This is a genomic window from Plantactinospora sp. B5E13 (genome assembly GCF_039871775.1).
Taxonomy (GTDB): Bacteria; Actinomycetota; Actinomycetes; order Mycobacteriales; family Micromonosporaceae; genus Plantactinospora.
In genome coordinates this window covers 113,633-169,820 of sequence record NZ_JBDPLT010000007.1, presented here as the reverse complement: position 1 = coordinate 169,820, position 56,188 = coordinate 113,633, and the positions used below count along the sequence as shown (strand labels likewise).

Here is a 56,188-nt window from a genome sequence, read left to right as displayed (position 1 = left end):
GAACGGCCTGCACGGCGTCACCCTCGTCGAGATCGTCGACGCCCCGCCCGACGAACCGGTCCCGGACACGCTGCTGCTGCACGTGACCGAGGAGCGGCTCGGCATGCTCGTCGAGGCCGCCGCCGGGCCGAGCCTCAGCTTCCTCGGCCGGCCGGACCGGCTCGACACCGCCGGCGTCGAAGCCCTGGCCCGGGCCCTGGCACCCCGCCACCACAGCACCGCGCCGGCCCAGGAGACCCCGCTGTCCAGCACCTTCGGGCTGGCCGTACTGCTCGGGCTCGGCGACCCGCGCGACACCGACCCGGCGCTCACCTGGCGACCCCGGCCGGCCCGGGACCGGCTGCGGGTGCCGCTCGGCCTCGACCCGTACGGCCGGCCGGTCGAACTCGACCTCAAGGAGTCGGCCGAGGGCGGGATGGGACCGCACGGGCTGGTCATCGGGGCCACCGGCTCCGGCAAGAGTGAACTGCTGCGTACCCTGGTCACCGGGCTGGCGGTGACCCACTCCTCGGAGACCCTGAACCTCGCCCTGATCGACTTCAAGGGCGGCGCGACCTTCGCCGGGATGACCCGACTGCCGCACACCTGCGCGGTGATCACCAACCTCTCCGACGACCTGGCGCTGGTCGACCGGATGGCCGACGCGATCAACGGCGAACTCGTCCGCCGGCAGGAACTGCTCCGCTCCGCCGGCAACTTCGCCTCGGTCCGGGACTACCAGCGGGCCCGGGAGTCCGGCACCGACCTGCCGCCGCTGCCGGTCCTCCTGGTGATCATCGACGAGTTCAGCGAACTGCTGACCAGCCGACCCGAGTTCATCGACCTCTTCGTGCAGATCGGCCGGCTCGGCCGCAGCCTCGCGGTGCACCTGCTGCTCGCCTCGCAGCGGCTGGAGGAGGGCCGGCTGCGCGGGCTGGAGGCGCACCTGTCGTACCGGATCGGGCTGCGGACCTTCTCCGCCTCGGAGAGCCGGGCGGTGCTCGGCGCACCCGACGCGTACCACCTGCCGGCGGTGCCCGGCTCGGCGTACCTGAAGACCGACACCGACACCCTGCGACGGTTCAAGAGCGCGTACGTCTCCGGCGACCTGCCGCCCCGGGTCAGCGGCCTGGCGCCGACCGCCGTACCGGGCCGGCAGGTGCTGCCGTTCACCCTGGTCCGGGTGGCGTCGGTGGCCCCGCCGGTGCCACCGGCCCCGCCCGTACCGCCGCTGCCGGCCGGGGCTCCGGTCTCGCCGGCTCCCGGCGGCACCGGCGAGACCGCGATGGCCGCGATGCTCTCCCGGCTCACCGGCGCCGGGCCGGCCGCGCACCAGATCTGGCTGCCGCCGCTGGCCGAACCGCCGACCCTCGACCAGCTCCTGCCCCCGCTGGCGGTCGACCCGGAACGCGGGCTCTGCCCGTCCGGGTGGGCCGGCAACGGTGGGCTGGTGGTCCCGGTCGGGATCGTGGACAAGCCGTTCGAACAGCGCCGGGACCAGCTCTGGTTCGACCTCACCGGAGCCGGCGGCAACGTCCTGGTGATCGGCGCCCCGCAGAGCGGCAAGAGCACCCTGCTGCGCGGCCTGGTCGGCGCGCTCGCCCTCACCCACACCCCGCGCGAGGTGCAGTTCTTCCTTCTCGACATGGGTGGCGGCGCGCTCGGCCCGGTGGCCGGCCTGCCGCACGTCAGTGGTCACGCGGTACGCCGGGACGCCGAGCGGTGCCGGCGGATGGTCGCCGAGGTCGCCACCCTGCTCGGCGAGCGTGAACAGTTCTTCGCCGAGCACGGCATCGACTCGGCCGCCACCTTCCGGCAACGGCGCGCCGAGTTCACCGAGAGCGCCGACGGGCGGGAGTTCGGGGACGTCTTCCTGGTCGTCGACGACTGGGCCACCCTCAAGCAGGAGTACGAGTACCTCCAGGACCAGATCGTCCGGCTGGCCACCCGGGGGCTCGGCTTCGGCATCCACGTGGTGGTCGCCACCACCTGGTGGCTGAACCTGCCCGCCCCGCTGCGGGACGCCCTCGGCACCCGGGTGGAGCTGCGGCTCGGCGAGCCCGGCGACTCGATGCTGCACCGGCGCGCCGCGCAGAACGTGCCGACCGACCGGCCGGGACGCGGGATCACCCCGGACGGGCTGCACCTGCTCTCCGCACTGCCCCGGATCGACGGCGACCCGCGGGCGGCCACCCTCGGCACCGGAACCCTGGAGCTGGTCGGTCGGGTCCTCGAGGCCTGGCCGTACCCGCCCGCCCCACCGGTACGACTGCTGCCCCGCCTGGTGCCGGTGCAGCGACTCGACCCGGCGTACGCGGCACCGGGCCGGTCCGTGCCGCTCGGTCTCGCCGAGGCGGACCTGGCCCCGGTCAGCCTCGACTTCGACAGCGAACCGCACTTCCTGGCCTTCGCCGACGTGGAGAGCGGCAAGACGGCGCTGCTCCGGGCGATCGCCCACGGCGTGGCCCGGCGCTACACCCCGGCCGAGGCCCGGATCATCCTGGTCGACTACCGGCGCGGACTGCTCGACGTGGTCGGCCCGGAGCACCTGCTCGGCTACGCCGGCTCGGAACCGGTGCTCACGGAAATGGTCAACGACGTGGCGACCGCGATGGGGCAGCGGATGCCGGGGCCGGACGTCACCCCGGAGCGGCTGCGCCGCCGGGACTGGTGGACCGGGCGAGAACTGTTCCTGATCGTCGACGACTACGAGCTGGTCGCGGTGCCGGGACGGCTCACCCACCCGCTCGGGCCGTTGCTGGAGTACCTGCCGCACGCCCGGGACATCGGTCTGCACCTGGTCATCGCGCGGGGCAGCGGCGGCGCGTCCCGGGCGCTGTTCGACCCGATCCTGCAACGGATCAGGGAACTCGGCTCACCGGGACTGGTGATGTCCGGCAGCCGCGACGAGGGGCCGCTGCTCGGCGACATCCGGCCCGGAACACAGCCGCCCGGCCGGGGCGTGCTGGTCCGCCGTCGTACCGGCCCGATGACGGTCCAGGTCGGCTGGACGCCGCCGGTCGAGTGACCCGGCCGGGGCTCCGGCGATGTGGGTAGCGGCGATGTGGGTAAAAGTGCCGTGGGGCGGTGCTCCGGTTTTCCCTAACCTGGCGTACGACGAGGAGGAGCATCGATGGCTAACCAGGGTTTCCAGCTCGACCAGGTGGTCATCAAGACCACTGCCGCCAAGTTCGACGAGACGGCGACGAACATCCGGGGTCTGATGGGCCGGCTCAGCGCCGACCTGAACGGTCTGGTCGGGTCCGCGCAGAACTTCAACGGCGCCGCCCGGCTCGCCTTCGACACCAGCTTCCAGGCGCTGAACGAGCGGATCATGCGGGCCCAGACACAGCTCACCGCGATCGGCGAGGCGTTCAACAAGGTCATGAACGAGCACGACGCGCTCTCCAACACCCAGCAGAGCGACATCATGCGGGTGGCCCAACTCGCGGTGCAGAGCCCGATCATCAGCGGGCTCAACAACAACTGATCCGCCGGTCGAGAGGACGGAACGACGATGACAACGCAGGGCGGGGTGCCGTCGGCCGGCACCGTGGCGATGCGCTTCGAGGCGGTCAACGCCGCCGGCGGCAGCATGTTCACCTACTCGAAGGCGATCGACGAGGCACTTCAGGCGCTGCACACCGCGTTGCAGCCGGTCCGGGAGACCTGGTACCTCTCGGGCAGCGCGTCGGGACTGGAGGCGCAACTGGCCGAGGAGGCGCTGCGCGCCACGCTCGCCGAGATGAGCGAGATCATCACGAACCTCGGTGGTGTGCTGCAGAACGCGGCCGCACAGGCGGCGGCGCTGGACAGGTCCCTCGGGGGGCAGATGCCCGGGGTGGCCGCCGGTGGGGCGAATCGTTGAGCCACGCCCACCTGACCCGGTTCGGGTGTAGGCGCCTACGACACGAGGGGAAACCATGGCCGCCGACTCCTTCGCGGTGGACCTGCGTTCGCTGACCGAATTCGCCGAGGAACTGGCCACCCAGCTCGCCGGCATGGTGCAGCCGCTCGGTCAGCTCGACGCGCTGACCGAGCGGGAACTGCGGCTCGGCGCGTTCGTCGAGGCGCAGTCCCTCGGTCAGCACCATGGCGTCGCGGTCGCCGACCTGCACCACCTGGTCACCCAGGCGCGGGACGCGATCGACTTCGCCAGAGAGGTCACCGCCATGGTCAACGACGCCTACCAGCGGTACGACGCCGGGGTGACCAGCGCCGTGCAGAGCGTGGGCGGCGTGCTCCACACGACCGGCGGCGCCGTCACCGGCACCGTGCACGGGGTGGGCGGCGTGGTGCCGGCGGTGGGCGGGATCATCGCCGGCCTCGCCGCGCCGCTCAGCGGTCCGGGCACCGGGGAGGGGCAGGTCTGACCGGCATGCGACCGAGGACCGACTTCACGCCGTACAGCCACGGGCAGCTCTACCAGATGCTGCACCACGGCGACGAGACGACCGTGCGCACGGTGGCGGAGTCCTGGGACGGTGTCGGCGCCCGGCTGCACGAGCAGGCGACCAGCCTCGAACGCCGGCTCGCCCGGTTCCGCCAGCAGTGGCAGGGCGGGGCCGCCGAGCAGTACCAGACGATGATCGCCGACCTGAGCGCCGGACTGCGGCGGATCGGCGACGCCGCGTTCGCCATGCGCGACGTCGCGTACGACGTGGGTGACGCCCTGAAGCGGGCCAAGGCGCAGATGCCGCCCCCGGTCGAGGTGCCCGAACTCTCCACCGTGACCGTGGCGCTGGCCACGACGCCACTGCGGACGGACGCGTTCACCTCCGTGACGCAGGTCGCCGAGCTGCGGCAGCGCCAGACCGACGCCGCCGCCGAACTGCACCGGTACGAGCAGGCGGCCCGCGCCGCGGGGGCGGCCCACGCCAGGGCGGTGGCGGTGATGAACGCCCTCGCCGTCGAGTACGTCGCCGCCGGTGACCGGATCCCGGTGCCGCCCGAGGGGGGTGACCAGACCGGAGGACCCGGCGGTGAGCCAGTACCCGGGGAGGCCGCCGGGGTGGCCGGTGGACCGGACTCAGAGAAGGGCGGCGGGCGGCCGGTCTTCGGGGCCATGTTCACCGCCGGGGTCGCCGCCGCCGCGGCGGCCGCCGCCGGTCGGCTCGGCAACCGGGCCACGCCGGCCGTACCCGGCTGGGCGAAGAAGAAGGAGAGTGACGGCGACCGGGCCGGTGCCGGGGCGACACCGTCCGGCTCCGGCGTCGCCGGGCTGGGCCGGAGCCTGGGCGGCATCGGCGGTGGTGGCGGTGTTCCGGTCGGAGGTGGGGGCGGTGGTGGCCCGGCAGCGCCGGCCCCGACGGCGCACGGCGGTCTCTCCGGGGCCGGCGCGGCGGCCGGATCGGCGGCCGCGGCGTTTCGTACGGCGGCCGGCGCGGCAGGGTTGGGCGCCGGCATGACGCCGATGATGCCCATGATGCCGATGATGCCGTTCGCACCGACGGGCGGGGACGCGGGTGCCCGCCGGGTGCCGCCGTGGCTGACCGAGACCGAGGAGGTCTGGGGCGAGTCGGCGGTGGTCACCCCGCCGGTGCTCGGCGCGGACCCGTCGGAGGAGACGCACCCGCCGGTGGACTTCCCGTACTGACCGCGGAACAGCGGATCGTCAGGTGGAGGTGGACGATGAGAGTCGAGGGTGGCACCGAGGTCTTCCAGGTGCGGTCAGCCGAGCTCGGTACGGCGGCGACGAGGGCACTGCCGGAGCAGGTCGCCGTACTCGGGAACGCCCGGCTTACGCTGCTGTCCCAGACGGTGCCGGCGGAGTGGCTCGGCCGGTTGGCAGGCGCCCAGCAGGCTGCCACCGCGCACGCCGGCACCATCGCCACGAGTCTGCGGCAGCTCGCGGCCGCGACGACCGAACTCGAGGGCATCGTCACCCGGATCCAGGCCACCGCCTCCGGTGCCCACCGGTACGACGACGAGCAGGCCAGGAAGCATCAGGAGCAGGGCCAGCGGGTTGCCCAGGCGGGTGGGGTCACCAGTGACGCCACCGGAACGGTCGAGGGTATCGCCGGCCGGGACGCGGACAACCGTACGAGGGTCCGGTCCGTGCTGGAGGCCGCCGAGACGGAGCGGGCCCGGGTCGCCGCGGAGCGGGCGGCGCTGCTGGAGCAGCCGCCGAGGAACCTGGCTCAGCACGACGCGGCCGTCGGCGTGCTCGACGAGGAGCTCAAGCAGCTTGATGGGCGGATCAACGCCTACCAGCGGATGCTCGACAGCGATACGAAGATCCTCGCCTTCGACCCGGCCGGGAACGGGCGGGCGATCGGCCTGGTCGGAGAGATCGGCGAGAACACCCGGGCGGTCGGCGTACTCGTGCCCGGCACCTTCTCGAACATCGAGAACTTCGCCAAGTACGAGAACCTGGCCTCAAGTTTTGTCGTTCCGGGTCGCGCCTCCGGCGAGGTCGCCATGGTCGTCTGGATGGACGGCGCCCTGCCGCAGTCCCTCGTCTCGGCGGGTACCCCGTCGTACTCCCAGGAGCTGGCGCCCCGGCTGCACGACTTCGTCAACGGCGACCTGCGGCCGATGGTCGGTGACCACACCAGGATCACCGTCATCGGCCACAGTTACGGCGGCGCGACCATGGGGCTGGCCGACGCGGCGGGGATGCGGGCGGACCACGGCGTGCACCTCGGCTCCGCCGGCATGGGGCACGGAGTGCCCGAGGACCGGGTGCCGAACGACTACTTCGTCACCCGCTACGCGATCACCTCCCCGTACGACCCGATCCAGATGACCCAGGGCGGCGTCGGGGAGGGGATGGGCCTCAACCACGGGCCGGACCCGGACACGTATCCGGGAGTCATCCAGATCCCGAGCGGCCGGAGCGCCGCTGGCGAGGTGCTGACCGGAGAACTCGCGCACACCGGCCTGCTTGAGCCGTACTCGGACTCGTGGCTGAGCATCTACAACATCATCACCGGGGACGGTCCGGTACCCGCGCCCCCGATCCGCCCCGGCCGGTGACCGGGTGCCAGCACTCCCCGAAGGAGGTACGGCGATGACCGTTGACGCCGCCGGTGGGCACGTCGTCCAGGTGCAGTTCGAAGCCCTGTGGGCGGCGGCCCGGCAGGCGCTGCCGCCGCAGGCCGCGGCGCTCCGGGAGGTGCGGCGGGTGCTGCTCGCCACCCAGGTGCCGACGGAGTGGCTCGGACGGCTGCCCGGTTCCGGCCAGGCGGCCACGGCGCACGCCGGCGCCATCGTCGAGAGCGCCCGACAGCTCGAGGCGGCGGCGACCGAACTCGACCGGATCGGCGGCCACGTCACCACGACCGCGGACCGCAACAAGCAGCTCGACGACGACCACGCCCGGCAGCAGCAGGAGCAGGGCCAGCAGGTCGCCCAGGCGGAGCAGCGGTGGCCGGAGGGCCAGCGGGACAAGGCGATGGCGGTGCTGAGGGAGATCGAGGCACAGCATCCGATCAGCAGCGCGGCGGTCGCCCGCAACATGCTCGACAAGGTGATGTGGTTCGCGGGCAACATGGCGGCCGGCCAGATCGGCGACCACTACGACCAGGAGGTCCGGGAGCTGCTGAGCCAGCCGCCGACCAACGAGAACCTGCGGACGCTGGCCGAGCGGGAGACCGAGTTCTGGAACTCGCCCCGGGGCAGCGACGTCGGGGCGATGATGGGCGCCGACACGCGTTACCAGCTACTGCTGCTGTCCCGGGCGGAGTGGGTCCGGGAGCTGCCCTGGGAGCTGCGACAGCAGGGCATCGACACGATCTTCCCGCCCAAGCCCTGACCTCGACAGGCCCCGACTCCGCCGCCCGTCGCCGTCCGGGTCAGCGTCGCCAGCCCCGGGCCCGGCCGCGGCGGAGTACGGTCACGGCCAGTCCGGCCAGGACCGCGCCGACCAGGCCTAGCAGCGCGAGCACCCCGGGCAGCCGGGGACGGGCGGGCGGTCGGGTCGGGCCGACGGCCGGCTCCACGACCTGCGGCGCCGCCGCGGCGGCCCGACCGGGAGCCGGACCGGCCGGCAGTTCGGCGGTCACCGCCGCCGCGACGTCCAGCCTGCCCCAGCCCAGCCGGGGATCGCGGCCGTACGGCGGCCGGTTCGCGGTGGCGGCCAGCCGCTCCCGTACCTGGGCAGGGGAAAGTTCCGGCCGGTACGCCCTGATCAGTGCCACCGTCCCGGCGACGTACGCGGCGGCGTACGCCGGATCGCCGACCCCCCACCGCTGGCCGATCCGGCCCCTGGTGCCGGCCGCCGTGCTGACCAGGTCCGCACCCGGCGCCGCGAGGGTGACGTGCCCGCCGGCCTCGGTCTGCACCGGCGAGCCGGCCTGGTCGTGCGCGCCGACCCCGAGCACGCCCGGCAGCGCGGCCGGGTACGACCGCAGTCCCGCGCGGGCGGCGACGGCCGGGGCGACGACGACGATCTCCTCGGCCAGCGCCTCCCGGACCGCGCTCTCCAGGGCCCGGCTGCTCCGCACGGCCGGTACGACCACCAGGATCACCCCGGCACCGGCGTCGGTCGCCCGGCGGACCGCCTCGGCCAGGTCGTCCGGATCCGGCCCGTCCCCGGATCCGGCGGCCCCGTCCGTCGTCTCCGTGTAGCGCAGCGCCAGGATCCGGGCGCCGGGCGCCAGACCCGCGAAGGTGGTGGCCGGGTCGGGGCGGGCACCGACGATGCCGGCGGCGAAGGTGCCCCGGCCGTCGCAGTCGGTCCGGTCCGAGGCGCCGGCCACCTGCCCCGGCCCGAACTGCGGGTTGTCGGCGTCGATTCCGGTGCCGAGCACCGCGACGAGTTGACCGGCGCCGTCGGTCAACGGCCAGATCCGGGTCGGGTCGGTGAGCCGCTGCGCCCAGCCGACCGCGTCCTGATAGACCCCGGCCGGGGTGGCGCACGGCGCCGCCGCGTCGGCCGGTACGCCGGGCGCGGCCAGCGGCGTCAGCAGCCCGACCACCGCCGCCACGGCGAACCGCCACCGGGCCCGTGCACCGGGTTCCGGCGTGGTGGCGGTCGTGCGGTGTGGTCGGCCGCGTCCGTTCCGTGCGGGGACGGGCCCCCGGGGCCGCCCGGTGGTCATGGCCGGCTCCGTCGACCCGGCTCAGGCGGAGACCCGGTCGTCGGGTCGTCCGCAGGCGGCCATTCCGTGCTCGATCGCGAACCGGGTGAGCGCCGACCGGCGGCGCAGCCCGGTCTTGTCCCGGATCCGGTCCAGATAGGACCGGACGGTCCGGACGCTGATCCGTAGCGTCCGGGCGATGTCCTCGTCCCGCTCGCCGGCCGCCACCCAGGACAGCACGTCGACCTCGCGGTCCGAGAGTTCGAGCTGGAGGCGGGGGCCGACCCGCCGGTCCGGCAGCACCGAGGCGAGCGAGGCCGAGACGTAGCGGTGTCCGACGGCGACCTGCCGGACCGCCCGGAGGATCTCCTCGGCGTCCGCGCTCTTGGACAGGTAACCTGCCGCCCCGGCGGCCATCGCGCCCCGGACCTCGGTGCGGTCGACCTCGGCGGAGAGCACCAGCACCCGGTGGCCGAGGCCGGCCACGGTCCGGACCGCCGCCGCGTTCCGCGACCCGGGTTCCAGCAGTACGACGCAGTCCGGGCAGCGCCGGGTGGTGACAAACTCGGCGACCGTCGCGGCGGCCACGCAGAGTTCGAGGTCCGGCGCCCCGGTGACGACTCCGGTGACGGCGGTCCGGTAGAGCGGATGACCCTCGACGACCCCGACGACGGTGCTGCCTGCTGCTGCCCTCATCCCGCACCCCTCCCCAGGTCACGCCGGGACGACGTCGCCCGGTCCGGTCGGGGACCCGCCCGGACGGGGTGGGCCGACGCCGGGGCGACAACCTGACGGTATCGACGGGGCGGGGAGAGCGGTGATGGTCGATCGTCCACCAGGGGGTCCGGTGCACGGGACCGAAGGTCAGAGTTCGTCGGCCCCGATCAGGCCGTCCTGGATGGCCCGGGCGACCAGGGCCGCCTTGGTCGGTGCCGGCCGGCCGACGTTCGCGTACTTGATCCGGGCCCGTTCCAGGCAGGCGTTGACCCGGCGTACGGTCAGGCCGAGGCGCTTGGCGACCATCTCCTTGGACTCGCAGCGGAACCACTCCAGCAGCACCTCGGTCTCCCGGGGCGAGAGCCGGGGCCGGTCGGGCCGGATGTCGGTGCCGAACGCGCCGGAGAGCATCGGCGGCAGGTACGGTAGGTTGCTCGCCGCCGCCTGCACCGCCGTGACCAGGTGGTCCTCGCCCTCGGCCTTGGTCAGGTAGGTGAACGCCCCGATGTCGAGGCAGTTCAGCACGGTGTCCCGGTCGGCCCGCATGCTGTAGACGACCACCTGGCGTCCGGCGTCGACCAACCGTTTGAGGTCGCCGTACGCCGGACCGGTCAGGTCCAGTTGCAGGTCGAAGACGACCACGTCGGCGTCGCTGCCCGGCGGCAGCCAGGCGGCGGCGACGGTCGGGCCCGCGTCCAGCACCTCGATCGGCGGGTCGGCGAGCGTGCACCAGGCCCGCACCCCGGCGATCACCACCGGATGGTCGTCGACCACCACCACCGAGGTCACCGCCGCACCTCGCCGCGCTCGGTCATGTCGTCTCCTGCCAACTCGACCGGATCCAGAGTCGTTCGCCCTCCACTGTGGTCGACGTGTGCACCCCGTCGCTGTCCGGGAACGGTACGGCCTCCGGCGCGTTCGCGGCGACCACGCTCACCGTCACCTCCCGGTCGGCGCCGACCACGGTGAGGCGTACCTTGCCGCGGGCGGTGGCCAACGCCCAGACCGACGCCTCGGTCAGCCGGCGCCGCACCTGGGTGGGCAGCGCCGGGCGGTCACCGAACTCCGCGAAGGTCACCGGTACGCCCTGCCGCTCGGCGAGTTCGACGCAGGCGCGCAGTTCGTGCAGCAGCGGGTCGGGCACCGTCTCGTCCTCGGCGAAGAGCCGGCGCATCTTGGCTGCCTCGACCGCGCAGGAGCGGCGTACCGCCTCGTCGCCCGGGTCCAGGCTGCCGTCGGCCAGGCCGGACAGCAGCGGCACCGTGGTCCGGGCCAGGTCGGCGTACCGTTCCACCCGGTCCCGGGCGAGCTGGGCGGCGACCGCGCCGGCGGTGCGTACCTCCTCCTCCGCCCGGGCCACCCGCGCCGTACTGACGGCGAGCTGCCGCAGCACGATCGCGATCATGCCGACGGCGAGTTGGAAGGCGAGCACGATCACGGTGGCGTTCACCGCGGCGGCGAAGGAGAGCGCCGCCGCGCCACCGAACGCGGTCTGGGCGAACGTCAGCAGATAGCTGCCGCCGAGCACCCCGGCGAAGACCGCCGGCCGGGCGTCGAGCAGCAGCAGCACGACCGTCCAGCCGACGTCCCCCTCCGACCAGTGCGTGTAGCCGAGCCGCTGCTCCGGCGGCACACCGGCGGTGGCGAGCACGGAGAGGGCGAGGACCAGGCCGAGCAGCGGCCAGCGCCAGCGGCCGAGGGACCACCCGCGCAGGGTGTGGACCGCGACGATCGCGGTGACCAGGACAAAGCCGCCCATCGTGGCGTACTGGGCGACGGGCGGGTGGTAGCTGTCGTGGGATGCCAGCAGCTTGGGCAGGTCGAGCAGGCCGAGGACGGCCAGGTTGATCACCACGGTCGCCCAGACCAGGCCCCGGTGGAACCGGGTGGAGATGATCGCCACGTTGTCGTCGGTCGGTGGCGGCGCGTGCCGGGGGCACTCCATCCGGACCGTGGTGCCCTGCCCGCGACTGCTGCGCACGGTGGCCCGCCCACCGATCCGGTCCATCCGGTCGACCAGTGAGCGGGCCACTCCGTACCGGTGGCCGGAGACCTCGTCCGGGTCGAAGCCGCGACCCCGGTCGGTCACCTCGACCACGACGGTCTGACCGGCGTCGCCGGTCAGCGAGACGGTCACCTCGGCACGGTCGGTCTCCGCGTGCCGGACCACGTTGGTCAGCGCCTCCCGGGTCCCGTGTCCGAGCATCACCGCGTCCACCGCCCGGATCGACAGCGTCGGCAGCCCGCACAGACGTACCCGCAGTGGGGTGTGCCCGACCACCTCGCGGAGCAGCGCGACCAGGTCGGCCTCGCGTTCGGTGTCGACCGTCGGCCCGCCGAGCACGGTCAGGTCGCGGGCCGCCTGCTCGGCCAGCCACGGCTCCGGCCGGGTCACGACCCCGGCGCCGACCATCAGCAGCGTCGCCGAGGCGGTGTCGTGCAGGGCGGCGAGGTACTCCCGTTCGTCGGCGCGGCGGGCGGCGGTGATCGCGGCGTCCCGGCGGACCTGCGCACCCCGGACCACCAGCAGGTCGGCCCGGCGGGCGTTACGTCGTACCAGGCGGTAGAGGCCCCAGGAGAGGGCGACCTCCGCCACCATCCAGAGGCGGATCGCGACCGCCGCCGGCAGGTCGGTCGCGGCCAGCCAGCTCTCCGGGCTGGCGAGCGCGGTCCCGACGATGTCGGCCACCACCACCGCCGCGGTCAGCGCCACCAGGCCACGGGAGCCGACCTGCCACGGGTACGTCACCACGATGATCGCCGCGGCGAGCGGGACCCAGCCGCTGTTCTCGACGTGCTGGTCGGCCGGAGCCGTCCAGACCTGGAGCAGGCAGAGCGCACAGACCACGGTGACGTCCACCGGCACCAGCCAGCGGGGTGCCACGCGCAGCGTACGCATCGCGTAGTAGCCGTTCCAGGCGAGGAAGAGCAGCACGAGTACGGTGGCCGGCCCTGGCTCGCGGGCGGCGCCGAGCAGCAGCGACACCAGGCCCACCACGGCGACCACGGTGAGCCGGAGGCCGAGGGAGTAGCGCAGGCCCTGCCGCAGCAGCCCCTGCTCGACCGGTCCCATCAGCCGGGTACGGTCTGTCGGGCCGCGGCCGGGTCCAGGGTCGCCCCGGTCGGGAACATCGCGAGCACCGAGGCGGGTACGCCGTACGGGCGGACCCGGCCGAGCCCGAGCGAGGCGATCGCCCCGTCGCCGGTCACCGGGTACTTCCGTCCGGTGTCGGTGATCAGGTAGACGGTGCCGGACGGGGTGCCGGGTACCGGCTCCTCGGCGACCAGCGCCCCGGCTCCACCCGGTACGTAGACCTCGGTCGGGACGCCGGCACCGCCGCCGGCCGGCAGGCTGATCGGCTGCCCGTCGCCCAGCGGCAGGCCGTCGCCGACGGTGATCCGGTCCTCGGCGACGCAGACCGTGGCGTTGCCCGAGACCGGCACCGGTTCCGGGCGGCGGCGCGGATACCCGTCCGCCCTGGTCGGCGACCGTGGCGCGGCGGCGACGTCGGCGGGCCCGACCGGCAGCGGCCGGGGCAGCGCGTCCGGATAGGCGGCGCCGCTGCCCGGCGAGCCGAGTGCCAGCCGGGCCTCGGTGTCGCTGACCACGGCGAGCCCGTCGGCGCGGACCAGGTAGAACTCGTCTCCGCCGGTGGTCAGCACCTGACCGACCCGGGTCGGGCTGCCACCCACCGTCGGCCCCGGCCGCCCGACGCCGTCCACCTGGAAGGTGTCCAGGTCACGTCCGGCCGGGACGGTGTTCAGCCAGGTCGGGGCGACCCGGACGGTGTCGGCGGCGGCGAGGCCGAGGGCGACCACGGCCGGGCCGTCCGGCACCCGGTGTCGGAGCCCGTCGACGATCAGGAACCGTTCGCCGGTCGGGAGCAGTGCCACGATCGCCTGGCCGGCGCCCAGCCGCTCCCCGCCCGGTGGCTGGCCGAGCAGGACGGCGGGGACCGGCGCCTCGCCGCTGGGCCGGTCCGGGGGCTGCCGGGTGCACCGGGTCCACGGGCCGGTGAGCAGCCGGTCGGCCGCCGGCAGCGAGTCCGGGGCGCCGACGATGCCGATTCCGGCGCCCCGGGCGACACCGCCGAGGGTCTTCGCCGGCACGGTGACCGTCCGGGTGCCGTCCCCGCCGGCGAGCAGCCGGGCCGACGTGTAGTTGAGCACCGGGTGCAGCGCGCCGTCGGCACCGAGGACGAACCTCGCCCCGGTCTCCTTCTCGACGATCACCTGCCCGCCCTGGCGCCACGCCTGCTGTCGGCTCGGGGTGAGCAGGCCGATGATCCCGAAGACCGCGGCGACCAGCACGGTGACCGCCAGTCCGATCGCGGTGCCGAGCAGGAGTCGTTTCGACGGCGAGGCCGGGTGGTCGGCGTCGGCGGAGACCAGCGCGGAGACCAGCCGACGGCGGAGGAACTGGTACGCCTGGATCCGGTCCTTCTGCGTCCACACTCGACGGCCCCCGCGCGGTGTTGGCGAAACGTCAGGCAGCCGCGATGATACCGAGGGTATCGATCGTCCTGACCATCGAGCACGCACATCGTGCGTCTGGCGGCATTCGCCGACGTCAGCGCCGCTGGTCCGCCCCGGTGGGCTCGGTGGATGCCGGCTCGGTGGGTGCCGGCTCGGTGGATGCCGGCTCGGTGGGTGCCGGCTCGGGGTGGTCGGCGAGCAGCACCTCCCAGGCTTCCATGGTCCGCTCGGTGACCGTGGTCGGCGCCTCCAGGTGGTACGCCCCGCTCGGCAACACCCCGGCACCCGCGTACCGGCTCATCACCGCGAGCTGGGCGGCCACGTCCTCGCCCTGGTGCCCCGGGTCCAGCTGACGCCAGAAGTCGAAGCCGCCGGCCGCGCGCAGCCGCTCGCGGTGGTAGAGCACACAGCCACCGATCCAGGAGATCTTGTACGCCCGCCACTGCCCCGGCGGCAGTCGACGGGCCGCCGTGACGTGCAGCAGGTTGGCCGCGGAGTGGATCTGCGCGCGGGCCCACTCCGGGGTGCCCGGCCGGGGCAGCTCCGGCACCGGCCGCCCGGGCCACTCCTGGTAGCGCCGGTGCGTCTCCGGCCGGACGTCGTCCAGATACGACAGTCCGTGTACGGCGTTGCCGACAAAACCGCAGTCGAGTTCCTGGACGGCGGTGAGCAGCCGGTCGACGGTGCCCGGTTCGAGCCAGACGTCGTCGTCGAGGAAGAGGACGTACCGGGCGGCCGAGGCGTCGAGCAGGTAGGCGCGGTGCTCGGCGAGTCCACGCCGGGGCAGCCGTCGGGTGAGCAGCACCGGGTGGCCCCGGTGTCGGAGCACCCGGACCATCGCGGCCGCCGCCGGCTCCGCCCAGGCCGGCTCCGGACCGTCGGACTGGTCGCTGACCACCACCCCGAAGCCGCCCCCGCTCTCCTCCGTCCCGGCCGGCGGACCGCCCCCGCTCTCCTCCGTCCCGGCCGGCGGACCGGGCGGGCTCTGCTCGATCCCGGCCGGACCGGTCGACCCGGTCGGGGCGGGGTGCTGGGCGGCCAGGCCGGCCAGGGTCACCGCCAGTTCGGCCGGACGGTCACGGGTCGGGATCAGGATGTCCAGCAGCCGGTCCCGGCGGAACGCCGACGGATCACCCGGCTCGATCGGCCGGGTGATCCGGGCCGGCCGGTTCACGCCCGGTGACTCGGGGCGGCGACGGTTTCCGTGGTCTCCCCGGCCTCGACGGCGAGCTGCCGGTTGTCGCCGTACGACCGGATCCGTTCGATCACCGCCGAGGTGGACCGGTCCGGTACGTAGCCGAGGGTCCGAACCTGACCGCCGAGTCGACGTACCAGGGGTGCCTCGGGAACCATCTCCGGCGGGTAGTCGCCGCCCTTGACGTACACGTCGGGGCGGATCGCCTCGATCAGCCCGGTCGGCGAGTCCTCCTCGAAGACCACCACGTGGTCCACACAGGAGAGCGCGGCGAGTACGGCGATCCGGTCCTCGACCGGGTTCACCGGCCGGTCGTCGCCCTTGAGCCGGCGTACGCTGTCGTCCGAGTTGACCGCGACCACCAGCAGGTCACCGAGCCCACGCGCCTGGTCCAGGTAGCGGACGTGCCCGTGGTGCAGGACGTCGAAGCAACCGTTGGTGAAGACGACGCTGCGCCCCTCCGCCCGGTGCCGCGCGACGACCTCCAGCAGGCTGTCGTGGTCGAGCACGGTCCGGGCCGGTGCCTGCGCGGCGACGCCGAGCGCGGCGAGCAGGTCGTCCCGGTGGCAGACACAGGTGCCGGTGTCCGCGACGGTGGTCGTCGCGGCGAGCTGGGCGAGCTGGGCCGCTGTCGGCAGCGGTGCGTCGGCGGCCAGCGCCAACGTCATCGCCGCCAGGTAGGCGTCGCCGGCCCCGACCGCGTAACTGGCCGGCACCGGCGTGGCGTGGCTGCGCCGGGACCGCCCGTCGGCGCCGCCGACCACCGCGCCCTCGGCATCCAGGGTCACCGCCACGACGTCCGCCCCGGTACGTTCCCGCAGCTCGGCGAGGCGGGCCTGGGCGACGACCGCCCGGCTGGCCCCGCCGGCGGCGACCGGACGACCACCGGCACCGCTCGCCGTCTCGTCGCCGGCCACCACGATGTCGTCCCCGGCGACCCCGATTTCGTCGCTGGTCACCGTCAGACCGTCCCCGCTGACCGAACCGCCCCGGTCGTCGGTCGACGTGCCGCCGTCCCCCTCGGTCGGCGGCGTACCCTCCCCGCCGGTGTTCCCACCGCTGTTGGCGGTGATCGGCACGCCGTTGCCGCCGGCCGTCGGCGTGCTGCCGTCGCTGGCCGTCGACGTGCCGTTGTTGCTGGTGATCGTCGTGCTCGGCGCACCGTCGGTGCGCCGGGTGCCGGTGGCGGTGGTGGTGCCGTCCGCGGCGACGCTCACCCGGGTGCCGGCGACCGCCGTCGAGCGCGGATCCGCCCCCGCCGGCGACGGGGCGCTGAGCAGCCGGGCCGCCTCGGCGAAACTCGGGGTCACCACGGTCGGCGCCAGGCCGCGCCAGTACGCCAGGTCGTGGGCGTCCAGCGCCACCGTCGCGTACCGGTCGCGGTTGTGCACCAGCCAGCGGCGTACCGGCTCGGGCAGCGCGCCCAAGCCGTAGTCACAGACCACCAGGGTCGGCGCCTGACCACCGCGGTCGGCACGCAACTCCTCGGTCGCGTGCGCGAGCGCCTGCAGCATCCGCTGCACTCCCTCGTCCGGCAGTGTCTCGTCCGCGTCGCCCTCGTCCTCCCGGAGCAGGATCTGGTCGGCGGCGAGCAGCCGGCGCTTGACCGGTGTCGGCCGACCCGGCTGGCTGATCGTCCGGTCCCAGACTCCGGCCCGGTCCAGGCAGTCGTGCAGTTCGTCTCCGGCGACGTCGGCACCGACCGGCGAGACCAGCGCGGCCACCCCGCCGAGCGCGGTCAGGTTGACAGCGGTGTTCGCAGCCCCACCAGCCGCGCAGAGTCGACGACGCAAGGTGAGGACCGGCGCCGGTGCCTCCCGGCAGAGCCGGTCGGACTCGGCGAACCGCCACTCGTCGAGCATCGCGTCACCGACCACCAGTACGCCCCGCCCCAGCCAGCTCTCCACCACCGCGGCCAGGCGGCGCTGTTCCGCTGCGTCTCTCACCATGTAGCGCGGGTCCCCGGTGCCGGCCAGGACAAACGTGGTCCTTCGGCGACCGCGAAGGGGATGTGACGCGGGCCGCGCCGGACGGGCCGGGGTGTTTCGGCGTCCCCGTACCGGGAAGGACTTTTTCCGGGAGGTGGTGAATCGGAAAACCGCCACAGAGCCCACTTCCACCCCTCGGAAAGGAGATACGAGATGGCAGCCGAGTTGCAGGGCAAGCGGTTCGCGTTCCTGGCCACCGACGGCGTGGAGGAGGTCGAGTACGTCCGACCCCGGGAGGCCGTCGAGGCCGCCGGCGGCCGGGCCGAGCTGGTCTCGCTGAAGCCGGGCACGATCCAGGCCTTCAACCACCTGGACAAATCCCAGCGGTACGACGTCGACGTCACCGTCGCCGGAGCCGACCCGTCCGGGTACGACGGTCTGGTGCTGCCCGGTGGGGTGGCGAACCCGGACGCGCTACGGACCGATCCGGACGTGCTCCGGTTCGTCCGGGCGTTCTTCGACGCGGGCAAGCCGGTCGGGGCGATCTGCCACGCGCCGTGGACGATGATCGACGCGGACGTGGTGAAGGGACGGACCCTGACCTCGTGGCCGAGTCTCCGTACGGACCTGGCGAACGCCGGGGCGCACTGGGTCGACGAGGAGTGTCACGTCGACAACGGCCTGGTGACGAGTCGCAGGCCGGACGACCTGCCGGCGTTCTGCGCCAAACTCGTCGAGGAGTTCGCCGAGGGCCGGCACTGACGGTATCGCCGGCCGCGCCGGGTGGGGTGAGCCGGGTGCCCCGCGACGGGATCAAGCCTGACCGCCCAGGACGGGATCATGCCTGACCGTCGGGAGCGGGGGACCCGGCCCCACCCCGGACCGGGTGCCCAGACCCGGCGCCCCGGCCCGGTCCGCGCAGCCGGCGATCAGCAGTCGTACTGGTGTTCGCGGAGCAGTCGCCGCACGGTGTCCGGGTTGGGGCTGCCGGCTCCCCAGCCGTTGACGTCCTGGCCGTTGACCTCGTCGATGTGCCAGTGGTTGCCGCGCAGTTCACCGGAGTCGCCGGGATGCTCCAACTCGACCGTGCAGGTCTGCGGGTCGTTGTCGGTGTTCACCACCCAGTCGAAGTCGTACGCGACGACCCGCTTCTTCCGCTTCTTCCTGGTGCCGGTGCTCTCCTCGTCGGCCTCCACGGTGACCGAGGTGAAGCCGGCCCTGGTCAGCTTGTCCCGGTACGCCTGCGCGGGGTCACCTCCGCCGCACCCGCCGACCGCCAGGGTGGCGGAGACCGCCGCGACCGCGAGCAGTGCGACTCTCCCCGTGTTCACGTGTCCTCCTTCGCGCCGATCCGTACGCCGGACGGCCATCTGCCTCAGGAGCGTCGACGGTAGGAGGCCCGGTCAACCCGTGGTTCGGATGAGCAGGGCCGACGTCCGGCGCATCATTCGGGCCGGCGTGGGGAGAAAACACCATGAGCACCGCTGAGGACGACCGACCGCAGTTGGGCCGCCGACAGATCAGGCTCCTGATGGTCGGGCTGATGACCGGCATGCTGCTGGCCGCGCTGGACCAGACCATCGTCGGCACCGCGCTGCCGACCATCGTCGGCGAGTTGGGTGGCATCAACCACTACTCGTGGGTGGTCACCGCGTACCTGCTGGCCTCGACCGCCTCGACGCCGCTCTACGGCAAGATGGCCGACCTGCTCGGCCGCCGCCCGGTTTTCCTCTTCTCGATCGGGACCTTCCTGGTCGGCTCGCTGCTGGCCGGACTGTCCCAGAACATGACCCAGCTGATCATCACGCGGGGCATCCAGGGAATCGGTGCCGGTGGTCTGATGACGCTGGCCTTCACCATCATCTCGGACGTGGTGACCCCCCGGGAGCGGGGCCGCTACCAGGGGCTCTTCGGTGCGGTCTTCGGGGTCTCCTCGGTGGCCGGGCCGCTGGTCGGCGGGTACTTCGCCGAGCACGACTGGCGGTGGATCTTCTTCATCAACGTCCCGCTGGCGATTGTCGCGATCATCGTCTGCTACCACGTGATGCGGCTGATCCCGTTCAAGCGTCGCAAGCATGCGATCGACTGGCTCGGCGCGGCGCTGCTGGTCGCCGGGGTGAGCGCGTTGCTGCTCGCGCTGAGCTGGGGCGGCAACGAGTACGCCTGGGGTTCCGGTGTGATCATCGGGCTGTTCGTGGCCGGCGTCGTCCTCGGTGTGGTCTTCCTGCTCCAGGAGTCCCGGGTCGCCGAGCCGATCCTGCCGCTGAGGCTGTTCCGCCGACCCACCTTCGCGCTGGCGAACACCGCCGGCTTTGTCCTCGGTCTGGTGATGTTCGGCTCGATCATTTTCATCCCGCTCTACCTGCAGATCGTCAAGGGCGCCTCCCCGACCAACAGCGGTCTGCTGATGCTGCCGATGATGGCCGGCGTGATCGTCACCTCGGTGCTCTCCGGGCAGGCGATCAGCCGGATCGGCCGGTACAAGTGGTTCCCGGTCGCCGGGGCGGCTGTCCTGGTGCTCGGCATGCTGCTCTTCACCCGGCTGCAGGTCGACTCCCCGCTCTGGGAGGCCTTCATCTACATGGTGCTCATCGGTATCGGGCTCGGCCTCTGCATGCAGCCGCTGGTGCTCGCCGTACAGAACGCGGTGGAGATCCGGGACCTGGGCGCCGGTACGTCCACCGCCACCTTCTTCCGGTCCCTGGGCGGCTCGTTCGGGGTGGCGATCCTCGGCGCGGTCCTCTCCGCCCGGCTCGCCAGCGGGCTCGGTGACCGGCTGCCGGCGGCGGTCGCCCAGCTGCCGCCGGAACAGCGGGGCCAGTTCGCCGACGCCAGCCACGAGATCTCGATCAACGAGCCGGCGAAGATCCTGGCGCTGCCCGCGCCGATCCGCGACGCCATCCAGGAGTCGTTCGTCGGCGCGCTGCACGTCGTCTTCCTGGTCGCCGGTCTGATCGCGATCCTGGCGGTGGCGGTGGCCCTGGCCATGCCGAACCGGGAACTGCGCGGCGCCCCGGGGTCGGCCACCAGCGACCGGTACTCCCGGGAGGGGCACGACGACGCCGCCGCCGACATGGAGGCGAACGCCCAGACGCTGCTCTGACCGGTGGGAATGGGGTCCTTCCTCAGCTCACTTGAGGATGAACTGGTTGGTGCGTTCGAAGGCGGCCAGGTCGGCCAGGATCTCCGACACGTTGGGGGAGAGCGGTTCGGGCAGTTCCCCGTCCGGGAGGAAGAAGCCGGCGTTGGTGGTCTCGTCGGTGGCGGTCAGCAGTTCGCCCGCCCAGGCGTCGACCCGGAAGGCGACCACGAAGAGTTGGTACGTGTCGCCGTACATGTTGGTGAAGGTGCGGTCCGGGCCGGTGTACATGGCGAACGGGGTGACCGCGGTCGCGGTCAGCCCGGTCTCCTCCCACACCTCACGAACCGCGCACTCGGCGATCGACTCGCCCAGTTCCATCGCGCCGGCCGGCAGCGCCCAGTAGCTGTTGTCGGACCGTTCGATCAGCAGCACCCGGCCGGCGGTGTCCCGGACCACCGCCCGGGCGCCGACGAACATCAACGTCCGGTCTCCGGCGAGGGCACGGAGTTGGCCGAGGTACGACTCGGCCCACGGGACACTGCTCATCGTGTTCTGCTCCCGGGTCGGCGGTTGAGCGGGTCACAGACCACGATCGCGCGATCTGATCTCAGCCGTCGAGCCTTTCCCGCAACCACGACACCGGCGCATCGGCGCGGACACCTGGATCGTTTCCCGTACCTTGAGAGACATGTACCACTATACGGGAAGGGGGGTAGCTTCGGATGAGGTCGCCGGAGCCGGGAGGGGTACGACGTGGAGCTGCTGGACTGGGACGCGCGGACCTACGACACGCTGCCGCTGCCGCACCGACGCTGGGGAGCGGACCTGCTGGCCGAGCTGCCGCTGGTCGGCACCGAGACCGTACTCGACCTGGGGTGCGGAACCGGCCGGGACACCGAGCGACTGCTCGCCCGGCTGCCCGTCGGCCGGGTGGTCGCGATCGACGGCTCCGCCCGGATGCTCGCCGAACTGCGCGTCCGGCTGCCGCACGCCGGCGACCGGCTGACCGTGCGGGAGGCCGACCTGCGGGAGCCGTTGCCGCTGGCCGAGCCGGTCGACGCGGCGTTCAGCGTGGCGACCCTGCACTGGCTGCCCGACCACGACACGCTGTTCCGCAGCGTCGCGGCCGCGCTGCGTCCCGGCGGGCGGTTCGTCGCCGAGGGCGGCGGCCGGGGCAACGTGGCCGGCGTACTGCGGGCCCTCGCCGAGGTGACCGGCCGGGACGACGAGGACCGGTTCTGGAATTTCCCGGGGGTCGACGAGACGGTTCGCCGGCTGCGCCGGGCCGGCTTCCCGGACCCCGAGGTGGAGCTGGTCGCGGATCCGGCCCGGCTGCCCGCGGGCGAGCCGCTGGAGGCGTTCCTCGGCACGGTGGTCCTCGGCGCGCACCTGCGGGAGCTGCCGGCGCAACGGCGTCGCCGGTTCGTCCGGGCCGTCGCCGAGCGGCTGCCCGAGCCGGTCGTCGACTACGTACGCCTGCGGATCCACGCCGTCCGTAGCTGAAATCCCTTGTGCCACAGTCGATCCACGCCGTACCCGTCGACAGGTCCGTTGCGGCGGACCCTTTTCCGGGAGGCGTCCGGCGGCGAGGATGTGGGGCGACACGGGAGGAGTGATCACGTGCGGGTGGTTGCGGCAACGGCTACGGGTGGGCCCGAGGTGCTGCGGGTGGTCGAGTGGCCGGATCCGGTCGCCGGACCGGGACAGGTGCTGGTGCGGGTGGGCGCGGCCGGCGTCAACCCCGCCGACCTGGGGGCCCGCGCCGGGTTCATCCCCGGTGGGCCGATCCCGCCGCCGATCGTGCTCGGCTGGGACTTCGCCGGGGAGGTCGTCGCCGTCGGCGACGAGGTGACGGATCTGCGGCCCGGCGACCGGATCGCCGGGATGATCCCGTGGTACCTGACCCGGGGCGCTGGCGGCGCGTACGCCGAACTCGTCGCCGCCGACCGGGACTGGGTGGTCCCGATTCCCGACACGCTCGACCTGGCCGCCGCCGCGACGATCGGCCTGAACGCGCTCACCGCGCGGCAGGCCCTGGAGCTGATGACCCTCGAACCGGGCACGACGGTGCTGGTGACCGGGGCGAGTGGTGGGGTGGGCGGGTTCGCCGCCGAGTTGGCCGTCCGGGCCGGGCACCGGGTGGTCGCGGTCGCCAGCCACGACGACGAGGAGTGGGTGCGCGGACTCGGGGTCGCCGAGGTGCTGCCCCGCTCCGCCGACCTGGCCGGGGTGGGCCCGTTCCCCGCCGTACTCGACGCGGTCCCACTCGGCCCGCCGGCCGGGGTCGCGGTCGCCGACGGGGGCACGCTGGTGACGACCCGGCCGACCCCGCCGCTGGATCCGGCCCGTGGGGTACGACAGCACGTGATCATGATCCAACTGCGGCAGCCGATGCTGACCGAACTGGTGGCCGAGGTGGCCGCCGGCCGGCTGCGTACCCGGGTGGCGAAGACGCTGCCGCTGACCGAGGCGGAGCAGGCGCACCGGCTGGCCGAGGCCGGCGGGACGCGCGGCAAGATCGTGCTGGTGCCGTAGCGGAACGGCCGGCGCCGCCGACAACTGTGGAGCCGGCCGGATCCGTCCCCGATCCGGATGTCACCGGAGACCCCTGCCGCCGGTCGTACCGGTGAGAACCATCAGCGGGCAGGGGACGGTGTGGACGGACAGCAGGCAGTTCGAGAGGTGTACGCCGCCTCGGCGGCGCGCCTGGTGGCGCAGCTCTACGGAGTGACCGGCGACTACGCCGAGGCCCAGGACGCGGTGCACGAGGCGTTCGTCCGGGCGTTGGCCCGACCGGGCCGGTTCCGGCAGGTGGCGAACCCGGAGGCATGGCTGCGGACGGTCGCGCTGAACGTGGCCCGCTCCCGGTACCGGCGGCGGATGGTCTTCGACCGTCTGCTCCGGTCCGGGCGGCTGGCCAACCCGGATTCGGGTCCGGCCGAGTTGTCACCGGACCATGTCGCCCTGGTCGCCGCCCTGCAACGGCTGCCCCGGACGACCCGGGAGTCGGTGGTGCTGTACCACATCGGCGACCTGTCGGTGGCCGAGGTCGCCGCCACTCAGAACTGCTCGGTGGAGGCCGTCAAGACCCGACTGGTCCGCGGGCGGCAGGCGCTCGCCGCCCACCTCGGCGAACCGGACGGCACCCCGACCGGTCCCACGTCCGACCGCGCTGCCGGTCCCGCGTCCGCCGCCGTTGGATCCGGCGCCGCCGGCCGACCGCCGGTGAGGCGGCGATGACCGCTCCGCAGCCGCCCTCGACCGATCCGCGCCACCACCGGAGGAGCAGCATGTCGACACTCGACTTTTCCAGCCTCGACCGTGCTGCCCGGGCCGCCTACAAGCCGCAGTTCGCGGCACTGGAGCGCCGGGCCCGGCACCGGCGACGTACCCGGATGGCGGGGGCGGCACTGCTGGTCGTGGCCGTCACGGTCGGGTCCGGTACGGCGCTGGAACTCGCCTCGGGCGGCGGTACGCCGTACGGCGGGACGATTCCCGGCGTCCGGCTGGAGACCACGCCCGAGTTCATCCCGACGCCAAACCCGAGCGGCAGCCCGGAGGCAGGTCCGCCGAGCGGCCAGATCAGCGGGGCGATGGTCGCCGGCGACCTGCACCACCTCTACATCCGTTACCGCCACTGCCAGGACGGGGACTGCCAGATCCGGGTGGCGGCTACGACCGACCAGGGCGGGAGTTGGCGGACCTGGCCGATGCCGGTCCCGCCGGACAGCATGGTCGACCTGCGCGCGGCCGGCCCGGAGACGCTGGTGGCCTGGGTCCAGGATGCCTCCGGCGACGAGGCGTTTCCCCGGCAGTACTGGTTGTCCAGCCTCGACGGCGGTCGGACCTGGCGGGAGGTGACGGTCCGGGAGGTGCCGGTCCTGCCGGCGGACGCCCGCCCGCTGATGCCGGATCCCGGGACGAACCTGTTCTCGATCGTGGCCGTCGACCCGGCCACCGGAGAACTGCTCCGACTGGCCCGGCCGGTCCGGCTGGGTGCGGCCGAACTGCTCGCCGGTGTCCCGGTCGACGACGGGCTCTGGACGGCCGGCTACACGGACCAGGTCGTCGGCCAGGTCCGTGAACTCGACGGCAGCATCTCGGAGAACAAGGTCACCTTCACCGACCCTGCCATCGAGGTCAGCCACGACGGCGGGCGTACCTGGCGGCGGAACGTGCTGCCGGAGCAGGTCCGGGCCGAGGGGTTCAGCGAGCTCGCGATGGCGGTGCACGGCGACACCGCGTACGTCGTCCTCCGGGACGAGGGCGAGCTGCGGATCTTCCGCAGCACCGACCAGGGCCGCAGTTGGCGGCGTGCGGCGGGTACGGCCCCGGTCGGCGAGCGGATCGTCGAAGCCGGGGTACGCCCCGACGGGACGCTGCTGATCCAGGCCGGGGTGCTGGCCGGCGAGGACCCGGTGATGTACACCAGCGCCGACGGGGGCGAGACCCTCCGTCCGGTCCGGGTCGGCCCGGGCGCCTCGGCGGTCGCCGTACCCGGCGGCTACGCCCAGGCCGACGAGCAGGACCGGACCGGCACCTGGCTCTCCACCGACGGCACCACCTGGTCGTACGTGCCGGCGCCGACGATCTCCTGATCGGCTCGGGACGCGGGGGTGACCGGCCGCCCGGTGCGGCGGTCGGTCACTGGTCGCTGGTGACCACCAGCACCTTGCCGACCGCGGAGTTCTGCACCGCCGTGTGTGCCTCGGCGACGTCCGCCAGCGGGTAGTAGTGCAGGGGCAGGCCGGCGTCGATGCCGACCCGGAGCACGCCGGCCGCCGCGCCGGCGGCCACGTCCTCGACGGCCTGGGCCTTGGCCACCGCCGGCAGGGTGTAGACCAGGACCCCCTGCCACCGCACGTTCGAGATCATTATCGGGCGTACCGGCAGGGTGAGCGGCTTCCCGTCGTCGTCGGCGTACACCGCGACCGCGCCGGCGGGACCGATCACCTGGGCGTCGATCTCGGCGTTGCGCGCGGCGGCCACCTCGACGATCGCGTCCACGCCGTGCGGGGCGATCTTTCGGACCTCGGCCACCACGTCCTCGTCCCGGTAGTTGATCACGTACGAGGCCCCGGCCGCGACCGCGAGCTGGGCCTTCTCGGCGCTGCTGACCGTGGTGATGACGGTGGCGTCGGCCCACCGGGCCAGCTGGATCGCCGCGTTGCCGACCGCGCCGGCCCCGCCCTGCACCAGAACCGTGCGTCCGGTGAGCGCGCCGACGTCGATCCGGTCCGGCATGGTCTCGCCGACGGTGAGGCAGCGGTGCGCGGTCAGGAACGGGATGCCGAGGCTCGCCCCCAGGTCGAACGAGGCCGCGCCGAGGCGTACCACCTGGCGGACCGGGACCAGGGTGTACTCGGTAGCCGTCCCCCAGGGACGCTGCCAGGCCGCCTCCCAGATCCACACCCGCTCGCCGAGCAGCTTGGCGTCGACCCCGGTGCCGACCGCCTCGATCACGCCGGCGCCGTCCTGGTTCGGGATCTGCCAGCCGCCCTTCGGCGCGGCCCCAGACCCGTCACCCTGGCGGGACTTCCAGTCGGTGGGGTTGACCCCGGAGACGGCCACCCGGACCAGCACCTCACCCGGTCCGGGTTCGGGTACCTCCCGGTCGACCACCTCCAGCACCGACGGATCACCGGTACGGCGGTAGACGGCTGCCCTCATCCTCGACTCCTCACCCGGTGCGGCCGATCCGGATCACCTTCTCATCCCTGTCCGCTCATCCCCGCCCCGCTCCCGCTCCATCCTGCTCCCGGACCGGGGCCCCTGCGCCCGGACGGGCGACAAAGAACACGGATCGGAAACCCGGCCAGGGATTGTTCAGGTTTGTCGGGTAGGACTGACGGGCAAGGGTCGTTCGGGGCGAACCGCCCGGGGAGTGTGGAGAGAGGCCGATGACACCGTCACCCGACACCGCGGCCACGGCTCCGGCCCGGTCCGCGGAGGGGGTCGACGTGCCCGGTACGCCCCCGACCGGCCACACACCCCCGGCCGCCGCCCGTCCTCGGAGCGGCGGGCGGGAGCGTTATCTCGACATGTGGCGGGCGGCCGCGCTCGTCCGGGTGGTGACGTACCACGTCCTCGGCTGGATCTGGCTGACCGTGCTGTTCCCCGCGATGGGCCTGATGTTCGCCCTCGCCGGGTCGCTGATGGCCAACTCGCTGGACCGGACCGGTACCAGCGCGGTACGCCGCCGGCTGCGCCGGCTGCTCCCACCGCTGTGGGGCTTCGCCACGGTGGCGGTGACCCTGCTGCTGGTGGCCGGCTGGCACACCGCTCCGGCGGCCCGGCTCGGCTGGGGTGAACTCGTCTGGTGGATCTTCCCCGCCCGTACGCCACCGGTCAGTGACCAGCCCTGGGCGTGGGCGTACAACACCGTACTCTGGTACATCGTCACGTACCTGTGGCTGGTGCTGCTCTCGCCGCTGCTGCGGCCGGCGTTCCGGCGTTGGCCCTGGCAGATCCTGGCGGCGGCGGCCGCCCTGCCGATCGCCTTCCGGTTCGACATCGTGAACGTCGGCGGCTACTTCAACGAACAGGCCACGAACGTCAGCTCGTACCTGGCCTGCTGGCTGCTCGGCTTCGCCCACCACGACGGGCTGCTGCGCCGGATCCCGGCCCGGCGGTACGCGCTCGCCGTCCTCGGGCTCGCGGTGACCGGCGCCACCTGGGTGCTGTACCTCGGCTGGTCGACCGGCAACTACGACCTGAACCGGATGCAGGGCGCCAACACCCTCTGGTCGTTGGCCTTCATCGCGGCGGTGTTCCGGTTCCGTCCCCGGCTCGACTGGCTGGGGCGGATCCGTCCGCTGGACCGCCTCGTCGAGCTGCTGAACGCCCGCGCGGTGACGATCTACCTGTGGCACCTGCCGGCCGGCGTGCTCGCCGGATCGCTGATCGCCCCGGTCGCGCTCTCCGGCGGGTGGCTGACGAACATCGTCTTCCGGCTGGCCGTCGTCTGGGCGCTGGTCGCCGTCGCGGTGGCGCTGTTCGGCTGGATCGAGGACCTGGCGGCCCGGCGCCGGCCGGCGCTGATTCCGGCCCGGGTCAGCCCGGCCCGCCCCCGGCCGTCCCGGGGTGCCGTTCCGGCTCCGGTGGTCGCCGCGAGCGCGGTCAGCCCGGCTCCGGCCGTCACGGCCGCCGAGGTCGGCCCGGCTCCGGGCGCGGCCGTTCCGGCGGTACGCCGTCCGGTCCGGCCCGCCACCTCGGGCGTCCGCTGGCACGGGGCGATGGTCTCCACGGTGGGCCTGCTGGCCGCCGGCCTCGGGATCATGGCCGTCAACCTCTGGCCGGGGGTGACGACCCGTACTCCGCAGGCGGTCCGGCAGGAGGTCACCTATCCCCTGTCGGATCTTCCGATGCTGGTCGACGGGCTCTCCGCGGAGGCGAAGTCGGTGCCGCTGGTGACCGCGGAATCCCCGACCACGACAGACCGTCCGACCGTACCGCCGGGCGGGGTGACCCTGCACGGCGAAGTCTTTCCGCGGGCGGTCCTCACCGCCGCACCCAGCCGGCTGCGGGTCCAACCGCCGGCCGGTTGCGAGCGCCTCCAGGCGGTGATCGACGTCAAGGCCGACGACGCGCAGGTCACCTTCGCGGTCCGGGCCGACGACGTGACCGTCTTCGAGTCCGGGGTACGCGGTCCGGCGGACGGCGCGGAGCGGATCGACGTCGACGTCACCCGGGCCAGCTACGTCGACCTGGTCACCAGCAGCACGTCCGGCGGCGCCGTCGGTGTCTGGGCCGACCCACGTTTCGTCTGCGCCACCTGACCGTCGCCGGGTGACCGGTCGCCCCCGCCGGTCGCCCGAGCGGTGGTGGCCGGCGCCGGCCGCCGTTGTCCTGGCGGTGGTGGCCGGCGCCGGCCGCCGTTGTCCGAGCGGCGGGCGGGCCGGCTCAGCGGGACCGGAGCACCACGTCCTTGCCGAGATCACCCCAGCCGGTCTCGCGGGCCCGCGCCACGGCGTCCCGGAGTTGTGCCTCGTCCACCGGCTGTTCGACGCCACCACGTTGCAGCGCCACGGCGAAGCGCGTGGCCAGGTAACCCAGCAGGTCGTCGTCGGCGTGCAGCACCTCGCAGATGCCGGCGACCCGGCGGCCGTGGAACAGGCCGGTCATCCCCTCCAGCGCGGCCTGCTCGTGTCCCTCCACGTCGATCTTGAACAGTACGGTGTCGTCGGTGTGCAGCCGGATCCGTTCGTCCAACCGGAAGCACTCCACCTCCACACCCCGGCTGTTCGGCACCCGCAGGGACGCCACCCCGGTGTGTTCGTGCAGGTAGAGCTGGGCGGTCCCGGGGCGGTCGCTGGCCGCCCCGGCGTGCAGTACGGTGCCCGGGTAGTCGGCCGAGGCCGTCGCGACGGTCTTGCGCAGCCACGGCAGCACGGCCGGATTCGGTTCGACCAGGTGCAGTTCCCGCAGCCCGTAGTACGACGTGCTGAAGGCCACCTCGCCGTAGTTGGCGCCGACGTCGATGGCGACGGTCGGGCGTACCTCGGTCACCAGGCGGCGCCAGGCGGCGACCGCGTTGCGGTCCAGGTTCCCCTTGTAGACGGCGAGTTCGGTGCCGCGGCTGTCGGTGTGGTCGGCGTGCAGGACGACGCCGATCTCGTTGCGGAAGGCTCCGTCCCGGGTGCGGAGGGCGATTCGATGGGCGGCTCGACGGACGTGGTGCGCGCCGGACTGGTGGAAGGCGCGGCGGAGCGTCGATCGAAAAGTTGGCATACCGTTTTACCGTTCTCGTTGCTCGTGAAGGTGTTGACGGACTGGTGGCCGGCGGGCCGGCTGCGTCAGCTACCTCCTCCGGTAGGTCTGCTCCGACCGGCATCGTAAGCAGATAACTACCTAGAGCAACAGATTTGATGCCGTGGCAAGTGATATGCGGAAATGTCTCGGATTAGCCGTAGGCCGGATGTGCTCGCCGGGCCGGTACCCCGAAACGCGCTGTCCCGGACGGCGACCGGCCTGCCTGGAGCACCTGCCGACCATTCGTAGCCGGATCACCGAACGGGGCCGACGCGCGCGGGATACCCACGACGGGCCGGCGCGACCCTGACGGATAGCCGACACGCCGGAACGGCCGGCGGTCGCCCGAGCCTGATCCGGTCCTGATTGACGGAAAGCCGGTGTGGTGAGGGGCCCGGCGGCGAGAATGGGGCCATGCGGGCGGTGCTGATGCGGCGCAACGGTGGACCCGAGGTCCTGGAGGTCGTCGACACGGCCGATCCGGAACCCGCCACCGATCAGCTCCTCGTCGAGGTCACCGCCGCCGGGGTCAACTTCGCCGACGTCTACCAGCGTCAGGGGACCCCACCGTACGGCGGCGAACTGCCGGCGGTACCCGGCCAGGAGGGGGCCGGCACGGTCCTGGCGGTCGGGCCGGACGTGGAGGGCTTCGCGGCGGGGGACCGGGTCGCCTGGACCGGCGTACCGGGCAGTTACGCCGCCCGGGTCGCGGTGCCGGCCGCCCGGGCGGTGCCGGTGCCGGCGCAGGTCGACCTCAAGGTCGCGGCGGCGGTGCTGCTGCAGGGGATGACCGCGCACTATCTGTCGCACACCACCTATCCGGTGGCGACCGCCGATCCGGTGGTGGTGCACGCCGCCGCCGGCGGGGTCGGGCTGCTGCTGACCCAGTTGGTCAAGCTGCGCGGCGGCACGGTGGTCGGCACCACCTCGACCGAGCAGAAGGCGGACCTGGCCCGCGAGGCCGGCGCCGACCACGTCGCCCGGTACGACACCTTTGTCGACGTGGTCCACGAGGTCACCGGGGGCGCCGGCGCGGCCGTGGTCTACGACGGTGTCGGCCGGGCCACCTTCGATCAGAGTCTCGCCGCGTTGCGCCGCCGGGGCCTGCTGGTCCTCTACGGCGCGTCCAGCGGTGACGTGCCACCGCTGGACACCGCCCGGCTCGCCGCCGGCGGGTCGCTCTACCTGACCCGGCCGAGCCTGCCGACGCACATCGCCACCCGGGACGAGCTGCTGAAACGGGCCGCCGACGTCTTCGGCTGGATCGCCGAGGGGCGGTTGACGGTGCGGATCGGCGGGACGTACCCGCTCACCGACGCCTCCCGGGCGCACGCCGACCTGGAGGGGCGGCGGACCAGCGGCAAGGTACTGCTGTTGCCGAGCTGAGGCCGGGCGGCCCCGGCAGGTGGCGCGGACGGGTGTCAGCAGGTGGAGTGGATGAGCGCGCCGACGGGTTCCGCGGCGGCGGCGAGCGCGTTGTAGCGCTCGACCGCCTCGTCGGTCCGGGCGACGTGTACCTCGACGCCGCGTTCGGCGAGGAAGCCCAGGGTGGCCGGGGCGACCCGGAGCTGCCCGTCGAAGCCCTCGGCGAGTACCAGCCGGGTGGCCCCGTTGGCGAGCAGTTCCTCGACGTCGGCGGGCTGGATGCCCGGCTCGTGCCGGGTGCCGGTCTCGGTCCAGTCCCAGGGCCGGCCGCCGCCGGGCCAGAGCTTGAAGTCCTTGCCCTCGCCGACCCCGTCGACCACCATCCGACCCCGGGTGATCTCGACGATCCGTGGCGACCGGGCCGGCGGCACGGTCTCCTCGGTCAGTTCGGTGATGTCGCCGAGGATCACCGCGGCGAGCTGTTCGGCGTCCGGGTCCAGGGGGTACGACCCGTGCGGCACCGCCACCACCCGCATCCCGGCCGCGGCGGCCGACCGTACGCCGTTGCTGGAGTCCTCGATCGCGACGCACCGACCGGCCGGTACGCCGAGCCGCTCGGCGACCGTGCGGTAGACGTCCGGTGCCGGTTTGCCCCGGGCCACCTCCTCGGTGGAGAGGGTGACCCGGAACGCGTCGGTCAGTCCGGTGGTGGCCAGGGTGACCTCGATCAGCCGGGTCGGTGCGGAGCTGGCCAGGCCGAGCGGCCAGTGTCCGGCGAGTCGGCGGACCACCTCGACGGCACCGTCGATCACCGGCAGGTGCTGCCGGTACTCGGCGGCCATCTCCTCGACGACGTCGCCGGCGATCCGCTCCGGCGGGCCGGTCACGCCGAGTTCGTCGTGCAGGTAGGCGGCCCATTCGCCGGTGCTCATCCCCATCAGCCGGCGCTGGGTGTCGGGCTGCCACCGGCCGCCCCGGGTCTCGACGTACCGCCGTCGGACCCGTTCCCAGACCGGCTCGGAGTCCACCAGTACGCCGTCCAGGTCGAAGATCACCGCGTCCACCACGGTTCCATCCTGCCGCATCCGCCGGGGTGGTTCAGGACTCCGGCAGCAGGCGGTTCACCATGACCTCGATCAGCTCGTCGAGCGGGTACGGCGTCAGCAGGTCGGGCACGGTGAGGTCGTCGATGATCAGCCCGAGCATGGCGAGGTAGAGCAGCACCACCCCGGTACGGCCACCGGGCAGCCCGGCGTCGAGGTGGAACCGTACGTTGCCCTCCAGTTCCTCGCCGGAGAAGCGGGCCAGCTCGGTGTGCAGTTCGGGGCGGCGGGTCGCCTCCAGGCGCAGTTCCAGCATGGCCAGGTGGACGCTGCGTTCCCGGCGCATCCGCTCGACGAGCTGCCGCATCAGCGTACGGACGAGGTCATGGCCGGGCGGGGCGGCCATGGTGTCGGCCAGGTCGGCCGGGTCCGGGGTGAGTCGTTCACGGGTCCGGCGTAGGACCTGACCCAGCAACTGGGTCCGGTTGGCGAAGTAGTTGGAGGCGGTGCCGGTGGGCACGCCCGCCTCGGTGTCGACGGCCCGCAGGGTCAGCCCGCGTGACCCCTCCCGGGCGAGGACCTCGATGGCGGCGTCGAGCAGTGCGGTACGGCGGGCGGGGTTCTGTCGCATGGCGCTCTCCAGGTAGGTCACTTGACACCACTGCAGTCACAGTACTAATTTCAGATCACTGCAACCACAGTACTTTGACTAAAGTGCTCAAGTCGACGATGGGACAACCGGATGCGCAAACTGACCTACTACGTGGCGGTCACCCTGGACGGTTTCATCGCTGGCCCGGGCGGGGAGTTCGACTTCTTCCCGTTCGAGGGGGAGTTCGCGGCGGAGATCCTCACCGAGTTTCCCGAGACCATTCCCGGGCACGCCCGGGAGCCGTTGGGCCTGACCGGGGTCCAGAACAAGCGGTTCGACACCGTGGTGATGGGGCGCGGGACGTACGAGCCCGCGTTGCGGATCGGCGTCACCAGCCCGTACCCGCAACTGCGCCAGTACGTCGTCTCCACCACCCTGACCTCCACCGATCCCGAGGTGCGGATCGTCTCCGGCGACCCCGTCGAGTTCGTCCGCGACCTGAAGCGGGGCGAGGGTGGCGGCATCTGGTTGGCCGGTGGCGGAAAACTGGCCGGTGCGCTGCTCGACGAGATCGACGAGCTGATCGTCAAGCGGAGCCCGATCGTCGCCGGCGCGGGCATTCCGATGTTCGACGCCGCCTTCGGGCCGGTCCGGTTCGCACCGGTCGACACCCGAGGCTTTGCCGAGGGCGTCACCATCAGCACCTACACCCGGATGTGAAACGGGGTTCCGCCGAGACGGTCGGCGGCGGGTGTCGGGTTCAGTCGGGGCGGCCGGCGGTCGCGGGCGTCCCGTTCGTCTCGGGGCGGGCGGCGAGCAGTCCGAGTTCGCTGGCGCGTACCCCGGCCTGGAAGCGGGACCCGGCGCCGAGCAGGGACATCAGCTCGGCGACCCGCCGTCGGTACGTACGCAGCGGCAGATCGAGCTGTCGGGCCGCCGTCTCGTCCTTGAGACCGGCCCGGAGCCGACGCAGGATCTCCCGGCTCTGCTCCGAGATCTCCGGCGGCTGGTCACGCGCGAAGTCGGCCAACTCCGTCGCCGCCTCCCAGGCGGCCCAGAACAGCGCGGCGACGCTCCGGATCACCTCCGGCGCCTGGACGACGGTGAAGGTGCGGTCCCGGGTCGAGGGCTCGCCGGCCAGGATCAACACCCGGCGGTCGATCATGATGACCTCGTGCGGCAGCGGCGGGACCGAGATCCGCACCTCGACCCCGGAACCGGCCACCGCCCGGAGGTGACCCGCACTCTCCTCGTCGGCCAGCGCAGACGGGCGGAACAGTTTGCAGATCCGCAGGCCGGCGGGGCGACGTTCACGTACCGCCCGGCCGATCGCCCGCCCGATCTCCCGGCCGGACCAGGTGCTCAGATCGGTGGCCGCGCAGGCGAACTCGGTCCGGGCCCGGCGAAGAGGTGCCCGGCCAGTCGATCACCTCGGACCGGATGACCCGGGTCGCGGCCCGGCACGGGGCCACCCCGGCCCAGGTCGCGCTGGCCTGGCTGCTCGACCTTTCGCCGGCCACCCTCGCGATCCCGGGCACCTCCTCGCCGAGTCACCTGGACGAGAACATCGCCGCCGCCGCGCTGCGGCTGAGCCCGGCCGACCGGACCGAGTTGGCCGGCGAGGGCTGAGCCGGGCCGGCGACGGCTCAGCTGCTACGCCGCCGTGCGGCTGAGCCCGACTGACGGCCGCCAGCCGACAGTCGGGTATCGGACCGAGGTTACTGACTGTTCACTCAGCTCCGAGATGATGTTCGACATTGGTGTCGATCATTGTTTTCAGGGGGCTGGGATGCGAAGACTGATCAGGTTCCGAGCTCTGGTGGCGGCCGCGTCGGCGACCGTCGGCGTCGTCGCGGCCGCCCCGCCCGGGTACGCGGCCCCGGCCCCGGCGCCGTCGGCGGTGGTCCGGGCGGCCGCGATACCGGAGCCCTGCCCGGAGGGCGGGGCCGACTGCGTGGACGACACCATCGCCGAGCTGGGCCGCCGGTTCGCCGGCCTCGGGCGGGCCTGCGCCCACCACACCACCTTCACCCTCGCCTACCTGCGTACCACCCAGGGCTTCAAGTGGGGCCGCGACCAGGGGCTCTTCACCGACAACCGGTGGGTCAACCGGGAAGGCGCGCTCTTCGCCGAGTACTACTACCGGGCGTACGACGACTGGGCCGGCGGCCGGCGTTCGGCGGTGCCGGCGGCCTGGCTCGCCGCCCTCGACGCGGCCCGGGACCGGCGGCTCACCGGCGCCGGTGACCTGATGCTGGGAATGAGCGCGCACATCAACCGGGACCTGCCGTACGTCCTCGAACAGGTCGGACTGACCAGGCCGGACGGCAGCAGTCGCAAGCCCGACCACGACCGGGTCAACGAGATCCTCGCCCAACTGGTGGACCCGCTGCTCGCCGAACTGATCGCCCGGTACGACCGGGCGGGCTTCGACGTCGGCATCCCGCCGGACCTGGTCCTCGGAATGCTCGTCGGCTGGCGCGAACAGGCCTGGCGCAACGCGGTACGGCTGACCAACGCCCGTAACCCGTTCACCCGGGCGATCGTCGAGTTCGACATCGAGTCCAGCGCGGTGGCGACCGCCGCCGGACTGGCGACGTTGACCAGCTACCTGCCACCGGTGACCGGGCCGGGGCCCCGGGCCGCGTACTGCGCGGCGCACCACGCCGACCCGCCGCCGGTCGCGTACCCGTTCGGGCTGCCGCCGGCCTACTGAGCCGGCCGACCAGATCGTCGTCGCCGGGTCCCGTACCGCCGGCCCGGCGACGACCCCACGCAGCGGTGGGTCAGGCGGACTTGCGGGTGGTGGACTTCTTGGCGGCGGTCTTCTTCGCCGGGGTCACCTTCTTCGCGCCCGACTTCGCCGCGCCGGTCTTCTTCGCGGCCGTCTTCTTCGCCCCGCCGCCGCCCGCCCCGCCGCCGGACTCGCCGACCGCCTTCTTCGCCGGCGCCTTCTTCGCACCGGCCTTCTTGGCGGCCGCCGCCTTCTGCGCCGACTTCGCCGCCGAGATCGGGGTCGGCTTGCCGGCACCGCCGCCGGCCGGTGCCTCGCCCCGGGCCGCCCGGGCCCGGTCCACCGAGGCGCGCAGCGCGGCCATCAGGTCGATCGCGGCGGCCGGCGCCTCCTCGACCTCCTCCGGCTGCACCACCTGCCGTCCCTCCACCTTGGCGTCGATGACCTCCTGCAACGCCGCCCGGTAGTCGTCGGTGAAGACATCCGGCTCGAACTCCCCGGCCATCGAGTCGATCAGCGAACTCGCCATCGCCAGCTCCGGCGGCCGTACCTTGATGTCCTCGTCCAGGAAGCCGAAACCCGGCTGCCGGATCTCGTCGGGCCAGAGCATCGTGTTGAGCAGCAGCACACCCTCGCGGACCCGCAGGGTGGCGAGCTGTTCCCGCTGCCGCAGCGCCACCTTGACGATCGCCACCCGCTCCGAGTCGGTCAGCGCGTCCCGCAGCAGCACGTACGGCTTGGTCGCGGCGCTCTCCGGCTCCAGGAAGTACGCCTTGTTGTAGAGGATCGGATCGACCTGCTCCGCCGGCACGAACTCCAGTACGTCGATCGCGTGCGAGGTGCTCAACGGCAGCTCGGCGAAGTCGTCGTCGGTGAGGATGACCATCTCGCCGCCGCCGATGTCGTACCCCTTGGCGATGTCGTCGTAGCTGACCTCCTCGCCGTCGATCGAGCAGACCCGCTTGTACCGGATCCGGCCGCCGTCGGTGCGGTGCACCTGGTGGAAGCGGATGTCCTTCTCCTCGGTCGCCGAATAGACCCGGACCCCGATGGAGACCAGGCCGAACGAGACCGCGCCGCGCCAGATAGCCCGCATGACCCGCACCTACCCCATCCGGGCGCCAGATTCACCCGACCGAGTGAAAGAACCCCCGTGACCAGTCGGTACCACCCGTCCGCGTCGTACCGAACACTGCTGCTCAGGACCAGAATCGCATCGATCGAATCAGCCCGCGAGGCTTTCGGCGCGGTCCTAGAGTGAGGATCGTGCCCGGCCCGCCGGTCAAGCCGATGCTCGCCAGCACCGGGGAGCTGCCCACAGGCCCCGGCTGGGGGCATGAGTTCAAGTGGGACGGGGTCCGGGCGGTCGCCGACTACGCCGGCCCGGACGCGCTCCGGCTGTACGCCCGCTCCGGGGTCGAGATCACCGCCGCCTACCCGGAACTCGCGCCGCTCGGTGCCCAGCTCGCCGAACGTGGACTGGTCGGGGCGGTGCTCGACGGCGAGGTGGTGGTGCTGACCGAGACCGGTCAGCCGTCGTTCACCGCCCTCGCCGAGCGGATGCACGTCCGCGAGCCGAACCGGGCCGCCCGGCTGGCGGCGAGCCTGCCGGTGACGTACATGATCTTCGACCTGCTGCGGCGGGACGGCGAGGACCTGACCGGGTGGCCGTACCGGCGCCGCCGGGCGGCGCTGGAGGAACTCGGGCTCGCCGGCAACCGCTGGGCGGTGCCGCCGGTCTTCCCGGACGGCGTCGCGACCTACCAGGCCGCCAGCGAGCACGGCCTGGAGGGGGTGGTCGCCAAACGGCTCGACTCGGTCTACCGTCCCGGCGTCCGATCCCCGGACTGGGTGAAGGTGAAACTCGAGGTCACCGCCGACTTCGTGGTCGGCGGCTGGCGTCCCGGCGTACGCCGGATCGGTGGCCTGCTGGTCGGGGTGCCGGCGCCGGACGGTGGCCTGGTCTACCGGGGCCGGGTCGGCGGCGGGATCGGCGCGGCGATCGAGCGGGCGCTGCTGGGCGTCCTGGAGCCGCTGCGGGCCGGAGTGTCCCCGTTCGTCGATCGCGTGCCCCGGGAGGATGCCCGGGGCGCGATCTGGGTACGTCCCGAGATCGTGGTGGAGGTGAAGTACGGCCAGCGCACCCCGGACGGCCGGCTGCGGTTTCCCCGGATCCGCCGGCTGCGTCCGGACCGGACGGCGGCGGAGGTGAGCGATGCCGGCTGAGCGGCGGGTGGTCCGGGTCGAGGTCGACGGCCGGGAGCTGGAGCTGTCCAATCTGGACAAGGTGCTGTACCCGGCGTCCGGGTTCACCAAGGGCGAGGTGATCGACTACTACACCCGGATCTCGAACGCGCTCCTGCCGCACCTGCGGGACCGGCCGCTGACCCGGATCCGCTACCCGAACGGGGTCGACGGCAACTCGTTCTTCGAGAAGAACGCCCCGGCCGGCACCCCCGACTGGGTACGCCTGGAGACCCTGCCCGCGCCCGGCTCCAGCAAGGGCCGGGAGATGCTCGACTACGTCGTCTGCGACGACCTGCCGACCCTGGTCTGGCTGGCCAACCTGGCCGCCCTGGAACTACACACCCCGCAGTGGCAGGTCGGCGCCGACCCGGACCTGATGGTGATGGACCTCGACCCGGGCGCCCCGGCCGGGCTGGTCGAGTGCTGCGGGGTGGCGCTGCTGCTCCGGGAACGCCTCGCCGCCGACGGCATCGCCAGCTATCCGAAGACCTCCGGCAAGAAGGGCATGCAGCTCTGCTGCCCGGTCTCCGGCCGGCAGTCCGCCGACGTCGTCTCCGGCTACGCCCGCCGGATCGCCGAGGAACTCTCCCGCGAGGCCCCGAAGTTGATCACCGCCCAGATGGCGAAACGGCTCCGGCCCGGCAAGATCTTCATCGACTGGAGTCAGAACAACGCGGCGAAGACCACGGTGACCGCGTACTCGCTGCGGGCCCAGCCGAACCCGTCGGTCTCCACCCCGGTGACCTGGGACGAGGTGGAGAGCGCCGCCGACGGGGAGGCCGGCGCCGTCCGCCAGTTCCCCGCCGTCGAGGTGCTGGACCGGATCGAGGAGTACGGCGACCTGCTGATCCCCCTCCTCGACCGCGGCCCGAAGCTCCCGACCCGCTGACCCGGTCCCCGTCCGCGTCGGGAGATTCCTGGAACTCGCCGTACCGGTCGCTACGTGTCTCATCTGACGGAGGGAGCCGGACTGATGGGGCTGTACCTGTTTGGCGGTGGTGACGACCGGGACCGGGAGTTCGCCGCCTACTACTCGGCGACCGGAGCCCGGATGCGGACGACCGCTTTCCTGCTCTGCGGCGACTGGCACCTGGCCGAGGACCTGACCCAGATCGCCTTCACCAAGCTCTACCGCTCCTGGCGGCGGGTCAACCACCACGAGGTCCTGGACCAGTACGTCCGGCGCATCGTGGTCCGGGCGTTCCTCGACGAGCGGCGACGTCCCTGGCGTCGGGAGTTCACCGCCGGACCCGCGGACGCCGGTCTGGACCGGGCTGTCGAGGGACCGGACGTGGCGGAACGTCTGGCGCTGTCGGCGGCACTGGCGGACCTGCCGGCCCGGGAACGTGCCGTCCTGGTCCTGCGGTTCTGGGAGGACCTCTCGATCGAGCAGGTCGCCGAGATGCTCGCCCTGCCGGCCGGCACCGTCAAGAGTCAGACCGCCCGAGGGCTGGCGCGGTTACGTGCCCGTCTCGACCGGGAGTCCACCGACAGGAGTCGGCCGATGGGAGAGAAGCGATGAGAGACGTACGCGAGATATTCGCCGAGGTGGCCGCCGGGCCGACGCCTCCGATGGCCTCCTCGGAGGTGATGGTGGCGGCGGCCCGCCGTGCCGAGCGGCGCCGCCGGCTCGGCCTGACGACCGGGAGTGCCGGTGTGCTGGTCCTGGCGCTGACCGCCGGCGTCGCCGTCGGCGTCGCCCGGCCACGTCCCGAACCGGAGGCGGCGGCCGGCGCACCGGTCTCCCCGTCGTCCGGCCCCGGAATCCGCGACGGTGCCGACCTGCTCGACGCGGTCGCCGCGGTCCTGCCGGCCGAGCTCGCCATCCGACGTGACCCGGCGGGCCGGGACGTCCGTACCCGCGACGTGGCCGACGTCGATACCGTGCGGCCTGGGACGGGCCTGGCCGGTGTCCGGCTGATCGCCGCCGACGCGGTGGTGTACGCGAGCTGGGGTGCGGGGGAACTCGGGGTCTCGATCCGCGACGCCCGGACGGCGCGGGACCCTGCTCTGCGGTCGGTGGAGCCGGCCGCCGGCGAGTTCTGTTCGAGGCCCGCCGGACCGCCCGGAAACTGGCCCGACAGCACCGCGGCCGGGGGGTCGGACGCCGGTGGCGGAGCGGCCGACTGTCGGTCCCTCGCGGTCGGCGACAAGGTGGTGCGGGTGCGGACCGAGCAAGTCTCCGGGGACGACCCCGGCTCCGCCGCGCCCGGGGTCACCTGCTGGACCGCCACCCGGTTCCTGCCCGGCCTGGAGATCAACGTGCGGTGGTGCCCAGCCGCGACGACGATCGCCCTGCCCGCCCCGGTGCCCCAGGCCCTCCTCGAACTCACCGCCGAGCAACTGGCCGCCCTCGCCGTCGAACCGGTCCTTGTACCCGCGGTCGTGACCGGTCGGTGAACCCGCCGGTCAGGTCCTGCCGCCGAGCGCCGTCACCGGGCTGATCCGGGACGCCCGCCGGGTGTCCCGGATCAGTCGACGCTGGGCAGCGGCGGCCCGAGTACGTCGTCGGCGTCGACGATCGTGTACGCGTACCCCTGCTCGGCGAGGAAACGCTGCCGGTGGGCGGCGTACTCGGTGTCGATGGTGTCCCGGGAGACCACGGTGTAGAAGTGCGCCTGTCGCCGGTCCGCCTTCGGTCGCAGCACCCGGCCGAGCCGCTGCGCCTCCTCCTGCCGGGAGCCGAAGGTGCCGGAGACCTGGATCGCCACCGCCGCCTCCGGCAGGTCGATGGAGAAGTTGCCGACCTTGGAGATGACCAGGGTACGCAGCTCACCGGCGCGGAAGGCGTCGAAGAGCCGTTCCCGTTCCTTGTTCGTCGTCGACCCCTGCACGATCGGCGCGTCCAGGGTCTCGCCGAGTTGGTGCAGCTGGTCGATGTAGCCGCCGATCACCAGCACCTGCTCGCCGGCGTGCCGCCGCACCAGGGCCCGGACCACCGGCAGTTTGGTCCGGGCGGTCGCCGCCACCCGGTAGCGCTCCTCCGGCTCGGCGACCGCGTACGTCATCCGTTCGGCGTCGGTCAGGGTGACCCGTACCTCGACACACTCGGCCGGGGCGATCCAGCCCTGCGCCTCGATGTCCTTCCACGGCGCGTCGTAGCGCTTCGGGCCGATCAGCGAGAAGACGTCGCCCTCCCGGCCGTCCTCCCGGACCAGGGTGGCGGTCAGGCCGAGCCGGCGTCGGGCCTGCAGGTCGGCGGTGAACCGGAAGATCGGCGCCGGCAGCAGGTGCACCTCGTCGTAGATGACCAGGCCCCAGTCCCGGGCGTTGAACAGGTCCAGGTGGGTGAAGGCGCCGCCGCGCCGGGCGGTCAGCACCTGGTACGTGGCGATGGTGACCGGCCGGATCTCCTTGCGTTCGCCGGAGTACTCGCCGATCTCGTCCTCGGTCAGCGAGGTGCGGGCGACCAGTTCCCGCTTCCACTGCCGGCCGGCGACGGTGTTGGTGACCAGGATCAGCGTGGTCGCCTTCGCCTCGGCCATCGCGGCCGCCCCGACCAGGGTCTTGCCGGCGCCACAGGGGAGCACCACCACACCCGACCCGCCGGCCCAGAACTGCTCCACCGCCTCCCGCTGGTACGACCGCAGCTCCCAGCCGGGTCGGCCGTCGGCGGCGGCGGTGTCCAGGTCGATCTGGTGGGCCTCGCCGTCGACGTACCCGGCCAGGTCCTCGGCCGGCCAGCCGAGTTTGAGCAGCGCCTGCTTGAGCCGGCCACGCTCGGAGGGATGCACGATCATCGTGTCGTCGTCGACCCTGCCGCCGAGCATGCCGGCGAGCTTCTTGCTCTTGGCGACCTCGATCAGCACCATCCGGTCCAGGGCGTGCAGCACCAGGCCGTGGGTGGGGTGGGCGACGAGCTGCAGTCGGCCGTACCGGTCCATGGTCTCGGCGACGTCGACCAGCAGCGCGTGCGGCACCGGGTAGCGGGAGTACTTCAGCAGGGCGTCGACCACGCCCTCGGCGTCGTGCCCGGCCGCCCGGGCGTTCCAGAGCCCGAGCGGGGTGAGCCGGTAGGTGTGCACGTGCTCGGGTGAGCGTTCCAACTCGGCGAAGGGGGCGATGGCCATCCGGCAGGCCTGGGCGTCGGGGTGGTCGATCTCCAGCAGCAGAGTCTTGTCTGATTGCACGATCAGTGGCCCGCCGCTCACGTCGACACCCTTCCGTCGCAGGTCGGGCGCGTCCGCGCCGACCCTCCAGTGTTGCACTCGGAAAACGGGGCGGAAAAATTCTTCACCCGGCGCAACCGAACCGGCACTCCCGTGCGTCTAGCTCTCGACGGCTTCCCGGGGACGACCGGACGGTATCCGTACATCTTGGCACCCGTCAGGTCGCTCCGGTGGCGGTCACCCTGTTCGGCGTCGGTGCGGGCGCGTTTGATCCGCGACCGGCCGCCCGGGCCCCGGCGGGCTCCGGACGGGTCGGTGACGTGGAGGGGACAACGGGGGCGAGCGCGCCGCCCACGCCGGACCAGGAGGAGAACGGGTCGGACCAGCGGGACCGGCTCCGGGCGCACTATTCCCCGCCATGCCCTGTCGCAACCGGCGGGTGGATGCGAGTCTGGACGGGGGACGTTACCGGTGGGAGGGCGCCAGATGACGGTTGATCGCGAGGTGCGACCCGAGACAGATCCCCCGGCCGCCCCTCCGGCCGATCCGTCGACCTCCGGGCCGGTTCCCCCGGCCGCCGTCCCGCCCGACGATCCCGCCCCCCCGCCGGAACCGGTCTCCCTGGCCACCGTGCTGGCGTACGCCACGGTCGCGGTGCTGCTGGCGATCTGGGTGCTCTTCGGCTGGCTGGTGCAGCAGCAGGGCTTCGTCGAGTCACTCGGTGAGGGCCTCGGTGCTGCCTTCACCCTGCTGCTGATCGTCTCCGTAATAGGCACCGTACGGCAGAACCGCCGCCGCTGACGGGGTCAGTCCCCGTCGCGGACGGCGGCGGTGATCCGGTGCAGGGCGAAGGTGTGCAGCATCTCGGTGCGTTCGTCCTCGGCCCGCAGGTAACCGGCCCCGATCGAGACCGGCCGGACCAGCCGGGACGCGGTCGCCCCGTGCGCGTCGACGTAGCCGACCCAGACCAGGGCCTTGTCCCGGACCGCCTGTTGCAGCACGGCCAGCGCCTGGGTGTGGGCGTGGGCCGAGGGCAGCGCCGGACCGGTGCCACCCGGCCGGCCGGCCCCCCGGACCGTGGTCGGGGCCCGCCGGGCGGCCCTCGCGGCGGCGTCGCCCCGACGGATCTGCTCGACGATGCCGAGCAGCCGGGGCGTGGTCAGCCGGGGGGCGGCGAGCGGATCGGTGACCCGGTTCGCGACCGAGCCCCGGGCCGGCGCCCGGCGCACCTTCGGCCGGGTCAGTACGGTCGCCCCGCTGGCGTCCTCGGAGACCGGGGCGTACCCGGCCTCGCGCAGCGCGGTCAGCAGCCGGCCCACCAGGTGCGGGGTGGTGAGCACGGTCGGCGCCAGCCGACGCAGTCCCATGACCACGAGCCGCCGGTCGGCGAGCACCTCGGTCAGCAGCGCCTCGTCGTCGCTGCGCAGGTACGCCCCGGCGGAACCGACCCGCAGCCCACCGTGCCGGCGGGCGATGTCGTCGATCAGGTACGTCAACCCCTGCGGGACAGGTGTGCGGGACCGGTGCCGGAACAGCGCGTGCAGGTCCTCGCCGGCGTACCCGGCGTCGAGGGCGCGCCGGACACTCGCCGCGGTGACCCGGTGCACACTCGCCCCGCCGGCCGACTCCGGTTCGGCGACCACCGCGAGTTCGGCGGCCAGGGCGGGTTCCGGTGGGCCGGGCACCACCACGGTCAGGTCCGCCTGGACCAGGAAGTGGTCGACCGGGGCCGGCAGCAGCGCGTCCAACGCCCGGACCGCCGGCGACCCGCCCCCGGCCGCGCCGTCGGCGTCGGGACGTACCCCGAGCGGGTCGTCGCCGGCCTCGGTGAGCCGGGTGTCCCCGGCCGCCCACTGGGCGAGCAGCAGCTTGCCGTACGAGGTGAGGGCACCGAGCCCGGTTACCCCGAGCAGTGCCGCCTCGGCCAGTACCTCCCGTTGTCCCGCCTCGCGGCCGAGGCTGCGGCGTGGAGCCCGCCAGGCGAGCAGCGCGACCACGTCGTCCGGGGTGGGTGCGGTCCCGGGAGGCAGGTCGTCGAGGATCCCGAGCACCGCCCGCCGGACGGCGGGCGCGCCGGCCCGTTCCGCCTCGGGGGAGAGCAGGGTGATCGCCCGGTCCCGGTCGTCGCGCTGGCCGACCAGTCCCACCTGGCGGGTCATGGTCAGCCAGGCCCGGGCCAGGTGTTCCCAGCGGTGCGCCAGCGAGGCGTCCCGCCAGCCCTCGTAGCCGGCGGTGGGAAGGATCTGCTGGTCGGCGCCGGTGCGGGTGGTGGCGGCGCCGGGCAGGTCGACCTCGCCGAGCAGCCCGGCGGCGTACGCCACCTCCAGCAGCAGCGCGGTGGTCGACTCGTCCAGTCCGCCGGCCTTGGTGAGCCGGCGCAGGTCGCGTACCCCGAGTCCGCCGGAGCGCAGCAGCGGGGCGGGTTCGTCGGCGAGCTGTTCCAGCAGCGCCTCGGTGTGCCGTACCGCCTCCATCGCCTGCCCGGCGCCGGCCGAGTCGACGGCCTTCGGTTCCCGGTCCGCGCCGGTGACCGTCGGCGGCTGGGGCCGCAGCGGCCCGAGCGGGCCGGCGTCGCGGCGCAGCAGCAGGCCGACCTCCCGGGGCAGTTCGACCGCGGCCGGCCGGTTCGGGGCGCCGCCGGTCTCCGGGACCGGTACCAGCAGTTTCTGTTCGACCAGCCAGCTGACCGGGCTGGCCGGCTCGGCCCCGGGCGCCGGGGCGGCGGCGGGCAGGGTGCCGACCGGTGGTCCGGCGGCGAGCCGGTCCAGGATCGCCCGGGCCGGCGGCGGGGCGGCGAGCAGGGTGCGGCGCAGCCGGGCCGGGTCCGCGACCAGGGCCGCCGTCTCCGGGTCCAGCTCCGCCGCCGGTCGGCCCAACCCGGCCGGGTACGGCGAGCAGACCTCGTCCACCCCGGCGCTGACCCGCAGGCTCTGCTCCAGCCCGTACAGCAGGAAGAGGGCGCGGAGCCGGTCGACCGCGGTCCGGGCGGCGGTCCGCCCGGTACGCCGGCGGCTGCCGCCGCCCTCGCCGACCGCGAGCGTGACGATCGCCTCGGTCGAGGTCTCGGCGTCGTCCCCGGTGCGGGTCAGCCGGGCCGCGTCGAGGATCCGCAGGGTGAACTCGTCGAGTCCGTCCAGGGCACGGGCGACCGAGACCCGGGACTGGGCCCGGGCCGCCAGGGCGGACAGATCGGTCGGTACCGGGACGACGAGGTCCGGACGCAGCCGGAACAGGGCGGCGAGCGCCTCGTCGGGCAGGGCCCGCAGATGGTCGGCGAGTGTGGTCATCGTCTTCCCACGCTATCCGGCCGGGTGCCGGTGATGCTCGTCGGTCGTCCGGCTCGATCCACCTGTTTGATCAGCGTGGTACGCGGTCCGGCCGGGCCGGCCGGCCCCCGTGACAGCATGATCGGCATGAACACCCCCGCCGCCGTCGGCTTCGATCTTGACATGACCCTGCTCGACACCCGTCCCGGCATCGCCGCCGCCTTCCGGAAGCTCACCGAGCTGACCGGGGTGCACGTCGACGCCGACCTGGTGGTGAGCCGGCTCGGCCCGCCGCTGCGGGAGGAGATTCGGCACTGGTTCCCGCCGGAGCAGGTCGAGGAGGCGGTCCGAACCTATCGGGCGCTCTATCCGGAGTACGCGGTCACCACCGCCGTGCCGTTGCCCGGCGCCCTCGACGCGGTGGCGGCGGTCCGGGAGCACGGGCTGCGGGTCGTGGTGGTGACCTCGAAACTCGGCCGACTCGCCCGGTTGCACCTGGCGCACGCCGGGCTGGAGGTCGACGAGCTGGCCGGTGACCTCTTCGCCGAGGGCAAGGCGGCCGCGTTGACCGAGCACGGCGTCCGTCTCTACGTCGGTGACCACATCGGCGACATGGTGGCGGCGCGGACCGCGGGCGTACCCGGGATCGGGGTCACCACCGGCCCCTGCGACGCCGACGAGCTGCGGACCGCCGGAGCGGAGCTGGTCCTCGCCGACCTGACCGGATTCCCACAGGCGCTCCGGCGGTTGATGCCGCTAGCCTTGTGAGGACAGTTTTCTCAGGGGAGTCGAGGTCTACAGGTGCCGACGGGTCGAGTGAAGTGGTACGACGCGGCCAAGGGATACGGGTTCGTCACCAGTGACGAGGGTGGCGACGTGTTCCTGCCGAAGGGCGCGCTGCCCGCTGGTGTCACCGACCTGAAGGGCGGCCAGCGGGTCGAGTTCGGTGTGGTCGACAGCCGGCGCGGCGCGCAGGCACTCGGGGTGAAGCTGCTGGACGCCCCACCGTCCATCGCGGAGCTTCGCCGTCGTCCGGCCGAGGAACTGCACGGCCTGGTCGAAGACATGATCAAGGTGCTCGAGGCGAAGGTGCAGCCGGCGCTCTCCCGGGGCCGGTTCCCCGACAAGAAGACCGCCCAGACCGTGGCCCAACTGGTCCACGCGGTCGCCCGCGAACTGGAGATCTGAGCGCCCCCGCGCGTCAGTCTGGTGGCCGGTCAGCCGAGCGCGCCGGCCACCGACGGGGTCAGTCCGGCGGCGGCGGCCCGACCGAGCAGCGCCTCGATCGCCGCCCGCCCGTCGTCGCCCAGCTCGGCGGTGAACTCGTTGACGTAGAGCCCGATGTGCTGGTCCACCACGTCGGGCTCCATCTCCTGCGCGTGCGCGAGGACGTACTCGCGGCTCGCCGCCGGGTCGGCCCAGGCCCGGCGTACCGAGTCCCGGATCCAGCCGGCCGCCGCCTCCGGGTCGACCACGCCCTTGCGGGCCAGGATGGCGCCGAGCGGGATCGGCAGCCCGGTGTCGGCCTCCCACCACTCGCCGAGGTCGACGAGGGCGGTCAGCCCGTGCCGGTGGTACGTGAACCGGGCCTCGTGGATGACCAGGCCGGCGTCGTAGCGGCCGGCGGCCACCCCGGGCATGATCTCGTGGAACGGCACGACCTCGATCCTGGCCGGCGGGTGTTCCGCCGACCAGAGTCGGAACAGCAGGTACGCCGTGGTCCGGTCACCCGGTACCGCGACGGTCGCCCCGGTCAGGTCGGCCGGGGTGCCGCCGTGCCCCGCCCAGTCGCCCCGGGTGAGGACCAGCGGCCCGCAGCCCCGCCCGAGGGCGCCGCCGCAGGGCAGCAGGTGGTAGTCGTCCAGCAGCCAGGGCAGCGCCGCGTAACTCACCTTCACCAGGTCGTACGCCCCCTGCTCGGCGGCGGTGTTGGTGACGTCCACGTCGGCGAAGGTCACCTCGACCGGCGGCGCGTCGGGCACCAGGCCGTGCACCAGGGCGTGGAAGACGAAGGTGTCGTTCGGGCAGGGCGAGATCGCCAGGGAGAGCGCCACGATCTCACCGTAGACCTCGGGTCCGCCCCGGTCGGCACCCCGTCCCCGCGCCGGTTGGCTGGGTCACTGTTGCTCGATCGTCGGTTCCGGTGTGGGCCGGCGCCAACCGCATTCCGGTGTCCGCCAGGCCGGGATCCGGGCGGGTGGGGGAAGTCTCGCGTTGCAGACGGCGGACAGCGCGATCGCCGAGGCGACCGCGAGGCGGGCTTGGACATCGCCTGCGGCCAACGCCCGGGCGGCCGCGGTCGGCTCGTCGTCTCTTCCGCGGTCCGTCGGCCCGGCGAGGCTCTCCCTGACGTGTTCCTCGGCGGAGCGGGCGTACCGGACGAAGTCCGCCAGCAGTTCGACGATCAGGTCACCGCGAGCTTGTCCGTCCAGGTCCGGCATTGTCGTCTCCCACCCCACGGCTCATGGGCGCCAGTCTAGAAGCCACAGGGACAAATAGCTCAGGTCTGACGAAACTTCCCAAATCGACAGGAGTCCCCGTGCTCGGCTGATCACCGTTCGGCTAGGGTGGGTGACGGTGTGCCGGGAAGTCTGGTCGGCGGTGTATTTGTCGACCCCTCCGGAGGAACTGATGGCCGCACCCCCCAACGGACGTACCCCGCTGTTCGGGCGGGGCAGTTGGCCCGAGGTGCGCCGGATCGGCGACATCCTCCGTACCGAGACCGTCGGCGGGGTACTGCTGCTCGTCGCCGCCGTACTCGCCCTCGCCTGGGCGAACTCGCCGTGGGGTGCGGCGTACCGGTCGCTGGGCGCCTTCGAGATCGGTCCGGCCGCGTTGCACCTGGACCTGTCGCTGGCCCAGTGGGCCGCCGACGGCCTGCTGGCGATCTTCTTCTTCGTCGCCGGCCTCGAGCTCAAACGCGAGTTCGTCGCCGGTGACCTGCGGGAACCCCGCCGGGCCATGCTGCCGGTCGCCGCCGCGCTCGGCGGCATGACGGTGCCGGCGTTGATCTATGTCGCCTTCAACCTGGGTGCCGGAGACGGCGCGTTGGCCGGCTGGGCGATCCCGACCGCCACCGACATCGCGTTCGCGCTCGCCGTACTCGGGGTGATCAACACCCATCTGCCGGCCGCGATGCGGACCTTCCTGCTGACCCTGGCGGTGGTCGACGACCTGCTGGCCATCGTCATCATCGCGGTCTTCTACACCGGCTCGCTGCACTTCGGGCCACTGCTGCTGGCGTTGCTGCCACTCGCCCTGTTCGGGTTGCTGGTGCAGCGCCGGGTCCGCTCCTGGTGGCTGCTGCTGCCGCTCGCGGCGCTGACCTGGGCGCTGGTACACGCCTCCGGGGTGCACGCCACGGTCGCCGGCGTGCTGCTCGCCTTCACCGTTCCGGTGATCCGGCGCAAGCCGGGACCCGGCCCCGGGCTGGCCGAACACTTCGAGCACCGGATCCGGCCGTTGTCAGCCGGCGTCGCGGTACCGGTGTTCGCCTTCTTCGCCGCCGGGGTGTCGGTCGCCGGGGCCGGCGGACTCGGGGCGAGCCTCACCGACTCGGTCGCGTTGGGGGTCATCGTCGGGCTGGTCGCCGGCAAGGCGGCCGGGGTGTTCGGCGCCACCTGGCTGGTGCAGCGGTTCACCCGGGCCCGGCTCGGCGAAGGGCTCGGCTGGTGGGACGTCTTCGGGCTGGCCCTGCTGGCCGGGATCGGCTTCACCGTCTCGCTGCTCATCGGCGAACTGGCGTTCGGCCCGGGCAGCGCCCGGGACGAGCACACCAAGCTCGGCGTACTGCTCGGGTCGCTGCTCGCGGCGCTGCTGGCCACCGTCGTCCTGCGCATCCGCAACCGCCATTACCAGCGGATGTGTGCCGTCGAGGAGCGGGACACCGACGCCGACGGCGTGCCGGACGTCTACCAGGGGCCCGAAGCGGTCCGGTAGGCCGTTGGGACGCGGGCCTTCCACCCGTCGATCCCGGACGCGTAAGCTCCGAACCGGTGCGCCGGGAAGTCTGGTCGGCAGTCGTGTCCGTTGCTGACCCGGGAGGCTCCGGTGGACGTGTCCGCCATTCGTGCTGTCGGTCTGACCAAACACTACGGATCCGTGTGCGCGTTGGACGCGCTGGATTTCGCGGTACGGACCGGTGAGGTCTTCGGCTTCCTGGGGCCGAACGGCGCCGGCAAGTCGACCACGATCCGGCTTCTGCTCGGCCTCGCCCGCCCGACCGCCGGCCAGGCGTGGATCTTCGGTACGGACGCCGCCGACGTCGGCACGGCGCACCGGTCCGTCGCGTACGTACCCGCCGACGTGGCGCTCTGGCCCGGACTGACCGGCGCGGAGACACTGGAGTTGCTCGGCCGGATCGGGCCGGGGGTCGACCGGGCGTACCGGGACGAGCTGGTGGAGCGTTTCGCGCTCGACCTGTCGAAGCCGGGGCGGGCGTACTCCACCGGCAACCGGCAGAAGGTGGCCCTGGTCGCGGCGTTCGCCACCCGGGCACCGCTGCTGATCCTCGACGAGCCGACCAGCGGCCTGGATCCGCTGATGGAACGCGAGTTCCAGGCGGTGGTCTCGCAGGCCCGCCAGCGCGGGCAGACGGTGTTCCTCAGCTCCCACCAGTTGGCCGAGGTCGAGGCGGTGTGCGACCGGGTGGGGATCCTGCGGGCCGGCCGCCTGGTCGAGGTCGCCAGGGTTCCCGAACTGCGCCGTCTGCACCGCAGCCAGGTCGAGGTGACCTACCGCGGACCGGCCCCCACCCTGACCGGGGTGGCCGGGATCGAGACGGTGGAGGAACTGGACCCCGAACGACTGCGGTTCACCCTCACCGGACCACCGGGCCCGGCGTTGCGGGCGCTGGCGGCGGCGGACGTGACCGGGGTACGGATCCACGAACCCACCCTGGAGGAGATCTTCCTCAACTACTACACCCGGGTGTCCCGGTGACCGCCGTCGCCGCCCGGCCCGGCCGGGCCTCGGCGGACAGCGGGACGGATCCGGACGGACGTGCGATCACCTGGCTCGCCTTCCGGCAGGTCCGGCGCGGGGGGCTGATCGTCGTCGGACTGCTGGCCGGCATGTCGGCGACGGTCGCCGCCAGCTATGCCAGCACCGTCGGCGACGCGTTGGACGCCGCCGCCCTCGCCGCCCTGGCCGAGAACCCGGCGATCCGGACGCTGTTCGGCGCGCCGGTCGCCCTGGACGACCCCGGCGGATTCACGGTCTGGCGTACCGGAACCGTGCTCGGCGTGCTCGCCGGGGTCTGGGGACTGCTCGCCGCGACCCGGATCACCAGGGGCGAGGAGGACGCCGGCCGCTGGGACCTGCTGGCCGCCGGCCGGGTGCCGCTCCGGGCGATCGTGCGCCGGCACGCCGTGGTGGTGGTCGGCATGTTGCTGGCCGCCGGATTCGTCGCCTCGGCCGCGCTCGCCGCCGTCGGCACCGCACCCGCCGGAGCCCTGCTGCACGGTGCCGGACTCGCGCTGGTCGGGATCTTCTTCGCCGCCGCCGGTGTGCTGACCGGGCAACTCCTGCCCTCCCGGGGCAGGGCCACCGGCGCCGCCGTGGCCCTGCTCGGGACCGGGCTGCTTCTCCGGATGGTCGGCGACGGGGTGGCGGCACTCGGTTGGCTGCGGTGGCTGTCGCCGTTCGGGCTGGTCGCGCTGAGCCAGCCGTACGCGGCCAACCGTGTCCTGCCGGTGGCCGTCCTGCTGGTCGCCGCCGTGGTTCTGCTCGGCGCGGCGCTGCTGGTGGCCGGTCGGCGTGACGTACGCGGCGGCCTGTTCGGCGTACCGGCGGGCCGTCCGCCCCGGCTGCGCCTGCTCGGCTCGGTGCCCGGATTCGCGCTCCGCCGACTCGTGGGCCCGCTCGGCGGATGGGCCCTCGGACTGGTCGGTTACTACCTGCTGATCGGTCTGCTCGCGGTATCGATGACCAGCTTCCTCGCCGAGAACCCACGGTTCGCCTCGCTCGCCGCGCAGGCCGGGTTCGGTGGACTCGGCTCGGTCGAGGGGTACGTCGCCGCGCTGTTCACGTTGCTGGCGATCCCGGTGGGTATCTTCGCCGCGACCCGGATCGCCGTCGTCGCCGGTGACGAGGCCGACCGGCGGCTGACCCTGCTCTACGCCCAACCGGTGACCCGGGTACGACTGCTCACCGCCGAGGTCGCGGTCACTGCGGGCGGCGGGGCACTGCTCTGCCTCGCCGCGGGTGCCGCCACCTGGGCCGGCACCACGATCGTCGACGCCCCGCTCGGGCCCGGCGCCGCCCTCGCCGGCGGATTGAACGTGCTGCCGGTCGTGTTGCTGTGCCTGGGCGCGGCCGTGTTCGCGCTCGGCTGGCTGCCCCGGACGGTCGCGCCGGTCGGCGCGCTGCCCGCGGCCGGCGGATTCCTGCTCCAGGTGACCGCGGACAGCACCGGAGCACCGGCCTGGGTGGGGCGGCTGTCACCCTTCGCGCACGTCGCGCCGGTTCCGGATCTGCCCCCGCACTGGTTCGCCAGCCTCACCATGGTGATCGTCGCCGTCGGGCTCACCATCTTCGGTGCGCTCGGGTACCAGCGGCGTGACCTGCGCGGCTGACCGCCTCGTCGACCGGTACCGACCGGGGAACCGTCGGGCTAGAGCTTCGGGCCGACGGTGGCGAATGCGGCGGTGAGCGCGGCGAAGGCGTCGCCGATCCGCCAGGCTGCCCGGTCACGCGGGCCGATCGGGTTGGAGATGGTCCGCACCTCGACGAAGGGCAGCCCGGCGGCGCCGGCGGCGACCGCGACGCCGTACCCCTCCATTGCCTCGGCCACGGCGTCGGGATAGCGGCCCAGCAGGGCGGCCGTGGTCGTCGCGGTGCCGGTCACCGTGCCGAGGGTGAGCACGGTGCCGGTGACGGCGTACGGCAGGCAGGTGCGGAGCAGTTCGAACAGGGCCGGGTCGGCCGGGGCGGTGGTGGCCCCGAAACCCAACTCGTCCAGGGGGAGGAAACCGTCCGGTGACTCGGCACCGAGGTCGGCGGCGACACTGCGGGTGGCGAGCACGGTCCCGCCGACCGGGGCCCGACCGGGGAAGCCGCCCCCGATCCCGGCGCTGACCACCGCCCGGTACGGCGTACCGGCCGCCTCGGCCAGGGCGACGAGTCGCGCCGTACCGGCGGCCGCCACGGCCGGACCCACCCCGACCGCCGCCACCGTCACCGAATCGCCGACCGGCCCGGCCCGGACCGCCTCCGCCTCGGCCTCGACGGCGGTGACGACCAGGATGCCGCCGTTCATCACTGACCTCCCCGGGGGTCCCGACGGGAGCCGTCGTCGCCCGGTCCCGGCGCCGGCACCGCCGACGACGGCCGGTAGATGTGGTAACCCCGCGGGGCCAGCCCCTCGTCGTCGGAATCGTCCGACGGGTCGACCGGCTGACTGGTCGCCGCCGACGAGGCGGGTCGGCCCGGGGCCGTCGACGGTGCGGGTCGGCCACCGGCCGTCGACGGGACGGCGGGGGCGGGGGAGGTCGGGGCGTCGGCAGACCTGCCCACCGCCGTCCTGTCGCTCCGCTGCTCATCGCCTCGGCGGTCGTCGGTGGACCGGTCGCCGTCGGGCAGGTCGGTGTCGGGCATGGCCCGGCCGGAGAGCCGCTCGTTACGCAGCCGGGTGGCGACGATCGTGGTCCAGACCATGGCGACCACGGCGAGGCCGGCCAGGAGACCGATGCCGAGTCGACCGTCGAGCGGGATCAGGCCGAGAGCGCCGCCGGCCACGAAGGCCAGCATCAGGATCGTCTCGGAGTGCGCGAACGCGGTCGCCCGGAGCCGTTCCCGGACCCGTTCCTGGATGGTGGCGTCCACGGCGAGCTTGGCGATGCCGCTGATCATGGCGGTGACCAGGCAGAGCAGGGCGACAAGTTGCAGCGAGAACCAGAGCGTGGCGACGATCCCGATCCCGGCGACCAGCACCAGGCCGATCGCCTGCAGCACCACCGGGCGGTGGATGCGCAGCCGGGTGCCGAGCGCGGTGGCCAGGAAGGTGCCGATGCCGAGCCCGGCGCCGACCACGCCGAGGGCGAGTTCGTCGCCGAGTTCCCGACCGAAGAGGGTGCTGTCCAGGTCCCCGGCCTTGATCGCGAAGGCGAGGAAGAGCAGCAGGAAGCCGTACAGGGCGCGTAGCGTGGCGCTGCCGACGAGGCTGGAGATCACCAGCCGGCCGGCCGGGCCACCCCGGCTGAGCGCCCGTTCCCGGTTGCCACGCAGCCGGAACGCCTGGAAGGCGCGGGGGACCGTCTCCGGCGGGTCGGAGTCCGCCCGGGGCGGCAGCCGCAGGGCGATCACCATGCCGACCAGGAAGATCACCGAGGCGACCCGCAGTGGCCACTGTGGGCCGAACCAGAACGCGGCCAGGCCGATCGGCAGCACCAGACCACCGGCGATCGAGCCGTACACGCTGGCCCGGGCGCCGGCCTGGGAGAGTCCGATCCCCTCCGGCAACAGCCGGGGCACCGCCGCCGACCGGGCCACCCCGTACGCCCGGGAGAGCGCCAGCACCCCGAAGGCGGCCGGGTAGAGGCCGAAGCCGTGGATGTAGTCCGAGATCAGCCAGGCGAGGAAGGCCCGGCCGAGCATGGTGGCGGCCAGGGCGTACCGGCGGCCGTGCCGGAAGTGGTCGAGCAGCGGGCCGACCACCGGGGCGAGCAGCGCGAACGGCACCATGGTGATCAGCAGGTAGAGCGCCACCTTGCTGCGCGCCTCGCCCAGCGGCGCGTTGAAGAAGATCGTCCCGGCCAGGCCGATGGTGATCAGGGTGTCGCCGGCGCAGGAGGCGGCGTGCAGGTCGAAGAGCCGGACCATGCCGGCCTCGCCGCCGGCGCCCTTCGCCCGGACCCGGGCGACCCGGCGGCCGGTCCAGCGCACGCTGCCCAACGAGCCCCGGACCAGCAGCCGGACGGCCCGGACGACGGTGCCGACGACGCGCCCCAGGAAGGAGCCGCCAGAGCGGGTGAACAGCGGCATGAGCTCCATCCTCGCCCATCCGGTCGGTGACCGTCGGTTCCGTACCGAGATATCTCTGCCTGAACGGCGCCGGGGAGTGCCGCCGACCCGACGTCAAGGATAGGCAAGAATAGGTGAGTGACCAGGACCAGCACTGCTCGCGCCGCCCGCCTCGACCAGGTCTGCGCCAGCGCCGTCGAGGTGGCGCGCGACGGCATCACCGAGGTCGACCCGACCGACGTCGGCGAGCACCTGGGCACCATCGCCGAGGGCGACCGGCTGGTGACCCATCTCTTCGAGTGCCGACTGGCGGGCTACCGGGGTTGGCGGTGGGCGGTCACCGTGACCCGGGTGCCGCGCAGCCGGCACGTCACGGTCTGCGAGACGTTCCTGCTGCCCGGCCCGGACGCCATGCTGGCGCCGAGCTGGCTGCCCTGGCAGGAGCGGCTGCAGCCGGGTGACCTGGGGGTCGGTGACCTGCTGCCCACCTCGGCCGACGACGAACGGCTCGCTCCCGGCTACCTGCTCTCCGACGACCCGGCGGTCGAGGAGACCGCCTGGGAACTCGGCCTCGGCCGGGCCCGGGTGATGTCGCGGGAGGGGCGCGCCGACACCGCCCAGCGGTGGTACGACGGTGACCACGGCCCCTCCGCGCCGATCTCGGTCGCCGCACCGCGTACCGCCCGGTGCGGGACGTGCGGCTTCTACCTGCCGTTGGCGGGTGCGCTGCGCCAGGCGTTCGGGGTCTGCGGCAACTTCTTCGCCCCGGACGACGGCCGGGCGGTCAGCGCCGACCACGGCTGCGGGGCGCACTCGGAGACGCTGGTCGAGGCGGCCGACACCCCGGTCGACGAGCTGCCGACCATCTACGACGACAGTGAGGTCGAGGCGATCGCGGTCAGCCGGGCACCCGGCTCGGTCGGCAGTGGCGAGCCGGCGGAGCCGTACGGGCACGGCTGAGCCGTGGTGGTGGCGCCGAGCCGCTGAGCCGTGGTGGCGCCGGGCCGGGTCGGGCAGACACCGCCGACCGACCCGGCGCCGGGCAGCGGTGGCGCGCCCGACAGCGACCCGCGGCGTATCCGGTGGGGGTCAGCGGGCGGCGCGGCGGCGCCGGCGGTTGGCGTCGTGCCGGAGCATCACGGCGAGTCCCGGGAAACCGGCCAGGAACCCGGCGAAGCAGATCCAGAGCCAGTTCTCGTGGTCGTGCGCGACGAGCCAGTCGCGGAAGAAGAGGAACAGCACCAGCCCGACCACCGCGAAGACCACGATGCCGGCGACGGCGAACGGCACCATCGGCGGGTCGAGCGGCGCGATCGGCGTGTCGCCCCGCGCGTCGGCGGGTGTGCCGACCGGCACAGCGGGCGGCTGCGGGCGCGGGTCGTCGGACACGGAGCCAAGGGTACGGCCGCACCGACCCGGCACGGTAACCGGGAAGGTCTTTGCCGGTAACCGGTGATCTGGCACGATGCCCGGATCAGCAGCCGACCCCACCTGCGAGGATCCGATGGACGACGTCGCGGCCACCCCCGCCGCCCCGGCCGACAGGCCGACCCCCCGCAACGGCTTCGACCGGTTCTTCGAGATCTCCGCCCGGGGCTCGACGCTGAGTCGTGAGTTGCGCGGCGGTCTCGCCACCTTCTTCACGATGGCCTACATCGTGGTGCTGAACCCGCTGATCCTGGGCAACGCGGTCGACGGGGACGGCAGGCAACTCGCGATCCCGGCGATCGCGGCCGCGACCGCCCTGGTCGCCGGGGTGATGACCATCCTGATGGGGGTGGTTGGCCGGTTCCCGCTGGCGCTGGCCGCCGGGCTCGGTGTCAACGCGCTGGTCGCGCTGGAGATCGCGCCGCAGATGAGCTGGGCCGACGCGATGGGCCTGGTGGTGATCGAGGGTGTGATCATCGCGATCCTGGTGCTGACCGGGCTGCGTACCGCCGTGTTCCGGTCGGTACCGACGCAGTTGAAGACCGCGATCGGGGTCGGGATCGGGCTCTTCCTCACCATCATCGGCCTGGTCGACGCCGGGTTCGTCCGCCGGGTGCCCGACATCGCCGGCACCACCGTGCCGGTGGGGCTGGGCATCGGCGGCAAGCTGGTCACCTGGCCGGCGCTGGTCTTCGTGTTGGGGCTGCTGGTCACCCTGGTGCTGGTGGTACGGCGGGTGAAGGGCGCGATCCTGATCGGCATCCTCGCCTCGACCGTGCTGGCGATCGTGGTGGAGGCGATCGCCAAGGTCGGCCCGCCGGTGGTGAACGGGAAGCCGAACCCGGCGGGCTGGTCGCTGAACGTGCCGACGCTGCCGGAGACGGTGGTGGACACCCCGGACCTCTCCCTGCTGGGTCAGTTCGACCTGCTCGGGTCCTGGCAGCGGGCCGGCTGGCTGGTGGCGATCATGTTTGTCTTCACCCTGCTCATCACCGACTTCTTCGACACGATGGGGACGATGGTCGCGGTCGGGCAGGAGGGCGACCTGCTGGACGAGCAGAAGATGCCGCCGCGTACCCGGGAGATCCTGCTGGTCGACTCGATCGCGGCGGCGGCCGGCGGTGCGGCGAGCACGTCGAGCAACACGTCGTACATCGAGAGCGCGGCCGGGGTCGCGGAGGGTGCCCGGACCGGGGCGGCCAACCTGGTCACCGGCGGGCTGTTCCTGCTGGCGATGTTCCTGGCGCCGCTGGTGCTGGTGGTGCCGTTCGAGGCGGCGTCGGTCGCGCTCG

Annotated in this window: 51 protein-coding genes and 2 pseudogenes (2 of these 53 cut by a window edge); 30 read left to right on the top strand and 23 right to left on the bottom strand. The window is 73.3% G+C overall.

The genetic code is table 11. The features are described from left to right. The 7 genes from eccCa to ABGB05_RS09260 form a co-directional block, all read left to right on the top strand. A protein-coding gene (eccCa, locus tag ABGB05_RS09290; protein WP_347652795.1) for a type VII secretion protein EccCa crosses the window boundary here: on the top strand, positions 1-3,007 show its 3' portion. It extends 1,001 nt beyond the left edge of the window; only the last 3,007 of its 4,008 coding nucleotides appear in the window; its start codon lies beyond the left edge, outside the window; it ends in the stop codon at positions 3,005-3,007. A 105-nt stretch (positions 3,008-3,112) separates the two neighbouring features. After that, positions 3,113-3,469, top strand: a complete 357-nt coding sequence (locus tag ABGB05_RS09285; protein WP_347652794.1) for a WXG100 family type VII secretion target — start codon at positions 3,113-3,115, stop codon at positions 3,467-3,469. Between the two features lie 27 nt (positions 3,470-3,496). Then, positions 3,497-3,847, top strand: a complete 351-nt coding sequence (locus tag ABGB05_RS09280; protein ID WP_347652793.1) for a hypothetical protein — start codon at positions 3,497-3,499, stop codon at positions 3,845-3,847. 55 nt (positions 3,848-3,902) lie between these two features. Then, on the top strand, positions 3,903-4,352 hold the full coding sequence (locus ABGB05_RS09275) for a hypothetical protein (RefSeq protein WP_347652792.1): 450 nt from the start codon (positions 3,903-3,905) through the stop codon (positions 4,350-4,352). Between the two features lie 5 nt (positions 4,353-4,357). Further along, positions 4,358-5,575, top strand: coding sequence for a PPE domain-containing protein (locus ABGB05_RS09270; RefSeq protein ID WP_347652791.1), 1,218 nt, complete (start codon positions 4,358-4,360; stop codon positions 5,573-5,575). 35 nt (positions 5,576-5,610) lie between these two features. After that, positions 5,611-6,957 (top strand): alpha/beta hydrolase, encoded by a 1,347-nt coding sequence (locus ABGB05_RS09265; RefSeq protein WP_347652790.1) that lies wholly within the window; start codon positions 5,611-5,613, stop codon positions 6,955-6,957. Positions 6,958-6,991: 34 nt separating this feature from the next. Then, on the top strand, positions 6,992-7,735 hold the full coding sequence (locus tag ABGB05_RS09260) for a hypothetical protein (protein ID WP_347652789.1): 744 nt from the start codon (positions 6,992-6,994) through the stop codon (positions 7,733-7,735). Positions 7,736-7,775: 40 nt separating this feature from the next. Here the strand turns inward: ABGB05_RS09260 and ABGB05_RS09255 are convergent, their stop codons facing one another. The 7 genes and pseudogenes from ABGB05_RS09255 to rfaE2 all read right to left on the bottom strand — a co-directional run bounded on the left by ABGB05_RS09255 (position 7,776) and on the right by rfaE2 (position 17,339). Beyond that, complete coding sequence (locus ABGB05_RS09255) at positions 7,776-9,023, bottom strand: S8 family serine peptidase (protein ID WP_347652788.1); 1,248 nt, start codon at positions 9,021-9,023, stop codon at positions 7,776-7,778. 21 nt (positions 9,024-9,044) lie between these two features. Continuing rightward, positions 9,045-9,698 carry a response regulator transcription factor gene (locus ABGB05_RS09250; protein ID WP_347652787.1) on the bottom strand — a complete coding sequence of 218 codons (654 nt, stop codon included), beginning with the start codon at positions 9,696-9,698 and terminating at the stop codon, positions 9,045-9,047. 168 nt (positions 9,699-9,866) lie between these two features. Continuing rightward, the gene (locus ABGB05_RS09245; protein WP_347652786.1) at positions 9,867-10,508 is read right to left on the bottom strand and encodes a response regulator; all 642 of its coding nucleotides are present in this window, start codon (positions 10,506-10,508) and stop codon (positions 9,867-9,869) included. A 22-nt stretch (positions 10,509-10,530) separates the two neighbouring features. Further along, the gene (locus tag ABGB05_RS09240; protein WP_347652785.1) at positions 10,531-12,792 is read right to left on the bottom strand and encodes an ATP-binding protein; all 2,262 of its coding nucleotides are present in this window, start codon (positions 12,790-12,792) and stop codon (positions 10,531-10,533) included. Then, complete coding sequence (gene eccB / locus ABGB05_RS09235; protein WP_347652784.1) at positions 12,792-14,174, bottom strand: type VII secretion protein EccB; 1,383 nt, start codon at positions 14,172-14,174, stop codon at positions 12,792-12,794. Before eccB ends, ABGB05_RS09240 begins: the two co-directional genes overlap by 1 nt. A gap of 217 nt (positions 14,175-14,391) precedes the next feature. Beyond that, a pseudogene (locus tag ABGB05_RS09230) lies at positions 14,392-15,351 on the bottom strand (glycosyltransferase); the annotation flags it as partial. A 14-nt stretch (positions 15,352-15,365) separates the two neighbouring features. Further along, entirely contained in the window at positions 15,366-17,339 is a 1,974-nt protein-coding gene (gene rfaE2, locus ABGB05_RS09225; protein WP_347652783.1) for a D-glycero-beta-D-manno-heptose 1-phosphate adenylyltransferase, read from the bottom strand. 192 nt (positions 17,340-17,531) lie between these two features. Between rfaE2 and ABGB05_RS09220 the strand changes: the two genes are divergently transcribed. Continuing rightward, positions 17,532-18,080, top strand: a complete 549-nt coding sequence (locus ABGB05_RS09220) for a type 1 glutamine amidotransferase domain-containing protein (protein WP_347652782.1) — start codon at positions 17,532-17,534, stop codon at positions 18,078-18,080. A 167-nt stretch (positions 18,081-18,247) separates the two neighbouring features. Here ABGB05_RS09220 and ABGB05_RS09215 read toward each other — a convergent pair whose 3' ends face one another. After that, the gene (locus tag ABGB05_RS09215; RefSeq protein ID WP_347652781.1) at positions 18,248-18,649 is read right to left on the bottom strand and encodes a hypothetical protein; all 402 of its coding nucleotides are present in this window, start codon (positions 18,647-18,649) and stop codon (positions 18,248-18,250) included. 143 nt (positions 18,650-18,792) lie between these two features. Between ABGB05_RS09215 and ABGB05_RS09210 the strand changes: the two genes are divergently transcribed. Then, on the top strand, positions 18,793-20,421 hold the full coding sequence (locus ABGB05_RS09210) for an MDR family MFS transporter (RefSeq protein ID WP_347652780.1): 1,629 nt from the start codon (positions 18,793-18,795) through the stop codon (positions 20,419-20,421). A gap of 27 nt (positions 20,422-20,448) precedes the next feature. Here the strand turns inward: ABGB05_RS09210 and ABGB05_RS09205 are convergent, their stop codons facing one another. Beyond that, on the bottom strand, positions 20,449-20,946 hold the full coding sequence (locus ABGB05_RS09205) for an NUDIX domain-containing protein (protein WP_347652779.1): 498 nt from the start codon (positions 20,944-20,946) through the stop codon (positions 20,449-20,451). Positions 20,947-21,153: 207 nt separating this feature from the next. Between ABGB05_RS09205 and ABGB05_RS09200 the strand changes: the two genes are divergently transcribed. The 4 genes from ABGB05_RS09200 (at position 21,154) to ABGB05_RS09185 (ending at position 24,998) form a co-directional block, all read left to right on the top strand. After that, positions 21,154-21,903, top strand: coding sequence for a methyltransferase domain-containing protein (locus tag ABGB05_RS09200; RefSeq protein ID WP_347652778.1), 750 nt, complete (start codon positions 21,154-21,156; stop codon positions 21,901-21,903). 117 nt (positions 21,904-22,020) lie between these two features. Continuing rightward, the gene (locus ABGB05_RS09195) at positions 22,021-22,935 is read left to right on the top strand and encodes an NADP-dependent oxidoreductase (RefSeq protein ID WP_347652777.1); all 915 of its coding nucleotides are present in this window, start codon (positions 22,021-22,023) and stop codon (positions 22,933-22,935) included. Positions 22,936-23,055: 120 nt separating this feature from the next. Beyond that, complete coding sequence (locus ABGB05_RS09190) at positions 23,056-23,640, top strand: RNA polymerase sigma factor (RefSeq protein WP_347652776.1); 585 nt, start codon at positions 23,056-23,058, stop codon at positions 23,638-23,640. A gap of 50 nt (positions 23,641-23,690) precedes the next feature. Further along, positions 23,691-24,998 (top strand): sialidase family protein, encoded by a 1,308-nt coding sequence (locus ABGB05_RS09185; protein ID WP_347652775.1) that lies wholly within the window; start codon positions 23,691-23,693, stop codon positions 24,996-24,998. A 46-nt stretch (positions 24,999-25,044) separates the two neighbouring features. Here the strand turns inward: ABGB05_RS09185 and ABGB05_RS09180 are convergent, their stop codons facing one another. Beyond that, entirely contained in the window at positions 25,045-26,070 is a 1,026-nt protein-coding gene (locus ABGB05_RS09180; protein WP_347652774.1) for an NADPH:quinone reductase, read from the bottom strand. A gap of 230 nt (positions 26,071-26,300) precedes the next feature. Between ABGB05_RS09180 and ABGB05_RS09175 the strand changes: the two genes are divergently transcribed. Continuing rightward, entirely contained in the window at positions 26,301-28,178 is a 1,878-nt protein-coding gene (locus ABGB05_RS09175) for an acyltransferase family protein (protein WP_347652773.1), read from the top strand. 124 nt (positions 28,179-28,302) lie between these two features. On the opposite strand, the gene ABGB05_RS09170 is transcribed toward ABGB05_RS09175, so the two are convergent. Continuing rightward, positions 28,303-29,130, bottom strand: coding sequence for an FkbM family methyltransferase (locus ABGB05_RS09170; RefSeq protein ID WP_347652772.1), 828 nt, complete (start codon positions 29,128-29,130; stop codon positions 28,303-28,305). Positions 29,131-29,565: 435 nt separating this feature from the next. On the opposite strand from ABGB05_RS09170, the gene ABGB05_RS09165 reads away from it, so the two are divergent. Next, complete coding sequence (locus ABGB05_RS09165) at positions 29,566-30,537, top strand: quinone oxidoreductase (protein ID WP_347652771.1); 972 nt, start codon at positions 29,566-29,568, stop codon at positions 30,535-30,537. Positions 30,538-30,572: 35 nt separating this feature from the next. Here the strand turns inward: ABGB05_RS09165 and ABGB05_RS09160 are convergent, their stop codons facing one another. From ABGB05_RS09160 to ABGB05_RS09150, 3 genes and pseudogenes are all read right to left on the bottom strand, one after another. Continuing rightward, on the bottom strand, positions 30,573-30,947 hold the full coding sequence (locus ABGB05_RS09160; RefSeq protein ID WP_347652868.1) for an Mth938-like domain-containing protein: 375 nt from the start codon (positions 30,945-30,947) through the stop codon (positions 30,573-30,575). Next, positions 30,945-31,601 (bottom strand): annotated as a pseudogene (locus ABGB05_RS09155) (HAD family phosphatase); the annotation flags it as partial. The pseudogene ABGB05_RS09155 and the gene ABGB05_RS09160, both read right to left, overlap by 3 nt. Positions 31,602-31,614: 13 nt before the next feature. Continuing rightward, positions 31,615-32,190, bottom strand: coding sequence for a TetR family transcriptional regulator (locus tag ABGB05_RS09150; RefSeq protein ID WP_347652770.1), 576 nt, complete (start codon positions 32,188-32,190; stop codon positions 31,615-31,617). Between the two features lie 111 nt (positions 32,191-32,301). Between ABGB05_RS09150 and ABGB05_RS09145 the strand changes: the two genes are divergently transcribed. Continuing rightward, entirely contained in the window at positions 32,302-32,871 is a 570-nt protein-coding gene (locus ABGB05_RS09145) for a dihydrofolate reductase family protein (RefSeq protein ID WP_347652769.1), read from the top strand. Between the two features lie 40 nt (positions 32,872-32,911). Here ABGB05_RS09145 and ABGB05_RS09140 read toward each other — a convergent pair whose 3' ends face one another. Continuing rightward, a complete protein-coding gene (locus ABGB05_RS09140) occupies positions 32,912-33,376 on the bottom strand; it encodes a hypothetical protein (protein WP_347652768.1) in 465 nt (154 codons plus the stop codon). Between the two features lie 185 nt (positions 33,377-33,561). On the opposite strand from ABGB05_RS09140, the gene ABGB05_RS09135 reads away from it, so the two are divergent. Together ABGB05_RS09135 and ABGB05_RS09130 are read left to right on the top strand one after the other, a co-directional pair. Next, complete coding sequence (locus tag ABGB05_RS09135) at positions 33,562-33,780, top strand: aldo/keto reductase (RefSeq protein ID WP_347652767.1); 219 nt, start codon at positions 33,562-33,564, stop codon at positions 33,778-33,780. A gap of 160 nt (positions 33,781-33,940) precedes the next feature. Next, positions 33,941-34,867 (top strand): DUF5995 family protein, encoded by a 927-nt coding sequence (locus ABGB05_RS09130; protein WP_347652766.1) that lies wholly within the window; start codon positions 33,941-33,943, stop codon positions 34,865-34,867. A 70-nt stretch (positions 34,868-34,937) separates the two neighbouring features. Here the strand turns inward: ABGB05_RS09130 and ABGB05_RS09125 are convergent, their stop codons facing one another. Beyond that, on the bottom strand, positions 34,938-35,981 hold the full coding sequence (locus ABGB05_RS09125) for a Ku protein (protein WP_347652765.1): 1,044 nt from the start codon (positions 35,979-35,981) through the stop codon (positions 34,938-34,940). A 170-nt stretch (positions 35,982-36,151) separates the two neighbouring features. Here ABGB05_RS09125 and ligD (ABGB05_RS09120) point away from each other — a divergent pair, with 170 nt between their 5' ends. The 4 genes from ligD (ABGB05_RS09120) to ABGB05_RS09105 all read left to right on the top strand — a co-directional run bounded on the left by ligD (ABGB05_RS09120) (position 36,152) and on the right by ABGB05_RS09105 (position 39,532). Next, positions 36,152-37,111: a non-homologous end-joining DNA ligase gene (gene ligD / locus ABGB05_RS09120; RefSeq protein ID WP_347652764.1), complete on the top strand. Its 960-nt coding sequence runs from the start codon at positions 36,152-36,154 to the stop codon at positions 37,109-37,111. Next, complete coding sequence (ligD, locus tag ABGB05_RS09115; protein ID WP_347652763.1) at positions 37,101-38,021, top strand: non-homologous end-joining DNA ligase; 921 nt, start codon at positions 37,101-37,103, stop codon at positions 38,019-38,021. The genes ligD (ABGB05_RS09120) and ligD (ABGB05_RS09115) overlap by 11 nt, the downstream gene beginning before the upstream one ends. Positions 38,022-38,105: 84 nt before the next feature. Beyond that, complete coding sequence (locus ABGB05_RS09110) at positions 38,106-38,654, top strand: SigE family RNA polymerase sigma factor (RefSeq protein WP_347652762.1); 549 nt, start codon at positions 38,106-38,108, stop codon at positions 38,652-38,654. Next, positions 38,651-39,532, top strand: a complete 882-nt coding sequence (locus tag ABGB05_RS09105) for a hypothetical protein (RefSeq protein WP_347652761.1) — start codon at positions 38,651-38,653, stop codon at positions 39,530-39,532. Before ABGB05_RS09110 ends, ABGB05_RS09105 begins: the two co-directional genes overlap by 4 nt. A 71-nt stretch (positions 39,533-39,603) precedes the next feature. Here the strand turns inward: ABGB05_RS09105 and ABGB05_RS09100 are convergent, their stop codons facing one another. Continuing rightward, a complete protein-coding gene (locus tag ABGB05_RS09100; protein ID WP_347652760.1) occupies positions 39,604-41,283 on the bottom strand; it encodes a DNA repair helicase XPB in 1,680 nt (559 codons plus the stop codon). 579 nt (positions 41,284-41,862) lie between these two features. Here ABGB05_RS09100 and ABGB05_RS09095 point away from each other — a divergent pair. After that, positions 41,863-42,042 (top strand): hypothetical protein, encoded by a 180-nt coding sequence (locus tag ABGB05_RS09095; RefSeq protein ID WP_347652867.1) that lies wholly within the window; start codon positions 41,863-41,865, stop codon positions 42,040-42,042. 5 nt (positions 42,043-42,047) lie between these two features. On the opposite strand, the gene ABGB05_RS09090 is transcribed toward ABGB05_RS09095, so the two are convergent. Then, positions 42,048-44,528 carry a helicase-associated domain-containing protein gene (locus tag ABGB05_RS09090; protein ID WP_347652759.1) on the bottom strand — a complete coding sequence of 827 codons (2,481 nt, stop codon included), beginning with the start codon at positions 44,526-44,528 and terminating at the stop codon, positions 42,048-42,050. A 126-nt stretch (positions 44,529-44,654) separates the two neighbouring features. Between ABGB05_RS09090 and ABGB05_RS09085 the strand changes: the two genes are divergently transcribed. Further along, positions 44,655-45,275 carry an HAD hydrolase-like protein gene (locus tag ABGB05_RS09085; RefSeq protein WP_347652758.1) on the top strand — a complete coding sequence of 207 codons (621 nt, stop codon included), beginning with the start codon at positions 44,655-44,657 and terminating at the stop codon, positions 45,273-45,275. Between the two features lie 33 nt (positions 45,276-45,308). Then, entirely contained in the window at positions 45,309-45,695 is a 387-nt protein-coding gene (locus ABGB05_RS09080; protein ID WP_347652757.1) for a cold shock domain-containing protein, read from the top strand. A 29-nt stretch (positions 45,696-45,724) separates the two neighbouring features. On the opposite strand, the gene ABGB05_RS09075 is transcribed toward ABGB05_RS09080, so the two are convergent. Beyond that, positions 45,725-46,561 (bottom strand): 1,4-dihydroxy-6-naphthoate synthase, encoded by an 837-nt coding sequence (locus tag ABGB05_RS09075; protein WP_347652756.1) that lies wholly within the window; start codon positions 46,559-46,561, stop codon positions 45,725-45,727. 63 nt (positions 46,562-46,624) lie between these two features. Continuing rightward, positions 46,625-46,948, bottom strand: a complete 324-nt coding sequence (locus ABGB05_RS09070; RefSeq protein WP_347652755.1) for a hypothetical protein — start codon at positions 46,946-46,948, stop codon at positions 46,625-46,627. A 190-nt stretch (positions 46,949-47,138) separates the two neighbouring features. Between ABGB05_RS09070 and nhaA the strand changes: the two genes are divergently transcribed. From nhaA to ABGB05_RS09055, 3 genes are all read left to right on the top strand, one after another. Next, a complete protein-coding gene (gene nhaA / locus ABGB05_RS09065; protein WP_347652754.1) occupies positions 47,139-48,446 on the top strand; it encodes a Na+/H+ antiporter NhaA in 1,308 nt (435 codons plus the stop codon). Positions 48,447-48,608: 162 nt separating this feature from the next. Continuing rightward, entirely contained in the window at positions 48,609-49,448 is an 840-nt protein-coding gene (locus ABGB05_RS09060; protein WP_347652753.1) for an ABC transporter ATP-binding protein, read from the top strand. Continuing rightward, complete coding sequence (locus tag ABGB05_RS09055) at positions 49,445-51,082, top strand: hypothetical protein (RefSeq protein WP_347652752.1); 1,638 nt, start codon at positions 49,445-49,447, stop codon at positions 51,080-51,082. Before ABGB05_RS09060 ends, ABGB05_RS09055 begins: the two co-directional genes overlap by 4 nt. A gap of 38 nt (positions 51,083-51,120) precedes the next feature. On the opposite strand, the gene ABGB05_RS09050 is transcribed toward ABGB05_RS09055, so the two are convergent. Then, complete coding sequence (locus tag ABGB05_RS09050) at positions 51,121-51,765, bottom strand: futalosine hydrolase (RefSeq protein WP_347652751.1); 645 nt, start codon at positions 51,763-51,765, stop codon at positions 51,121-51,123. Beyond that, positions 51,765-53,489, bottom strand: coding sequence for an MFS transporter (locus ABGB05_RS09045; protein ID WP_347652750.1), 1,725 nt, complete (start codon positions 53,487-53,489; stop codon positions 51,765-51,767). Before ABGB05_RS09045 ends, ABGB05_RS09050 begins: the two co-directional genes overlap by 1 nt. A 117-nt stretch (positions 53,490-53,606) precedes the next feature. Here ABGB05_RS09045 and ABGB05_RS09040 point away from each other — a divergent pair, with 117 nt between their 5' ends. Further along, positions 53,607-54,428, top strand: a complete 822-nt coding sequence (locus ABGB05_RS09040) for a DUF3027 domain-containing protein (protein ID WP_347652749.1) — start codon at positions 53,607-53,609, stop codon at positions 54,426-54,428. 129 nt (positions 54,429-54,557) lie between these two features. On the opposite strand, the gene ABGB05_RS09035 is transcribed toward ABGB05_RS09040, so the two are convergent. After that, entirely contained in the window at positions 54,558-54,761 is a 204-nt protein-coding gene (locus ABGB05_RS09035; RefSeq protein ID WP_347652866.1) for a DUF2530 domain-containing protein, read from the bottom strand. A gap of 172 nt (positions 54,762-54,933) precedes the next feature. Between ABGB05_RS09035 and ABGB05_RS09030 the strand changes: the two genes are divergently transcribed. Continuing rightward, positions 54,934-56,188, top strand: the 5' portion of a protein-coding gene (locus ABGB05_RS09030; protein ID WP_347652748.1) for an NCS2 family permease. Its footprint extends 263 nt past the window's final position; the window shows 1,255 of its 1,518 coding nt (coding positions 1-1,255); it begins with the start codon at positions 54,934-54,936; the stop codon falls past the right edge of the window.

What these genes read in the sequence shown, in the direction of transcription:
- ABGB05_RS09240 (WP_347652785.1), bottom strand. Translation starts at nt 12,792, where the DNA reads ATGGGACCGGTCGAGCAGGGGCTGCTGCGGCAGGGCCTGCGCTACTCC.
- ABGB05_RS09270 (WP_347652791.1), top strand. Translation starts at nt 4,358, where the DNA reads ATGCGACCGAGGACCGACTTCACGCCGTACAGCCACGGGCAGCTCTAC.
- ABGB05_RS09265 (WP_347652790.1), top strand. Translation starts at nt 5,611, where the DNA reads ATGAGAGTCGAGGGTGGCACCGAGGTCTTCCAGGTGCGGTCAGCCGAG.
- ABGB05_RS09280 (WP_347652793.1), top strand. Translation starts at nt 3,497, where the DNA reads ATGACAACGCAGGGCGGGGTGCCGTCGGCCGGCACCGTGGCGATGCGC.
- ABGB05_RS09070 (WP_347652755.1), bottom strand. Translation starts at nt 46,948, where the DNA reads ATGCCGGACCTGGACGGACAAGCTCGCGGTGACCTGATCGTCGAACTG.
- ABGB05_RS09165 (WP_347652771.1), top strand. Translation starts at nt 29,566, where the DNA reads ATGCGGGCGGTGCTGATGCGGCGCAACGGTGGACCCGAGGTCCTGGAG.
- ABGB05_RS09145 (WP_347652769.1), top strand. Translation starts at nt 32,302, where the DNA reads ATGCGCAAACTGACCTACTACGTGGCGGTCACCCTGGACGGTTTCATC.
- ABGB05_RS09250 (WP_347652787.1), bottom strand. Translation starts at nt 9,698, where the DNA reads ATGAGGGCAGCAGCAGGCAGCACCGTCGTCGGGGTCGTCGAGGGTCAT.
- ABGB05_RS09125 (WP_347652765.1), bottom strand. Translation starts at nt 35,981, where the DNA reads ATGCGGGCTATCTGGCGCGGCGCGGTCTCGTTCGGCCTGGTCTCCATC.
- ABGB05_RS09130 (WP_347652766.1), top strand. Translation starts at nt 33,941, where the DNA reads ATGCGAAGACTGATCAGGTTCCGAGCTCTGGTGGCGGCCGCGTCGGCG.
- ABGB05_RS09175 (WP_347652773.1), top strand. Translation starts at nt 26,301, where the DNA reads ATGACACCGTCACCCGACACCGCGGCCACGGCTCCGGCCCGGTCCGCG.
- ABGB05_RS09205 (WP_347652779.1), bottom strand. Translation starts at nt 20,946, where the DNA reads ATGAGCAGTGTCCCGTGGGCCGAGTCGTACCTCGGCCAACTCCGTGCC.
- ABGB05_RS09090 (WP_347652759.1), bottom strand. Translation starts at nt 44,528, where the DNA reads ATGACCACACTCGCCGACCATCTGCGGGCCCTGCCCGACGAGGCGCTC.
- ABGB05_RS09170 (WP_347652772.1), bottom strand. Translation starts at nt 29,130, where the DNA reads ATGCCAACTTTTCGATCGACGCTCCGCCGCGCCTTCCACCAGTCCGGC.
- ABGB05_RS09085 (WP_347652758.1), top strand. Translation starts at nt 44,655, where the DNA reads ATGAACACCCCCGCCGCCGTCGGCTTCGATCTTGACATGACCCTGCTC.
- ABGB05_RS09110 (WP_347652762.1), top strand. Translation starts at nt 38,106, where the DNA reads ATGGGGCTGTACCTGTTTGGCGGTGGTGACGACCGGGACCGGGAGTTC.
- ABGB05_RS09105 (WP_347652761.1), top strand. Translation starts at nt 38,651, where the DNA reads ATGAGAGACGTACGCGAGATATTCGCCGAGGTGGCCGCCGGGCCGACG.
- ABGB05_RS09285 (WP_347652794.1), top strand. Translation starts at nt 3,113, where the DNA reads ATGGCTAACCAGGGTTTCCAGCTCGACCAGGTGGTCATCAAGACCACT.
- rfaE2 (WP_347652783.1), bottom strand. Translation starts at nt 17,339, where the DNA reads ATGGTGAGAGACGCAGCGGAACAGCGCCGCCTGGCCGCGGTGGTGGAG.
- ABGB05_RS09150 (WP_347652770.1), bottom strand. Translation starts at nt 32,190, where the DNA reads ATGCGACAGAACCCCGCCCGCCGTACCGCACTGCTCGACGCCGCCATC.
- ABGB05_RS09220 (WP_347652782.1), top strand. Translation starts at nt 17,532, where the DNA reads ATGGCAGCCGAGTTGCAGGGCAAGCGGTTCGCGTTCCTGGCCACCGAC.
- ABGB05_RS09210 (WP_347652780.1), top strand. Translation starts at nt 18,793, where the DNA reads ATGAGCACCGCTGAGGACGACCGACCGCAGTTGGGCCGCCGACAGATC.
- ABGB05_RS09045 (WP_347652750.1), bottom strand. Translation starts at nt 53,489, where the DNA reads ATGCCGCTGTTCACCCGCTCTGGCGGCTCCTTCCTGGGGCGCGTCGTC.
- ABGB05_RS09260 (WP_347652789.1), top strand. Translation starts at nt 6,992, where the DNA reads ATGACCGTTGACGCCGCCGGTGGGCACGTCGTCCAGGTGCAGTTCGAA.
- ABGB05_RS09050 (WP_347652751.1), bottom strand. Translation starts at nt 51,765, where the DNA reads ATGAACGGCGGCATCCTGGTCGTCACCGCCGTCGAGGCCGAGGCGGAG.
- ABGB05_RS09180 (WP_347652774.1), bottom strand. Translation starts at nt 26,070, where the DNA reads ATGAGGGCAGCCGTCTACCGCCGTACCGGTGATCCGTCGGTGCTGGAG.
- nhaA (WP_347652754.1), top strand. Translation starts at nt 47,139, where the DNA reads ATGGCCGCACCCCCCAACGGACGTACCCCGCTGTTCGGGCGGGGCAGT.
- ligD (WP_347652763.1), top strand. Translation starts at nt 37,101, where the DNA reads ATGCCGGCTGAGCGGCGGGTGGTCCGGGTCGAGGTCGACGGCCGGGAG.
- ABGB05_RS09275 (WP_347652792.1), top strand. Translation starts at nt 3,903, where the DNA reads ATGGCCGCCGACTCCTTCGCGGTGGACCTGCGTTCGCTGACCGAATTC.
- ABGB05_RS09185 (WP_347652775.1), top strand. Translation starts at nt 23,691, where the DNA reads ATGTCGACACTCGACTTTTCCAGCCTCGACCGTGCTGCCCGGGCCGCC.
- ABGB05_RS09035 (WP_347652866.1), bottom strand. Translation starts at nt 54,761, where the DNA reads ATGGTGCCGTTCGCCGTCGCCGGCATCGTGGTCTTCGCGGTGGTCGGG.
- ABGB05_RS09255 (WP_347652788.1), bottom strand. Translation starts at nt 9,023, where the DNA reads ATGACCACCGGGCGGCCCCGGGGGCCCGTCCCCGCACGGAACGGACGC.